We start from the raw sequence: 56,304 nt of genomic DNA, 5'->3' as shown, positions 1-56,304 counted from the left end.
GAGGCCGCCGCGATCTGGAGCAAGCTCGCGGCGCAGTCTCCCGCCGATGCGCCCTGGCAGCCGCTGCTGCGCACCGCGCTCGCCCGCGTCGGCGCCACCCCGCCGCCCGCAGCGCCGTCGGCGCCCGGCCCGAACGCGGCCGATGTCGCCGCCGCGCAGTCCATGACCCCCGAAGAGCGCAACCAGATGGTGCGCGGCATGGTCGAGGGCCTTCAGCAAAGGCTGTCCCAGGACGGCGACGACATTGACGGCTGGCTGCGCCTGATGCGCGCCTGGAGCGTACTGGGCGAGACCGCCAAGGCCAAAGCCGCCGCCAGCGATGCCCGCGCCCAGTTCGCCAAGGACGACGGAGCCCTGAGCCGCATCGACGCGCTGTCGAGCGAGCTCGGGCTCGGGAGCTGACATATGACGCGCAAGAAACGCCGCCTCGTCCTCATCGCCAGCGCGCTTGGCGTGCTCGGCCTCGCCGCCGGACTGGTGCTCTACGCGCTCAACGACACCATCGTGTTCTTCCGCTCGCCGAGCGAGATCGCAGCCGAGGGCACGGCGCCCGGCACGCGGCTGCGGCTCGGGGGGCTGGTGAAGGAGGGCAGCGTGGTGAAGCAGGACAATGCCCATGTGCGCTTTGTCGTCACCGACGGGCGGGGCGACATGGCGGTGGCCTATGCCGGCCTGCTGCCCGACCTGTTCCGCGAGGGGCAGGGCATCATCGCCGAGGGCGTGCTGGAGCCGGACGGCAGCTTCCGCGCCGACAGCGTGCTCGCCAAGCACGATGAGAACTACATGCCCAAGGAAGTCGCCGACGCGCTGAAGAAGCAGGGCGTGTGGCAGGAGGGGAGCGCGACGCAATGACCGCTCCGACGCCCCTTTCTCGCATATTGCGATTCCCGTTCTCAGCCTGCGGCGGCTGCCGCGACGGTTTCACGAAAGGCGCGCGGCCATGAACCCGGAAATCGGCCACTACGCCCTCGTGCTGGCGCTCGGGCTGGCGCTGCTGCAGACCGTGATCCCGATCTGGGGGGCAAAGGTCGGCGACGCGGTGCTGATGCGCACCGGCTCGTCGCTGGCGCTGGCCTTCTGCGGCTTCGTCCTGCTCGCCTTTGCCGTGCTGACGGTCGCCTATGTGCAGTCCGACTTCTCGGTGCAGAACGTGGTCGAGAACTCGCACTCGCTCAAGCCGCTGCTGTATCGCATCACCGGCGTGTGGGGGAACCATGAGGGTTCCATGCTGCTCTGGGTGCTGGTGCTCGCCATTTTCGGGGCGATGGTGGCGCTGTTCAGCGGCAATCTGCCGGCGACGCTGCGCGCCAATGTGCTGGGCGTTCAGGGCTCGATCGGGGCGGCGTTCCTGCTGTTCATCCTGCTCACTTCCAACCCGTTCCTGCGGGTGGTGCCGGCGCCGGCCGAAGGGCAGGACCTCAACCCGATCCTGCAGGATATCGGCCTCGCCATCCATCCGCCGCTGCTCTATCTCGGCTATGTCGGCTTCTCCGTCACCTTCGCCTTTGCCGTCGCCGCGCTGATCGACGGGCGTATCGATGCCGCCTGGGCGCGCTGGGTGCGGCCCTGGGCGCTGGCGGCCTGGGCGTTCCTCACGGTGGGCATCGCCATGGGCTCCTACTGGGCCTATTACGAGCTCGGCTGGGGCGGCTGGTGGTTCTGGGACCCGGTGGAGAACGCCTCGCTGATGCCGTGGTTCGCCGGCACCGCGCTGATCCATTCCGCCGTGGTGATGGAAAAGCGCGACGCGCTGAAGGTGTGGACGGTGCTGCTCGCCATCCTCGCCTTCTCGCTGTCGCTTCTCGGCACCTTCCTGGTGCGCTCGGGCGTGCTGACCTCGGTGCACGCCTTCGCCACCGACCCGACGCGCGGCGTGTTCATTCTCGCCATCCTCATCTTCTTCATCGGCGGCTCGCTGACGCTATTCGCGCTGCGTGCCCCGCTGCTGAGGCAGGGCGGCATCTTCGCGCCGATCTCGCGCGAGGGTTCGCTGGTGCTGAACAATCTGCTGCTCACCGCCTCGGCGGCGGCGGTGTTCATCGGTACGCTTTATCCGCTGGCGCTGGAAGCGTGGGACGGCTCCAAGATCACGGTGGGTGCGCCCTATTTCAATCTCACGGTCGGCGCACTGATGCTGCCGGTGGTGTTCGCGATGCCGTTCGGCCCGATGCTGGCCTGGAAGCGCGGCGATCTTGCCGGAGCGGCGCAGCGGCTGATGACGGCGTTCGGCCTCGCCATCCTCGCGGGAGCGGCCGCACTCTATCTGCACGGCGGCGGGCCGGTGCTGGCGCCGCTCGGCGTCGGGCTCTCGGCGTTCGTCATTCTGGGCGCCGTCGTCGACCTCGCTGAGCGCGGCGCGGTCGGGCGCGTGCCGCTCGCGACCTCCTGGGCGCGGTTGCGCGGCCTGCCGCGCGCGAGCTATGGCGCGGCGCTGGCCCATGCCGGCGTCGGCATCTGCCTGCTCGGCATCGTCGCCGAGACCAGCTGGAACTCCGAGCGCATCGCGGCGGTGAAGCTGGGCGAGAGCTTCGAGGTCGGCGGCTACCAGCTCACCTTGGCGCGGGTGGAGCCCCGCACCGGCCCGAATTACCGCGATCTGGTCGGCGTGTTCACGGTGCGGCATGGCGGGGTCGACGAGGGCACCATCGAATCCGCCAAGCGCCTGTTCACCGCCCGCAACATGCCGACCACCGAAGCCGGCATCCGCACCATGGGCTTCAGCCAGCTCTATGTCAGCCTCGGCGAGGAGCTGCCGGGCGGCGCCATCGGCGTGCGTGCCTATTGGAAGCCGCTGGTGACGCTGATCTGGATCGGCTCGGTGATCATGGCGCTGGGCGGCGCCCTGTCGCTGTCCGACCGGCGGCTGCGTGTCGGCGCGCCGCGACCGGCGAAGAAGCCGCGGCCGGTCGAGCCCAAGCTGGCGGCGGCGGAATGAGCGGCTGGCGCACCCGCGCGGCGGGCCTCATGCTCGCGCTGTCGCTCGCGGCACCCGCCCATGCGGTGCAGCCCGACGAGGTTCTGGCCGATCCCGCCCATGAGGCGCGCGCGCGGGCGCTGTCGAAAGAACTGCGCTGCATGGTCTGCCAGAACCAGTCGATCGACGATTCCGACGCGCCGCTCGCCAAGGACCTGCGCCTTCTGGTGCGCGAGCGCATCGAGGCCGGCGACAGCGACCGCCAGGTGCTCGACTATCTGGTCGCGCGCTATGGCGAGTTCGTGCTGCTGCGCCCGACGCTGCACGGCGCCAACCTCATCCTGTGGGGCGGGCCGTTCCTGCTGCTGTTCGGCGGCGCGCTGGCGCTGTATCTGCGCGGCCGGCGCCGCATCGTGGTCGCCGGCCCGGCGGCGCGGCTGAGCGCGGAAGAAGAGGCAAAGCTGCGGCAACTCGTGGGCGAAAAGCCGGACGATGTTACGAAACCGTAAGATACCGTCCAGTTTGCGTTAAGGCTGGATTTTCTAGGTTGCTCGTCGACGCTGGCCGCCGTGGCCGATGACTTGACGAGGACCAAAGCCCATGTCGCGTTTCTCTCCCGTTACTTCCTCCTCTGCCAACTCGCGCAAGCCCTCCCTTCTCCGCGAGAGCCGGAACGGTCTTCTTGCGGGTGTGTTCACGCTTGCTCTGGCGGGCGGAGCGGTGGGGGCGTTCGTGCTGCCGCAGACGGTGACGCCGGCGCTCGCGCAGATCACCACCAGCCAGCCGGCGGGGACGTTCTCGTTTGCCGACATCGTGGAGAAGGTGTCTCCGGCGGTGGTGAGCGTGAAGGTGAAGAAGAACACCTCGGACGAGGTGGCGATGAATGACGACGAGGGCGAGGGCGGGATGCAGGGCGTTCCCCCGCAGATCGAGCGCTTCATGCGCCGCTTCGGCTTCGGCGAGAATGGCGGCCCCGGCGCCCGTCCCGATATGGGCCCGCGCCGCGGCGGCCCCGGGCATGGCCCCGGCCGTGACCGCGTGGTCGGCCAGGGTTCGGGCTTCTTCATCTCGGCCGACGGCTATGTGGTGACCAACAACCATGTGGTGGACGGCGCGTCGGAAGTCGACGTGACGCTGACCGACGGCAAGAGCTACACCGCCAAGGTGATCGGCACCGATCCGCGCACCGATGTCGCGCTGCTGAAGGTGGACGGCAAGGACAATTTCCCGTGGGTGAAGCTGGCGGCGAACGCGCCGCGGGTCGGCGACTGGGTGGTCGCGGTCGGCAACCCGTTCGGCCTCGGCGGCACGGTGACGGCGGGCATCGTCTCGGCGCGCGGCCGCGACATCGGCTCGGGCCCGTATGACGACTTCATCCAGATCGACGCGCCGATCAACCGGGGCAATTCCGGCGGGCCGACCTTCGGGCTGGACGGCGAGGTGATCGGGGTGAACACCGCGATCGTGTCGCCCTCGGGCGGCAATGTCGGCATCGCGTTTGCGATCCCCTCGGAGACGGTGTCCGAGGTGGTCGAGGCGCTGAAGTCGGGCGGCACGGTGGCGCGCGGCTATGTCGGCGTGCAGATCCAGCCGGTGAGCGACGAGGTCGCCGAGGCGCTGGAGCTGAAGGACGCGCAGGGCGCGCTGATCGCGCAGGTGCAGCCGGGCACGCCGGGCGAGAAGGCCGGGCTGAAGGCGGGCGACGTGGTGACCGCGATCGACGGCAAGGCGATCAAGGACAGCCGCGAGATGTCGCGGGAGATCGCGCGCAAGAAGCCGGACACGACGGTGAAGCTGAGCGTGCTGCGCGACGGCAAGTCGATCACGGTTCCGGTGACGCTGGAGCAGCTTCCGACTGATGTCGCCTCGGCCGGTCCGTCGAAGGACGCGGGCAAGGACGAGGAGACCGGGCGCGCGGTGCCGCGTCTGGGCCTGTCGCTGGCGCCGGCCAAGGGCGTTGCCGGTGCCGGGGATCAGGGCGTGGTGGTGACCGAGGTCGACCCGAACGGGCCGGCGGCGGAGCGCGGCATCGCCTCGGGCGACGTGATCCTCGACGTGGCGGGCACCCCGGTGTCGAGCCCGGCCGAGGTGCGCGACACCCTGGCCAAGGCGGCCAAGGACAACCGCAAGGCCGTGCTGATGCGCGTCAAGTCCGACAAGGGCACCCGCTTCGTCGCCATCTCCCTCAACGACAACAAGGGCTGAGAATCCCCGCTCGCCCTCTGACGGTAGCGCCAAGGCGCTGCCGTCCCCCATCGGCTGGCGCCCCGGTCCATCCCCCCCGCCCCAAAGGGACCGGAGTGCCGCCGGTCACGGGACGCTCCTTAAAAGGGAGCGTCCCGCGTCCAACATGGCCCGTCGAAACGAACGGGTTCGATAGTCGGGAGACAGGAAATGGCGTACATGGAGAACCATCCGAATCCCGCCGCCTTTCCGTCTTCCCGCTCGTCCGACGATCGCGACGCCTCAACCGTCGAGCGTTCGGACCTCAGGAAAAGTGCTGAAGAACCCGCCATGCGCCTGCTTGTCGTCGAGGATGACCGCGATGCCGCCGAGTATCTGCGCAAGGCGTTTCATGAAGCCGGCCATGTCGTCGATGTCGCTGGCGACGGCGAGGACGGGCTCGCCCATGCGCTGGACGGCGGCTATGATGTGCTGATCGTCGACCGCATGCTGCCGCGCCGCGACGGGCTGTCGCTGATCAGCGAGATGCGCGCGCGCGGCGACAAGACGCCGGCCCTCATCCTCTCCGCGCTCGGCCAGGTCGACGACCGCGTGACCGGCCTGCGCGCCGGCGGCGACGATTATCTGCCCAAGCCCTATGCCTTTTCCGAGCTTCTCGCCCGCGCCGAGGCGCTGGCACGGCGCGGCGGGCCGAATGCCGCCGAGACCTTCTACCGTGTCGCCGACCTTGAGCTCGACCGGCTCGCCCATCGCGTCACCCGCGCGGGGCAGGAGATCGTGCTGCAGCCGCGCGAGTTCCGGCTGCTGGAATATCTGATGCGCCATGCCGGGCAGGTGGTGACCCGCACCATGCTGCTGGAGAATGTCTGGGACTATCATTTCGACCCGCAGACCAACGTGATCGACGTCCACATCTCGCGGCTTCGCTCCAAGATCGACAAGGGCTTCGAGCCGCCGCTGCTTCATACGGTGCGCGGCGCGGGATACATCATCCGTGACATCGCTCGGTAGGCTGCTCCGCACCACCGCATTCAAGCTGATTGCGGCCTATCTGCTGGTGTTCGCGGTGTTCGCCGGCAGCGTCATCGCCTATCTCGGCTGGCACACCCAGCGCCTCGTCACCCGGCAGGCGATCGAGGCGATCGAGAACGACACGCGCTTCATCACCGGCCAATATGATCGCGGCGGCATCAACCGCGTGCTGCAGGTGGTGTCGCGCCGCTCGCGCGCGCCGGATGCCGGGCTGATCCTGCTGACCAATTTCTCCGGCGAGCCAATGGCCGGCAATGTGCTGAACCTGCCGCTCAACTTCCTCGACAGCGCCGGCTGGCGCGAGATCGACTATGTGCGCGAGGAGGATTCCGGCAGCCGGCCGAGCCGCGCGCTGGTCCATGTCGTGTTCCTGCCCGGCGATTTCCGCCTGCTGATCGGCCGCGACATCGTCGAGCGCGAGGAACTGCGCCAGATCATCATCCGCCCGGCGGTGTGGGGTCTCGGCGTGCTGGTCATCCTTGGCGTCGCGGGCGGGCTGTTCGTCACTCGCCGTGTGCTCAAGCGCATCGATCAGATGACCGCCACCGCCGAGACCATCATGGCCGGCAACCTGTCGCGCCGCCTGACGATCGACCGCACCGGCGACGAATTCGACAGGTTGGCGCTGAGCCTCAACGCCATGCTCGACCGGATCGAGACGCTGATGGCGGGGCTTAAAGAGGTTTCCGACAACATCGCCCACGATCTGAAGACCCCGCTGACGCGCCTGCGCAATCGCGCCGAAGATGCGCTGCGCACCGCGCAGGGCGATGAGCAGTGGCGCGCGGCGACCGAGCAGACGATCGAGGAATCCGACGGCTTGATCCGCACCTTCGACGCGCTGCTGATGATCGCGCGCGCCGAGACCGGGCAGGCCCGCGCCGGCATGGTGGGCTTCGATCTCGCCGAGACCGTCTCCAGCGTCGCCGAGCTTTATGAGCCAGTCGCCGACGAGCAAGGGCTCGACCTCACCGTTTCGGCGCCGGACCCGCTGCGGGTGCACGGGCTGCGCGAGCTGTTCGGGCAGGCGCTGTCCAATCTCATCGACAATGCGATCAAATACAGCGCGCCCGCGCTGCCGGGCGAGCGCGGCGCGATCCGGCTGACGCTGGAGCGGCGCGGCGAGACGGCGTGCCTCACCGTCGCCGATTCCGGTCCCGGCATTCCCGAGGCGGATCGCCAGCGCGTTCTGGAGCGCTTCGTCCGGCTGGAGGCGAGCCGCACCCAGCCGGGTTCGGGGCTCGGTCTGTCGCTGGTGTCCGCCGTGGTGCAGCTCCATGGCGGCACGATCGACCTGCAGGACAACGAGCCGGGCCTGCGCGTGGTCATCACTATCCCTCTGGAGGCCGGTGGCGCGCCGGATAATGCCTCCTGAAACGGCACATGCCGACGCCGAGAGCACTTTCGCAACTATATTGCCCTAAGGTGCGGTTGGCGGATGGAGCACGGCGGGGCTGATGGCGGAAAAGCGTGGCAAGGCGGCAGTAAAGACGACGACCGATCGCGGAAACGACGGTCTTGCCGCCCATATGCGCCTTGCCGAGATTACGCCTGACGCTGGACCCGCTTCGGCTCCCGCCGCGGCCCTGCTGAGCGAGGCACCCGCGGCCCTGCGCAAGCGCTTCGCCGCCCTGATGGACGCCCATCCGCCAGCGCAGGCGGTGCTGGACCGCGTGGCGGCGCATTCCCCCTTCCTCTCCGATCTGATGCGGGTCGATCCGGCGCGTCTTCTGCGCATTCTGGAGACCAGCCCATGGGCTGGGCTCGCCGCCGCGCGGGCTGAGGCGCGCGCCGCCGTCGAGGCGAGCGAGGACGAGGCGGTCGTCATGCGCGCGCTGCGCCGGCTGCGGGCGGAGGCGGCGCTGACCATCGCGCTGGCCGATATCGGCAACGTCTTCGACCTCGACGCGGTGACCTCCGAACTCACCGACACCGCCGACACCGCCATCGCCGCCGCGACCGGCTTCCTGTTCCGCGAGGCAGTGGCCGCGCGCAGGCTGCGCAAGGAGGGCGCGCAGGGGCAGGGCTATACCGTGCTCGCCATGGGAAAGCACGGGGCGCGCGAGCTGAACTATTCCAGCGATGTCGACCTGATCGTGCTCTACGATCCCGAGACCGCGCCCTTGGCCAAGGATGTCGAGGCCGCGCCGTTCTTCGTGCGGCTCACGCGCTCGCTTGTCCGGCTGATTCAGGAGCGCACTGGTGACGGCTATGTCGCGCGCGTCGACCTGCGGCTGCGGCCCGATCCGGCCTCGACCCAGATCGCGCTCTCCCTCGACGCGGCCCTCGATTATTACGAGCGCGAGGGCGCCACCTGGGAGCGCGCCGCCTATATCAAGGCGCGGCCGATCGCCGGCGACATCGAGCTTGGTCATCGCTTCCTGCACCAGCTTTCTCCCTTCATCTGGCGGCGCTCGCTGGACTATGCGGCGGTGGCCGACGTCCACGCCATGAAGCAGGAGATCCATGCCTTTCGCGGCCATGAGGCGATCGCGGTCGAAGGACATAACGTCAAGCTCGGGCGCGGCGGCATTCGCGAGATCGAGTTCTTCGCCCAGACCCAGCAGCTCATCGCCGGCGGGCGCGCGCCCGCGCTGCGTACGCCGCGCACGCTGGAGGCGCTGGATCGGCTGGCGCAAGACGGCTGGATCGGCAAGGCCGCCCGCGACGAGCTGGGCGAGGCCTATCACTATCTGCGCCGCGTCGAGCACCGGCTGCAGATGGTCGCGGATGCGCAGACCCATACCCTGCCCGAGGATGAGGACGCGCTGGCCGGCTTCGCCCGCTTCATGGGCTATGCCGACCGCGAGGCGTTCGCCGCCACCTTGACCCGGCAGCTGATGCGGGTGCAGCGCCATTACGCCAAGCTGTTCGAGGACGCGCCGCCGCGCGCGGTGGTCGAGGGTCGGCTGGAATTTCCCCCGGAAAAGGACGACCGCGAGACCCTCGCCACCCTGTTCAAGCTCGGCTTCACCGAGCCGCAGGCGGCCAGCGCCATCGTGCGCGACTGGCTCTCGGGCGAGTGCCGCTCGCTGCGCCAGAGCGTGGCGCGCGACAGGCTCGCGGCGGTGGTGCCGCTGCTGCTCGACGCGCTGGCGCGCGGGGGGGCGCCGGACACGACCTTGAAGGCGGCCGACCGCTTCTTCCGCGAGCTACCCTCCGCGCTGCGCTTTCTCTCGGCGCTGGCCCGTCATCCCGATCTGGTGCGGTTGCTCGCCACCATTCTCGGCACCGCGCCGCGCCTCGGCGGGATGCTGGCGCATCGCCCCTCGCTGATCGACGCCCTGCTCGACCCAGCCTTTTTCGGCGCGTTGCCCGAGGCGCCTGTGCTGGAAGCGCGGCTTTCCGCGCTGCTCGCCGATGCCGAAGGCGAGGAGGACCTGCTCGACCGCGCCCGCCGGTTCCGCCAGGAACAGCATGTGCTGATCGGCGTGCGCATCCTTTCCGGCACGCTGCCGGCGGCGCAGGCCGGCGACGCCTTCGCCCGGCTCGCCGATATCGTCATCCGGGCGCTGGGCCGCGAGGTGGAAGCGCGCTTCCGCGAGGCGCACGGCACCATTCCCGGCGCGGAAGTCGCGGTGCTCGCCATGGGCAAGCTTGGTGGGCGGGAAATGACCGCCGCCTCCGATCTCGACCTGATCGTGCTCTATGATTTCGACGAGGAGCACCCCGAATCCGACGGGCCGCGCCCGCTCTATGGCGCGCAATATTTCGCCCGGCTCACCCAGCGTCTGGTGAGCGCGCTCACCACCCCCACCAATGCCGGCCAGCTCTACGAGGTCGACCTGCGCCTGCGGCCCTCCGGCCGCTCCGGCCCGGTGGCGACCCGCCTTGCCGCCTTCGAGCTGTATCAGCGCGATGAGGCGTGGACCTGGGAGCACATGGCGCTCGCCCGCGCGCGCATCGTCTCGGCCTCGCCCGCCTTCGCGGCGCGGGTGAAGGCGGCGATCGCGACCGTGCTGCGCCGTCCGCGACGCGGCGCTCCTGTCGCCGCCGACATCATCGACATGCGCGGCGCCATCGCCTCCGAGCGCGGCGACGACAACCCGTGGGACCTGAAGAACGCGCGCGGTGGGCTGATCGACATCGAGTTCATCGCGCAATATCTGGTGCTCACCTCAGCCGCGAAACATCCCGAGGTGATGGAGACCTCGACCGCCCGGGCGCTGGCGGCGGCGGTGAAGGCGGGGGCGCTCGGCGCCGATGACGGGCAGGTGCTGATCGCCGCCTGCAAATTGCTGCATGACCTCACCCAGGTCATGCGCCTGTCGCTCAGCGGGCCGTTCGTGCCGGGCGAGGCCAGCCCCGCGCTCCGGCAATTGCTGGCGCGGGCCGGCGGCATGCCGGACTTCTCGACGCTGGAGGCCCATCTGTTCGAGACGCAGGCGCAGGTGCGCGCGATCTTCGAGCGGCTGCTCAACGAGGCGGTCGCCGCCCGCCCGCGCCGCCGGGCCTGAGTTCAGGCGAGCTTTTCTGCGACCAGATCGGCGATGGCGAAGCTGGCGGTCAGGCCGGGAGACTCGATTCCGAACAACTGCACCAGCCCCGCGATCCCGTGCTCGGCCGGCCCGTCGACGCGGAAATCGGCGGCGGGCGAGCCCTGCGGCACGATCTTCGGCCGGATGCCGGAATAGGCGGGCGAGAGCGCGCCGTCCGGCAGCGCCGGCCAGTAGCGGCGGATCGCGGCATAGAACACTTCCGCCCGCGCCGGATCGACGTCGTAGTTCAGCCCCTCGACCCATTCGGTGTCCGGCCCGAACCTGGCCTGCCCGCCGAGATCGAGGGTGAGGTGCACGCCGAGCCCGGCGGCCTCCGGCACCGGATAGATCAGCCGCGAAAACGGCGCGCGGCCGGGCAGGGAATAATAGGAGCCCTTGCAGAAATAGGCCTGGGGGATCGCGTCGGCCGGAATGCCGTCAATCGCCCGCGCCAGCGGCACCGCGCCGTGGCCGGCGGCGTTGACGAAGCTGCGGGCGGTGAGCGCCATCGGCTCCGCCCCGCCGACGCGCAGGTGAATGCCCTGCGCCGTCACCGCCCCGCCCTCGATCGGCGCATTGAGCGCGATCATCCCGCCGGCATCCTCAAGGTCGCCCTGCAGCGCCAGCATCAATCCGTGACTGTCGATGATGCCGGTGGACGGCGACAGCAGCGCCGCATCGGCGTGGAGCGCGGGCTCCATCGCGCGCGCCTGCGCGCCGTCGAGAAAGCTCAGGTCGTCGACACCGCAGGCCCGCGCATGGGCGTTGATGGCCGCGAGCTTCGCGCTCTCGGCCGCGCCGCCGGCCACGATCAGCTTGCCGCAGCGCCGGTGCGCGATATTCCGCTCAGTGGCGTAGGCATAGAGCCGATGACGGCCTTCGACGCAGAGCCGGGCCTTCAGCGAGCCGGGCGCATAATAGAGCCCGGCATGGATCACTTCGGAATTGCGCGCCGAGGTCTCCGAGCCGATCAGCCCGGCCGCCTCGATCACCAGCACGTCGCGGCCGGCCAGCGCGAGGGCGCGGGCGATGGCGAGCCCGACCACGCCGGCCCCGGCCACGACGCAGTCGATCGCCTCGCCGCTGGTCTCGGTCATTCCGGTATCAGTCCTGCGTTGAGTTCCCGCTGCGATAGTGCAGCGCGGGCCGGCCGTTCAGCGGCAGGCGGATGATCACGGTGGTGCCGACGCCCTCATTGGAGCGGATGCGCATGGTGCCGCCATGCAGTTCCACCAGCGACTTGGCGATGGCGAGGCCGAGGCCCGAACCCTTATAGGTCTTGGTGAACTGGCTTTCCACCTGCTCGAACGGCCGGCCGATTTTGGCGAGCGCAGCCTTGGGGATGCCGATGCCGGTATCCTCGATCACCAGCAGCGCCGCCTGCTTGGAGCGACGGGTACGCACGGTGATGCGCCCGTTCTCCGGCGTGAACTTGATGGCGTTGGAGATCAGGTTGAGCGCGATCTGCTTGAGGGCGCGCCGGTCGGCTTCCAGCGTGATCGGGGCGTCGGCTTCGCTCGTGACGCGCAGGTGCTTCTCGTCGGCGCGCACCGCCATGACCCGGATCGCGTCGGCCAGCACCTCGTCCAGCGAGGTGGTCTGGAGCGAGAGATGCATCCGGCCCGCCTCGATCCGCGACATGTCGAGAATATCGTTGATCACGTCCAGCAGGTAGCGGCCGGAATCGCGGATGTCGCGGCAATATTCGTTGTACTTGTCGTTGCCGAGCGGGCCGAACAGCCCGCCTTCCATCAGCTCGGAGAAGCCGATGATGGCGTTGAGCGGCGTGCGCAGCTCATGGCTCATATTGGCGAGGAATTCGGACTTGGCGCGGTTGGCGTCCTCGGCCTTGGTCTTCTCGTCGGCGTAGTTCTGGGCGAGTTCGGCGAGCTGGAGCGCCTGCATTTCCAGCGTCTGCTGCGATTTGCGCAGGTCCGCCACCAGCGCCATCAGCCGGCGCTCGCTGTCCATCAGCCGCTCTTCGTGGCGCTTGAGCGCGGTGATGTCGGTGCCGACCGAGACGAAGCCGCCATCCTTGGTGCGGCGCTCGGCGATCTTGAGCCAGCGCCCGCCCTCGATCTGAGCCTCGAAGGCGCGGGCGCCTTCCTCGGGGCGATCCTCGGAGCGCAGCGGAATGCGCACCACCGGCTGGCGCGCCTGCGCCGCCACGGTCTCGAACGGCGTGCCCGGCGCAACCGCCGTATCGCCGAAACCGTGCAGCGACTGGAATTTCGAGTTGCACATCACCAGCCGGCCGCCGGCATCCCACAGCACGAAGGATTCCGAGATGCTCTCGATGGCGTCGCGCAGCCGCATGTCGGCGGTGGCGGTGCGCTCGGCGAGGCGGCGCTCCTCGGTCACATCGACCGCGATGCCGACCAGATGCGGCGGCTCGCCATTTTCCTGCGCCACCACCTCGGCCCGCGCCCGCAGCCAGACCCAGCGCCCGTCGGCGTGACGCATGCGGAACATGCGGTCGATGGTGCGGCCCGGCTTGTCGGCGATCTCCTGCGCGACTTCATACAGATTGGTGTCGTCGGGATGCACGAGGGCGGCGACCTCGGCGAAGGAGATGAGGTCGTCGCGCGGTTCATGCCCCAGAATCTCGAACATGGATTCCGACCAGAACATCCGTCCGCGGCCCATGTCCCAGTCCCACAGCCCGCAGCGCCCGCGCGAGAGCGCGGTGTCGATGCGCGCGCGCACCGTGTCGTAGATGCCGTCGGCCTCGCGGGCGCGGGTGGCCTGCCAGTGGAAGGCAAAACCGAGGATCAGCAGCACCGCGCCTGTGGTCGAGAGCAGGGTGACGGTGAGGATGGTGTCGGATTGCCAGGTTGCCAGCGCGCCGCCGACCGGCTGGATCGCGACGAGCTGGAGCGGCAGCGTGTTGAGATTGTGCATCGCCGCCAGCGCCGGCGTGCCGTCGGGCAGCGCGACTTCCAGCACCCCCGCATTCTCGGCGAAGATCGCCAGCGCCTGCACATTGGCGATGAGGTAGCGTATGTCCTCGGCGGTGGCCGGCTGCGGGTCGAGCGCGGCGACCACGGTCCCGGAGCTGTCGATCAGGCCGTAGCGGCGCCCGTTCTCAGTGGCGCGGGCCGGCAGGCTGGCGCTCAGCAGCGCCTCGGGCGCGGCGCCGGGCTTGGCATGCAGGCGCATGTCGCTGGCAATGGCGAGGGCGAACAGCGCCAGTTCGTCCTTGGCGTCGGAAATGGCGTCGGCGCGATAGGCGCGGGTCTGGACGACCGCCGCGATGGCGACGATGGCGATGAAGGCGACGATCAGCGCCGGCACCGCCTTGCGCATGAACGGCTCGGCCTCGACCAGCCGCTGATAGGCCGGCCTTGCCACCGACCGGGCGAGCCCCCGCATGGCCTGCACGCGCACAGATGCGCCTACAGCGTTGGCGCGAGCCATCGCCGATCCCCCCAGTTCCCCATGTCCCCGTTCGTGCGACCGGAGCGACGTCCCGCGTCCCTCCGAATCACCCTGATTTGAATCGAATCGACCCCCTCCTGTCCAGAGTCCGGGGGAGTCAAGATGACGGTTAGGACACGGAATTGTTGAGTGTTAACGGGTGCTTCGCGGCTAAAGCTGAGTCTCTTCCGGGGCTTGCGCCGGTTGTGATGGACGCAAACTTTCTTGGGGTGCTATGGCCTCGAACCATCCGATATCCCCTGGAGGACGAACTCATGAGCGAAATCTGGTTCCGCACCGGCGAGGCGACCGTTCTGGCCGCCGACGGACAGTTCACCGATGCCATGCCGGAGGTGCTGATCGGTTCGGTGCGCGGCCCCGCCGGCCACGCGTTCGCGTCGATGATGGGCCAGGTTCAGGGCCACACCCGCATGTTCGTGGTGCGCGACCTCAACCAGCAGGTCCGCCCCGCCACCATGATGACCACCAAGGCGACCATCCACACGCTGGAATATGTCGATCTCCTGGGCGGCGTGGTTCAGGGCGCGATCGGCGACGCCATCGTCGACGCGCTCAGCGAGGGCATCCTGCCCAAGGAAGCCGCCGACGAGATCTGCATGATCGTCATGGTCTGGCTCGACCCGCGCTGCGCCGAAGATCCCAATCTCGACAAGGCCGACCTTTATCGCACCAATTACGAGGCCATGAAGCTCGCTCTTGAGCGCGCCATGAAGGGCGAGCCCACGGTCGAGCAGCTCATCGCCAACCGCAAGAGCGTGAAGCATTACGCGCTGGACGGCGTCATCGAGTACTGACGCCTATGGCAGCGCCGTGCCGTCGGCCAGTGGCGGCTCGGCCGTCGCCGGTCCGGTCCGGTCCGAGCGCGGCAGGAGCCGCATCTCCTCGCCGTCGCGCATCGGGGCGAGCGCGATGGCGTTGCGCCCGCCCTGCTTGGCGGCATAGAGCGCATGGTCGGCGGCGCGCACCAGCGCGTCGGATGGCATGCCCGTGGTGCGCGCCTCCGGTCCGAGCACGGCGATGCCGATGCTGATGCTGACCAGATTGAACAAGCTGCCGGCATGCGGCAGCTTGAGGCTGCGCACGGCGGCCAGCATGTTCTCCGCCACGATCGCGGCTTCTGCCTCGCCGGTTTCGGCCAGGACGGCGACGAACTCCTCGCCGCCATAGCGCGCCACCATGTCGCCGGAGCGGCGGGCATTGGAACGCAGCGCTCCGGCGATCAGCCGCAGGCATTCATCCCCTTCGGGATGGCCGTAAAGATCGTTGAAATCCTTGAAATGGTCGACGTCGATCATCAGCAGCGCGAGCGAGGAGCCGTTGCGCTCGCGCCGGCGCAGTTCGCGCACGAGCACCTCATCGAGCTTGCGCCGGTTCGGCAGCTCCGTCAGCGGGTCGATCTCCGACAGCGCGGTCAGCCGCCGGTTGGCTTCGATCAGTTCCCGCTCCAGCATTTCGCGCTGGCGCACAGTGGCGGAAAGCTCTTCCTCGATCTGCTTCTGAAGGCTGATGTCGACGCTGGTGGCGAGCACCCGCAGCGGTGCGCCCCGCTCGTCGCGCTCAACGATCGTGCCGCGACTGAGAACCCACAAGCGGCGCCCGCTCTTGTGCTGGACCCGGTAGATCGCCTCGAACTGCTCGGCCTCGCCGCTGATCAGCCTGTTGAAACGGCTCCGCACCTGATGCTGGTCCTCGGGATGCACGATTCCCCAAGCCATGGTCTCGTCAGCGCCGACCTGCTCGTCGGCCTCGTACCCCAGAACCGATTTCCAGTGCGGTGACCGCCACACCACGCCGGTTGCGAGGTTGTATTCCCAGATCCACTGTCCCGCGCTTTGCAGCGCAAAGTTGCAGAGCTGCTCCATGTCCTGGAGCGCCTTCATCGCGGCGCGCGCCTCGGTGATGTCGACCATCGCGCAGGAAAGGGCGACGATCCGGCCGTCAGCATCGTGGAAGGGGCGCGCCCTGACGCGGAAGATTTTCCCGGTGCCCGGTAGTTCGATCATGAGCTTGGTGGACAGCGGCTTGCCGGCATCCACCATGCGAAAGCCGCGCGTCAGCAGCGGAACGACGGCCGGCAGCACGTCGCCGATGGCGGCGCCGACCAGTTCGTTCCGCGGCCGACCCAGCGTCTGGGCGAGAGATTCATTCGCGGCGAGGAAGCGCATCTGCCTGTCTACGAGACACAAGGCAAGCGGGGCGCTGTTGTAAACCTCATCAGGCGATACGGTATCTAGATAAGGCTTCGATGCCTCGGCGTTCAAGGCATGCTCCAATACCGTGAGGATAATCCGTATAAATACTAGCGCAGTATACGCCTCCCCGATATCTATGGGAGGCTCCCTGGATAACTTTATTTATAAAGTATCGACTAGCCGAGCGAACGGCCGGCAATGTCGGCGACATCTGGAGACAGTCCCGGCGTGCGGAAAACCATAAGCAGCGCCGCCTCCGCCGCTTTCCGCCGGCCGGCGTCAAGCGAGCGCCAGCTTCGGAACGCCGCCAACAGACGCGCGGCCACCTGCGGATTGATCGCATCCAGCGTGAGCACGGACTGCGCCACGAAGTCGTAGCCGGCCCCGTCGGCACGATGGAACTGGGTCTGGTTGGCGCTGGCGAAGGAACCGATCAGCGAACGCACCCGGTTCGGATTGGTCATGGCGAAGGCAGGATGCGTGGTGAGCGCGCGCACGCGGTCCAGCGTGCCGGGCTCGGCAATCTGCGCCTGCAGCGCGAACCATTTGTCGATGACCAGCGGGTCGCCCTGGAACATGGCGTAGAAATCGTCCAGCGCCGCCTCGCGCTCTGCCGGCACCGCGTGGGCCAGCACGGAGAGCGCGAAGAAGCGGTCGGTCATGTTGTCCGCCGCGCGGAACAGGCCCAGCGCCCGCGCGGCGCCATCTCCCGCGCCGGCGGTGGCCAGCAGGTCGAGGCAGGCATTGCGCAGCGCGCGCCGGCCGGCGGAGGCGGCGTCGGGCGAATAGGGGCCGGGTGCGGCATAGCGCTCGAAGGCGCCCGCCAGCGGCCCGGCGAGCGCCGTGCCGATCGCCCGGCGCAGGGCGCGCCGTGCGGCGTGGATCGCGTCGGGGTTCACGTCGCTGGCGATTTCGCGGGCGACATCGCCCTCGGACGGCACGGAAAGCGCCTGCGCGATGAAGGCGGGGTCGAGCGCCGGGTCGGCGAGTATCGCGCCCAGCGCCTCGACCAGCGGCGCGGCGTCGGGTGACGTCCCGGCCCGCGCGGCGTCCACCAGCAGGCCGAGCGCCAGCGTCTGCGCCGCGTCGAAGCGGTTGAACGGGTCGGCGTCATGACGTGCGAGGAAGATCAGGTCCTGCGTCGACAGGTCGGTCACCAGCTTCACCGGCGCCGAGAAGCCGCGATTGAGCGAGGGGCGGGGCCGCTCGCAGACATTCTCGAACACGAAGCGCTGCCTCGGCTCGCTCACCAGCACCACGCCCGGTGCGCCGTTGCTGCCCCCCGCCGGCTGGAGCGGCAGATCGCGGCCGTCCTCGCCGACGAGGCCGAGCGCAAGCGGGATCAGCATCGGCTGCTTGTCGGTCTGGCCGGGCGTCGGCGGCACGGTCTGCGCAACGTCGAGCGTATAGGTGCCCGCGCCCGCATCCCAGTGGCCGGTCACGTCCAGCCGGGGCGTGCCGGCCTGCGCATACCACAGGGCGAATTGCGACAGGTCGGTGCCGGTGGCGTCCTGGAAGCAGTTGAGGAAGTCTTCGATGGTGGCGGCGGTGCCGTCATGGCGCTCGAAATAAAGGTCCATGCCGGAGCGGAAATCTTCTTCGCCCAGCAGGGTCTTGAGCATCCGCACCACTTCCGCGCCCTTCTCGTAGACGGTCGCGGTGTAGAAGTTGTTGATCTCGCGATAGGCGGCCGGGCGCACCGGATGGGCGAGCGGGCCGGCATCCTCGGCGAACTGGTGACTCTTGAGCAGCCGCACATCGGCGATGCGCTTCACCGCCCGCGAGCGCTGGTCCGAGGAGAATTCCTGATCGCGGAAGACGGTGAGCCCTTCCTTCAGGCAGAGCTGGAACCAGTCGCGGCAGGTGATGCGGTTGCCGGTCCAGTTGTGGAAATATTCATGGGCGATGATCGCCTCGATATTGGCGTAGTCTGCGTCCGTCGCCGTCTCCGGGCTCGCCAGCACGTATTTGTCGTTGAAGACGTTGAGCCCCTTGTTCTCCATCGCCCCCATGTTGAAGTCGGCGACCGCGACGATGTTGAACACGTCGAGGTCATACTCGCAGCCGAACACTTCCTCGTCCCAGCGCATGGAGCGCTCGAGCGCGTCCATCGCATAGCCCGCGCGTCCCGCCTTGCCGGGCTCGACATAGATGCCAAGCTCGACCTGCCTGCCGGTCGCGGTCACAAAGGGCTCGGTGATGCGGTCGAGCCTGCCCCCGACCAGCGCGAACAGGTAGCAGGGCTTGGGGAACGGGTCGTGCCACACCGTGTAGTGCCGCCCGGTGCCCTCCACCTCGCCGCTTTCCTGTAGGTTGCCGTTGCCCAGCAACACCGGCGCTTCCGCGCGCTCGGCCTCGATCCGGGTGGTGTAGACCGAGAGCACGTCCGGCCGGTCCGGGAAATAGGTGATGCGCCGGAAGCCCTCGGCCTCGCACTGCGTGCAATAGGTGCCGCTGGAGCGGTACAGCCCCATCAGCTTGGTATTGGCGGAGGGGTCGAGCCGCGTCTCGATCTCCAGCACCAGCGGCTGCTGCGGCGGGGCGAGGATGGTCAGCGCGGAAGGGGTCGCGACATAGGCGGTGCCGGCCAGCGCCCGCCCGTCGAGGCTCACCGCTTTCAGCACCAGCTCGTCGCCGTCGAGCACGATGGGCGAGCCCGGGCGTCCCGCCGGGTTCGGCCGCATGGCGAGGCGGGCGAGGATGCGGGTGGCGCTCGGGTGGAGCCTCACGTCGAGGTCCACCGTGTCGACCAGCCAGTCCGGGGGGCGATAGTCGCTGAGGCGGATCGGCTGCGGCTCGGTGGTCGATGACATCGAAGGCTCCTCAAGGCACGCCATGTGCAAGGTGTAGAGCCTCACCGCGCCGACCGGAAGCCCCATCAGGCTTCTTGCCGCCCGCGCGGCTCTGCGGAAGGCGCATGCCCCCCGCCACGGAACCGCTCCGGCGATCGCCCGTTAGCGGGGCGGTTGCCGTTCGGCGGCCGGCGGATGCACGCGATCGGAGAGAACAGGCATGCAGGCAGGCACGGCACCGGAGCGGTTCGAGGCCCTGGATTCCTGGCGCGGCATCTGCGCGCTGGCGGTTGTCGTCTACCATTTCGGCTACAGCGTCGATATCGAGTTCATGCAGTCGGCCGTGCTGTACAACGCCTATCTCTTCGTCGATTTCTTCTTCGTGCTCTCGGGCTTCGTGGTGTGCCACGCCTATCGCGACCGCCTCGGCTCGCGTCGCCAGCTCGGCGGCTTCCTGCTGCGCCGCATCGGCCGGCTCTGGCCGCTCCATCTCGCCGTGCTGTTCGCGCTGATGCTGGCGGTCACGCTCATCAATGTCGCCGGCCATCACCCGGACCGGCTGATGATCCATGAGGGCGAGGGCAATTACTCGCTGCACGCGCTGCTGCTGAACGTCGCGCTGCTCAATTCCATGGGGTTCTACGGCATTTCCTGGAACGGCCCGGCCTGGAGCATCGGTGCGGAGTTCTACACTTACGCCCTGTTCGCCCTGGTCGTGATCATCTCGGGTCGCCGCCTGCTGCCGGTGGCGCTGGCGATTTCGCTGGCGGCGGTCGGTGCCATCGTGCTGTTCGCGCCGTCCTACATGAATTCCACCGCCGATTACGGCTTCATCCGCTGCCTCGCCGGCTTCTTCGCGGGCGTGGTGGCGAGCCATCTCCATCAGCGCCTGCGCGGTCTCCCGCTGCCGGGCGCGACCTTGTGGGAGCTGGCGGTGGTGGCGCTGGCCGGGTTGTTCATCGCGATGGCCGGCGAGGGGGCGAACCGCGTCGGGGTGCAGAGCGTGCTGGCGCCGGCGGTGTTCGCGCTCGCGGTGCTGGTGTTCGCGCGCGAGGGCGGCCTCGTGTCGAAGGCGCTGCGGCTGCGCCCGTGGCGGGCGCTCGGGCAATGGTCGTTCTCGATCTACCTGATCCACATGCCGCTGCTGATCCTGCTGTCCTACGTGCTGTGGCTCATCGGCGATCTCACCGGCGCCACCCTGCGCGCGACGGTGCTGGTGAACGGCACCGAGAGCCGGCTCTATCAGCTCGGCGGCCCGCTGGCTTCAATGGCGCTGCTGGCCGCCTTCGTGCTCGCGGTCGTCGCTCTGGCCGCGCTCAGCTTCCGCATGGTCGAGGTGCCATGGCGCGATTACTTCGCGCGGCTGGCGCGCACCTATGAGACCCGCGGCCGCAGCTTCCGCCTGCTGCCCGCCCGCGGCGTCGGCGGCCGGCCCCAGGCCGTGCGCGCCCGCTCGCGCTGACGGCGCTTCAGCGGCTGCGGACGATCTCGACGCCGGCGTCGCGGAAGATGCCGGCGATCGGTGCCGACGGCTTGTGGATCTCCACCCGCACCTTCTCGACGCGGGCATAGCGCTCCAGCACGGCTGCGGCGATGGCCTGCGCGAAGGCTTCCAACATGTGGAAGCGCCGGCCGGACGAGACCTCGTGCACCAGCTCGAATATCTTCTCGTAGCCGACCGTCGCGGTGTAGTCGTCGCTCGCCGCCGCCGGGCCGGTGTCCAGCCACCAGTCGACATCGATCACGAAGCGCTGCCCGAGCCGGGCCTCCTCCTCATGCAGACCGTGATAGGCGTGCAGCTCGACGCCACGGAGGAAGATGCGGTCGGTCATGAACGGGCTTTCAAACAGAGGTCAGGCAGGCGCGAGCGCGGCGGAGAGCAGGCCGACCGCCACGGCCGGCGCGCAGTCGGCGGCGTCGCGGGCAAGTGCGGGATCGTCGGTCAGCACGTCGGCAAGGTCGAGATAGGACAGGTCGCGGCGCTCGGCGATCTTCGCGGCGATGAAGCGTCCCACCCCCGCGCCGACCAGCCGCTCTATGCCGCTCTCCATGCCGGAGGCCACGCAGTCCAGAGCGTCGTCGATCAGCCTGAGCTGCGCTTCGGCGAGGTGCCGGGCCAGCGCGCGGGCCTTTAGGAACGTGGCGGGCGTGAGGTCCTGCCCCACCATCCGCAGCAGCCGGCGGGCGCTGGCCTCCTCGGTCTTCGGCCCGCCATCGGCGCTCGGGTGCAGGTCGGCGCCCTCCGGCAGCTCGTGGGTGAGGCGGTAGAGGTCGGCGCTGGTGGCGTAATGCTCGGCCATCAGCTGCAGCCAGCGCCCATTGAACGGCGCCTGCCGCGCCAGCGCCATCACCGGGGTGCGCGCCGCGCCGGTATAGATCAGTTCGTTGGAGGCGAGGCGCTCGGCATCGGTGAAGCCGCGCGCCAGCACCCGTCCGTCGCCGAAGGGGATGATGTCGGTGGTGGTCGATCCGGTGTCGATCAGCATGCCGCCCGGCAGCAGATGGGCGAGCACGGCGCTGGTCGCATACCAGTTGGCGGAGCCGATCGCATCTGCATGGGCGGCGGCGGTCTCGGGCGCGACAAACCCTTCCGGCCCGGCGAATAGCGCCAGCGGGGCGCCGGCGAGTTCGCGCATCAACAGCGCCGTGGTGCCGACCACGCCGGCCGCGCGGTTCGGCCACAGGTCGGCGACCTCGGCGGTCATGGTGACGGCGGAGGGGATGCCCTCGGGAAACTCGGCGCGCAGCGTGCGCAGCGCTTCGGCAAGGTGCTGCTCGCCCTTCCACACCGGGCAGGGCGCGATGCGGATCGCCGCCAGCCGGCCATTCTCGGCAAAGGCGGCGAGCTTCACATGAGCGCCGCCGACATCCCACCCCAGACGCGCGATCGCGGTCATACCCGCACCTCCACCGGCAGCGCGGGCGGCATGTGCGGCAGGTCCGGCACCGCGCCGTCGCGAATGAACTCGGCGACGAACGCCATCGGATTGACCCCCAGCGCTGCGCGCAGGCCAGCATAGGATGTGGTGAGGCGGGCATTGACCTCGACCACGACCGGCCCGTCGGCGGTTTCGATATAGTCGATCCCGCAAATGCCGTGCAGCCCCGGTAGCGCCTCGCCGACCTTGCGGCCCAATTCGCGCAACCCGTCGTCGAGCGCAATGCCGCCGACCGTCACCCCGTCGAAATGCAGGCGCCCGTCGATCCGGCCGATCACCTGGCGATTGGCGGCCAGCACATGGGCGCGCCCCTCTTGGCACAGCAGGCTGAGGCTGGCGGGCTCGCCCTCGACCAGTGGCTGGAGCAGGCCATTGGCCGGGTAGGGCGGCGCGGGCATGCGCTCGAACAGCTTCACATCGACCGCGCCTGCGCCATCATCCGGCTTGATGATGAAGGGGCCTTGGGTTCCGGGAGGCACGTCCTCGATGCGCAGTGTCGGCACCACGGGCACCCCCGAGCGGCGCAGCACCTCGGCAACCCGGGTCTTGCTGGTGCACAGTTGCAGCGTCTCGGCATCGGCCGCCACCACACGGCGGCAGCGCGTGCGCAGCAGGGCGACGAAGTCCCGCAGAATGCCGTCGGTCTCCGGCGCGACCGGCCAGACGCAGTGCGCTTCACCGGCGAGATCGGCCCAGATCGCGCGCCGGTCCTCGGCGGCATGGATCGGCCGGCTGGTGCCGCGCGCGGGTGCGGGCAGGCGCGCATCATGGGTCGTGACGACACGCACGCCCGGCAAATCTTCAAGATCGCCGATCAAGGCATCGCGCATCAGCGTGCCTTCGGCTATCAGCGATGTGGGCAGGTCGATATCGGCGAAGTCGCCGCCGGTCACTGTTTCGCAGACGAATACCAGCATCGTGCCGTCCGTAAGGGAGAAGTACAGGTGGAACTTATACCGGTCCTCGATCTGATGGGAGGTGCGGTCGTCCGTGCCCAGCGTGGCGACAGGGCGAACTACCGGCCGATCGTCACGCCGCTCTGCGCGGGGTCCGATCCCGTCGCCGTGACCGACGCGCTGCTGCATCTCGGGCGTTTCCAGACGCTCTACATCGCCGATCTCGACGCCATTGCCGGCGTCGGCGATCATGAGGGCGCGGTGGCGGCGCTGCGCGCGCGTTATCCCCATCTCGATCTTTGGGTCGATGCCGGCGAGGCGGATGAGGCGGGGCTGGATCGTCGCCGCGCCAACGGGCTCGGCCGTCCCGTGGTCGGCAGCGAGAGCGTGAGCGACCCCACCGCCAGCATCTCCGCCCTGCGGAATCATCACGCCCTGCTGTCGCTGGATTTCGGACCCGAAGGCCCGCGCGGCCCGCGCGAGCTTCACGAGGAGGCCGCGTTCTGGCCGGATGGGCTGATCGTGATGAGCCTTGCCCGCATCGGTGCCGGCGAAGGGCCGGACTATGATCGGCTCGCCGGCGTTATGGCGCGGGCGGGGGGACGGCGCGTCTATGCGGCCGGCGGCGTGCGCGGCCCGGCCGATCTCGACCGGCTGGCGGCGATGGGCCTTGCCGGCGTGCTGGTATCGACCGCGCTGCATGACGGGCGTCTGTCTCCGCAGGACATTGCCCGTTTCATCGGCTGAATACTTCATCGCAGAAGCGTCGCCGCGAACAGCGTGGCGACGGTGAGGTCGGCGCTGGTGCCGGGGTTGAGGCCACGATCTTTCAGCGAGAGGTCGAAGGCATCGAGCACGCGGTGGCGCTGGCCTTCGGGCGCGCTCCAGTCGATCCCGGCCGCGATGCCGGCCGCCTCGGTGCGCACCCGTTCCGCCGTCTCCACCCCGAACTTCCGGGCGATATGACTGTCGGGGAAGGTCGCGAGGAAAGCCATGTAGACCGCCTCCGTCCCCGCCCGCGCCGGCAGCCCGTCGAGCCATGGCAGGCCGAGTGACCAGATATCCGCGAAGCCGCTCACATATTGCGCGGCGATGCGGTCGCGGTGCGCGGCCTCGCCCATCGCCTCCAGCAGCGTGATACGCGCCGATTCGCGCACATCATGCGCCGACGGCGCGCCGATTCCGCCGGGATTGGCATGGGTAATCGCCCGAAACGCCGCTTCGGCATCGCTCACCGAGAGGCTGTCGAGCACCTCACCGAGGCGCGCATGCAGGGGCCCGCCGCGCTCAGCCGCTACCGCCAAGGGCGCGCAAAGCAGCACGATGCCGAGATTAGTGTTGAGCCCGGCCGCGGCGACGGAAGCCTCCACCGCCCCCTCGATCCGCTCCCCGACACCCGCGCCCGACGCTGCGATATGGGGCGCCGCCGCCACGGCCGCCGCCTCGAAATGCGCGATCTCCATGCCATGGCCGGGGCGAAAACGGTGGACATTCCCGGGCTTTAGCGCGTCGAGCTCGGCCCGGCACGTGGCCAGGAACGCCTGCGCGAGGCGGTCCGGCGTCATTGCGCCGGCACCCGTCCGAGCGTCGCGACGAGATGGCGGGCAAGGGCCTGCGCGACATTGAGGCCGGTGGCGCCTTCCAGCCCCTTCCAGGCCGGCATGGAGTTGACCTCCAGCACCAGAAACCCGCCGCGCGGGTCTTCGATCAGGTCGACCCCCGCATAGTCGGCCCCCACCGCCACGGTGGCGCGGATCGCGAGGTCGCAGGCAACCGGGTCGAGCGGGGCGGCCTCGCCCACGGCGCCTTGATGGATATTGGTGATCCAGCCATCAGCCCGGCGGATCATTGCCGCGACCGCGCGGTCGCCGATCACGAAGACCCGCCAGTCGCGGAAGGAGCGCGCATCGGGGTCGCCGACAAACTCCTGCAAATAATAGACGCCGCCGACCTTCTCCGGCTCGGGCAGCGTATCGCGAGGCGCAAGGCGACGAATGCCGCGGCCCTGCGCGCCGAACAGCGGTTTCAACACATTGTCGCCGGGAGCTTCGTCGATGAGCGCCTGCATCGCCGCGCGGTCCTCGCCGACGAAGGTGCGCGGGGTCGGCAGGCCGGCGCGGTTGATCAGGAAGCTGGTCATGCTCTTGTCGACGCAGCGCTCCACCGCGCGGGCGTCGTTCATCACCTTCACCCCGCACTCGCGAAGCGCGTGCAGAAGCCCGAGCCGAGCAGTGATCTGCTCGGTCGAGCCGTTGGCGATGAGGCGCACGAAGGCGGCAGCGGGAAGCGCGCCGTCCAGCCCCGGCAGCACGAGGCCGTGCGCGCTCTCGCCGATCGCGAAGCCGCAATTGTTGAGCGAGAGCACGACAACGCGCAGCCCCTCGGCCTCCATCGCCGCCTTCAGCCGGCGGGTGTGCCAGTCGGCATCTTCGGTGAAGATGATGGCGGTGTCGTCACGGCTCCTCATCCGAAGGAGCGGTCCAGCACCGCCTCGTGGAACGCGCCATAGGTGAAGCTGCGGCCGGTTTCCAGCGCGGTGACGGTGACGCGCGCGGGGCTGAACAGCATCGGGTCCATGGCGTAGAAATCGCCCTTATAGGCGGTGAAGATCTCGCCGAAGCTACGGCCATGGTCGCGCGAGGTCGAGCTGGGCAGGCCGGCGGCGAGCTGCTGCGCCTCGTCCTCCGGCCCGTCCACGAACAGGTGCACCTCGCCGCCATAGAGCGCGGCATCGTTGGTGCGGCCCATGGCGGTGACGAAATCCGCGCCGGGCGGGGGCAGGGGCGCGCTGCCGATGCCGTCCACCACGCGCGTCAGCGGGTAGTGCAGCGCGTGTGCCTTGTGCAGCGCCACTTCGAGCACGCGCGCCACCACCTGCACCGTGCCGGCGAGGCTCTGCGTCGGGGTGAGGATCAGCGTGAGCCGGTCGGCGCCGAGTTCCAGATCATTGGCCAGCCGCTCGATCAGCGTGTCGGGCGGCAGGCGGTCGACCTCCAGCACCAGCGTCGCCGTGCTGCCGATATCGCGGTAGTCGATCTCGGCGAACAGGTCTTCCTTGGCATAATGCGCCCGGCCGGGGCCGGAGCCGAGCGCGAAGAAATCGCCCTCAGCGAGGCTCCAGCCGGCATATTGGCTGGCGAGGCAGGCCAGCACCGGATCGCTGGTGCGCACCGCGAGCAGCGTGCTCCAGCGCGCGAACCGGGTGCTGGGGGCGATGCTGACGGTGCCGAGGCCGCCCAGGCAGATTTCAGCGATGCGCCGGCCCGCCTCGATACCGCCGCGCGCCTTGATGCCGGCATCGACGATGCAGGCGCCGCCATAGCCGCGGGAGACGTCGAGCCGCAGCGTGTCGGCGTGGGCAACAAGGGATTCGACGAGGGGATGGGTCAGCGCGCTCACGCTGGGACGCCGGTCGCGCAGGGGGGAGTCCATGTTCAGGTACCTTTGTCGGATCGCGTCCGTCAGAGCGACAGCGAGCGGGCGAGGCTGAACGCATCCTCGAACCCGATGACCAGAGGAGTATCGGTGTCGCGCATGCGCTTCAGCAACTCATGCTGCACGCGATATTTGAGATGGCCGATGGCCAGCGCGCCGATGCCGACGGCCTTTCCGCCGATGGACTTGCCGTCGTCCAGCGCCTCGACGCCCGCAATGCCGGAGGGCGGCACGGCGTTGACATCCGCCGCCACCAGCAGCTTTCCGGCGGAGGCGAGGTGTTCGCGGGTGAGGATCTGCACGCCTGCCTTGCCGCAGGCCAGCGCCACTTCAGCATCGGGCAGCAAGGCCCGCTTTTCGGCGTCGTCACGGGCGGCGGCGGTACTGAGCGTCACGTTGAAGCGGGTCTTGAACTCGCGGGCCTTGGCCTCGACGGCCTCGATCTCGCGATGGGAGACCAGCGTGACCTCCGCGCCGGCCTGCGCCGCGATGACGGCGGCGATGCCGCCCACGACGCCGGTGGCGCCATAGACCTGCACCTTGGCGCCGCTCAGCCCCTCGGGCCGCGTCGTCCTCAGCTTTTTCTCGACCTCGGCAATCATCGCGGCGGCGGTGGTGAAGGAACCGGCCGGGTCGACGAAGATCGAAATCTGGAACGGGGGAAACAGCGCGCCCGCCGCCTTGTCCGCCATGTCGAGCGCAAGCCCGGCATCCTTGCCGCCGATGAACAGCCCGGTGCGCGCGGCATGGCTCGGCGGGCGCGAGAACATCATGTCCTGCGTCAGGTCCGTCACCTCGTCGAGGCGCACGTCGGGGTAAGGCACGATGGTGGTGTAGCCGGCATCCAGCGCCATGTTCACATCGAACGGGCTGACGTGGCGAAGCGGTGAGATGACGTGAAGAATGGGGGCGATATCCGCCATGTCGTTTCGATCCCTAGGAAATGCGGGCCGTTGCGGCCTCTGATCGGATAAGGGGGCGACGCGGGCTTTCGCCAAACCGTCGCCAGCGCTGCGCGATGCAGGCAGGCCCATCGCACCGCGCGCGGGCCGTGCGCCCGCCATGCCGCCGATAGCCGATGCCGGGCTGGGAGCCCGATCCGTCCCCATGGTAAGGCCGAGCGCCCCACCACGACAAGCCGTCTGCACCGCCTGTCGTCAGGAAGTTTGCCGAGAGGCGGTTTCGCGTGCTACCGAATCGTCATGTGCTGCCCGCGCCAAGAACGGGCGGACACGCCGGGGAGGACGAGGCGCTGTGGCGATCGATCCAAAAAAGACTATTGATGACAAAGAGATAGTATCCCGTCTTGCCGCCGAGCTGCCGAAATGGCGGCTGGAGGACGGCTGGATACGCCGCACCTACAAGACCAATGGCTGGAAGGGCACGCTGATGGTGATCAACACGGTCGGCCATCTCGCCGAGGCCGCCTGGCACCATCCCGACATCACCGCCTCCTATGCCTGGGTCGAGGTGCGGCTGATGTCGCATGACGCCAAGGGCATCACCGAGCGCGACTTCCAACTGGCGAAAAAGATCGAGGATGTCGTGGGTTGGCAGCCCGGCGCCGAGCCGGACAGCGCGCTCGAAGGCACGCCCCGCGGCGATCTCCGCTTCGCTTACATCAAATATGACTGAACGCCATGGCTGATCCTGCGACCGAGACTTTCACCGATGTGGTCTGCGCCTTCTGTGGGCTCGGCTGCGATGATCTTTCCGTCGAGGTGACGGGGCGAGACGTGCGTGCAATTGGCGCGGGGGGCGGCGCCCTGTGCCCCGAGGCGGCGCGCCTGCTGCGCCGTCGCGACGTGGCCGATCCGGTCCCGACCCGCGCCGGAGAGGCGGTGTCGTTCGAGGTCGCTGCCGCGCAGGCGCATGTGCTGCTGCGCGAGGCACGGGCGCCGGTGATCGCCGGGCTCGGCGTCGATATGGCGGGGGCGGGGGCGCTGGTCGACCTCGCCGCGCGGTTCGGCGGCGTGCTGGACCATTATGCCTCGCCGGGCCTGTTCCGTAACTATGCCGCCGCGCAGCGCACCGGCTGGCTGTCGGTGACGCTGGCCGAGGTGCGCAATCGCTGCGACGTGCTGCTGGTGGTGGGCGAGGACCCGACCCCGCAGTTCGGCCGGCTGTTCGAGCGGCTCTATCCCGAGGCGCCGCTCTTCGCGACCGGCGAGAGGCGGGTGATCTTCCTCGGGGGAGGGCCGGGTGACAAGGCGCGTGGCCAGCTCAGGGGCGCGCAAGTGAGCCATCTTTCCGCCGACGATGTGGTGGCGGCGCTGGAGGCGATTTCGGGCCTGCTCGCCGGGCGCACGCTGTCGGGCGAAGCCTATGGCGGCGTGCCCGTGGCGGGCCTTGCCGAGGCCGCGGCGGCGCTGAAGGGCGCGACGTATGCGGTGGTGACGTGGAATGCGGCCACGCTGGGTGGCGGGGATTCCGCGGAGGGAGACCTCATCGCGATCCGCGCCACCGCCATCGTCGACGCGCTGAACGTAACGACGCGGGCGGGCGTGTTCCCGCTCGGCGGGCGCGACAACATCATCGGCGTCAACCAGTTGCTGCTGTGGCGCCTCGGCTATCCGCTGCGCACGGCGGTGCGGGCCGGCGGCGCCGAGCATGATTCGACGCTGTTCGCGACCGGCGCGGCGCTAGAGGACGCCGATCTCATGGTCTGGGTCAGCGCGCTGCGGCCGGAGCCGCCGCCGCGCTTTGCCGGCAAGGTGATCGCCCTTGCCCATCCCGAAACGGTTTTCGAGACGGCGCCCGACGTGTTCATTCCCGTGGGCACGCCGGGCGTCGATCATGCGGGCACGGTGTTCCGCATGGATTCAATTGTGAGCCTGCCGCTCGGCGCCCTGCGCGTCGCGACGCTTCCGAGCGTCGCCGAGGCTGTGCGATGCATAGCGGAGGGTTGAATGCGCATAAGGCTGAAGGGCGGGCGTGTGCTCGACCCGGCCCATGGCGAGAGCCTGGTCTCTCGCGACGTCGAGCTGGTTGACGGCCGCATCGTCGCGGGCACCGACCTGAAGGCGGACGTCGAATACGATCTCGGCGGCGACGTGGTGATGGCGGGCGGCATCGATCTGCACAGCCACATCGCGGGCGGCAAGATGAACCTTGCCCGCATGCTGATGCAGGAAGACCGGCGGGCCTTTCCCGAGCTGCCGGGCGCCTTCTGCGGCTGCGGCGGCGGACGGGCGGTGCCGACCGCTCACGCCACCGGGTGCCGCTATTCCGAGCTTGGCTACACCACCGTGTTCGAGCCCGCCATGGTCGGGGCCAATGCGCGCGGCGCGCATCTGGAAATGGCGGACATCCCGAACCTCGACACCGGCGCCTATCTCGTTCTCGGCAACGATGATTTCCTGCTGCGGCTGATGGCGGCCGGGGCGAAGCAGGAGCAGATCAACGCCTATGTCGGCTGGATGGTGGAGGCGACGCAGGCCTTCGCCATCAAGATCGTCAATCCCGGCGGCATCAACGCCTTCAAGTTCAACGCGCGCTGGATGCAGCTCGACGAGGCGAACCCGCATTATGGGGTGACGCCGCGCACGGTCTTGCAAACCCTGATCCGCGCCGTGACCGAACTCGGCCTGCCGCACCCGATCCATCTGCACGGCTGCAATCTCGGCGTGCCGGGCAATGACGAGACCACGCTGGCGACGATCCTCGCAGCGGAAGGCCGCAGGCTGCACCTCACTCACCTCCAGTTCCATTCCTACGGCACCGAGGGCGACCGCAAGTTTTCATCCGCCGCCGCGCGCATCGCCGAGCTGGTGAACAAGCATCCCAACATCTCGGTCGATGTCGGGCAGGTGATGTTCGGCCAGACCGTGACGGCGTCCGCCGATTACATGTCGCAATACCGCAACCGCGGCATCGCCACGCCGAAGAAGTCGATCGGCATGGATATCGAGCTCGACGCTGCCTGCGGCGTGATCCCTTTCGAGTATCGCGACAAATCCTTCGTCAACGCTCTGCAATGGGCCATCGGGCTGGAGCTGTTCCTGCTGGTGGACGATCCCTGGCGCATCTTCCTGACCACAGACCATCCCAATGGCGGGCCGTTCACCACCTATCCGCACCTGATCCGGCTGCTGATGGACCGCGATTTCCGCAACGCCCAGCTCGCCACGCTCAACAAGGCGGCGCAGGCGCACACCCTGCTCGGGCAGATCACCCGCGAATACTCGCTGGACGAGATCGCCATCCTCACCCGCGCGGCTCCCGCCCGTATTCTCGGGCTGACCGACAAGGGGCATCTCGCTCCCGGCGGGGTCGGCGATGTCGTAGTCTATGCCGAGGAGAGCGACCGCGAGGCGATGTTCTCCACGGCGCGGCTTGTGTTCAAGGATGGCCGGCTCGTGGTCAAGGACGGTGCCATCGTCGAGACGGTGGCCGGCACCACCCATGTCGCCCGGCCGGAATTCGACCGGGGCATTGAGAAGGACATGCAGCGCTGGTTCGACGAGGCGGTGGGGCTGAAGGCCAGCCATTTCCGCATCGCCGACCATGAACTGCGCAACGGGGCTGGTCCGACGATCCTGAAATGCGAGGGGGTGGCGCCATGATCCTCAACGGCGTCGAGATACGCGACACCTTCGCGGAAGCCTTCCCGATGGTCGGCACGCGGCTGATCATCACCGCCGACACCAGCGAATGGGCGATGATCGCCGGCCGCACCACCACGGGCTTTGCCACCTCGGTCATCGGCTGCGGCTGCGAGGCGGCGGTGGAGCGTGAGATTCCGGCGAGCGAGACCCCGGACGGGCGGCCCGGCGTCGCCATCCTCATCTTCGCGATGGATTTCGGCTCGCTGAAGAAGGTCGTGCCGCTGCGGCTCGGCCAGTGCATCCTGACCTGCCCGACCACGGCCTGCTATGCCGGCATCGACACCGGCAAGCGCGTGCCACTGGCCAAGACCATCCGCTATTTCGCGGACGGCTTCCAGATTTCCAAGAAGATCGACCAGAAGCGCTTCTGGCGCCTGCCGGTGATGGAAGGCGAGTTCGTCTGCGACGAGGATACCGGTTCGGTGGAAGGCGTCGGCGGCGGTAATTTTCTCATTCTTGCCCGCACCCAAGCGCAGGCGCTGCACGCGGCCGAGGCGGCGGTGAAGGCGATGACCAAAGTCGAGGGCATCATCCTGCCGTTCCCCGGCGGGGTGGTGCGCTCCGGTTCCAAGGTCGGCTCCAAATATAAGGGCCTGTTCGCCTCCACCAACGACGCTTATTGCCCGACGCTGCGCGGCGTCCGGCCCAGCGCACTGCCGCCCGAGGTCGGCTCGGTTTTGGAGATCGTGATCGACGGCGTGAGCTTCGAGGCTGTGGCGCAGGCCACTCGCGTCGGCATCGAGGCGGTGTGCGCCATCGGCGCGGATGGTGGCATCGTCGCCATCGACGCCGGCAATTACGGCGGCAATCTCGGCCCCTTCCACTTCAAGCTGCGCGAGATCATGGGCGCGGAAACGGGAGCCACCTCATGAGCGGTGCGGTTCTCAAGCCCCGCGCGGCGCTGGAAGCGCGGGTCGACCTATCCGGCGTCACGCCGGGTGTCCTCGCCGCGCTCTCCTTGCGCGAGATCGAGCAGATCGCGCTGCCCTGCGGCGGGCGCGCCTTGCCGCTGGCGGAGCTGTTCTTCGTGGAGCGCGGGCCGGAAGGTTCGGTGGTGATCGAGATCGGCGACAGCCGGCTCGATCATGTCGGCGCCAAGATGGACGGCGGCGAGCTGCTGGTCGATGGGCCGGTTGGCGCCTGGGCAGGTTTTGGCATGACCGGCGGCGTGCTGCGCATTGCCGGCGGGGCCGGCGATTTCCTCGGTGCCGAGCTTTCTGGTGGGCGCATCAAGGTCGCGGGCCATGTCGGCGCACGGCTCGGCGCCGCCTCGTCCGGCTCGCGGCGCGGCATGTCGGGCGGCGTGATCCGGATCACGGGATCGGCCGGTCCCCGCGCGGCCGAGCGCCAGCGCGGCGGGCTGATCGTGATCGAGGGCGATGCCGGCGAGGGACTCGCGAGCGAAATGATCGCCGGCACGGTGTGCGTTCAGGGTGCCATCGGCCCGCTGATGGGGCGCGGCATGAAGCGCGGCACCGTGTTCGCCCGCACCCTGCCCGAGCTGCCGGCCGGCTTCGTCGATACCGGCATGCAGGAGATGATCGCGCTTCAGCTCATCGCGCGCCGCGTGCCGGACCTCGGCGACTTCCTCGGCGCGGCGACACGCGCACGGCGTCTGGTCGGCGACGTGCTCTTGGGCGGGCAGGGCGAGGTGCTGGTGCCGGAATAGACCGGGCACTCTCTCCCCGACGGGGAGAGGGCCGGGTGCGTTACCTAGAGCAGCGTTCCCGACAGGATCGCCAGCGCCACCGAGAAATAGATCACCAGCCCGGTGACATCGATAAAGGTCGCCACGAACGGCGCCGAGGCGCTGGCCGGGTCGAAGCCGAGCCGGCGCAGCACGAAGGGCAGCATCGAGCCGATCATCGAGCCGAAGGTGACGATCGCCAGCAGCGAGGCGCCGATGGTGGCGGCGACCAGCATCCAGTGCTCACCATAATCGTGCAGGCCCAGCATCTGCCAGGCGGTGATGCGGAGGATGCCGAGCGCGCCAAGGATCGCGCCGAGCGCGAGGCCGGACGGCAGCTCGCGCAGGGCCACCCGCCACCAGTCGCCGAGCCTGATCTCGTGCAGCGCCAGCGCGCGGATGATCAGCGAGGTCGCCTGCGAGCCGGAGTTGCCGCCCGAGCTCATGATCAGCGGGATGAACAGGGTCAGAACGATCGCGCGCTCCAGCTCGTCCTCGAAATGCTGCATGGCGCTTGCCGTGAACATCTCGCCGACGAACAGGATGCAAAGCCAGCCGGCGCGCTTCCTCAGCATGTTCAGGAAGCCGATCTCCATATAGGGCTCGTCCAGAGCCTCCATGCCGCCGAACTTCTGCACGTCCTCGGTCGATTCCTCGATGATGGCGTCGATCATGTCGTCGACCGTCACGATGCCGATCACGATGCCGGCGTCGTCGACCACCGGCACCGCCAGCAGATCATATTTGGAGAACAGCCGCGCGACATCTTCGCGGTCCGCCAGCGGGCCGGTGGTGATCGGATCGGGCGCGGGGGCGACGGAGAGGATCGGGTCCTCCGGCGCACCGGTGATCAGCCGGCGCAGCGACACCGCCTTGACGAGCTTGCCGCTTGAGGGGTCCAGCACATAGATGGCGTAGACCGTCTCGCGGGTGCGCTCGACCTTGCGGATGTGATCGAGGGTCTGGCCGATGGTCCAGCTCGCGGGCACCGAGACGAATTCGGTGGTCATCAGGCTGCCAGCGGTGTCCGGCGGGAAGGTCAGCAGCCGTTCGATGGCCGACCGGGTCTCGGGATCGAGCGCGGCCATGATACGGGCGCCGGCGCGCTCGTCCATTTCGGCGAACAGGTCGGCCGCGCGGTCGGCGGACATGCCGGCGACCAGAACCGCCGCCTCGCCGGTCGGCAGCGCTTCGAGCAGCCGCACCGACTGGTCGAATTCCGGGTGGTCGAGCAGCTCGATCACCTGTTCATGCGGCAGGCGCGCCACCAGCGTCGCGGCGGCGATGTCGTCCAGCTCGTTCAGCCGGGCGGCGATGTCGGCAATATGCTCGCGCGCGGGCAGGTTCGGCCCGGCCCCGTGCAGAACGTCGTCGAGAGGGGTCTCGTTACGCAGGTCGCTCATTCAGGCTCTTCTTTCCGTCGACGGCCGCAAAGGCGGTCGCGCGGAGAGCCGGATGCGCGGGAGGATTACCCTTCGCGGATCAGGCCGCGGCGGCCGCCGGCGGCAGAAACAATCGACTTTGACTGTCGCTAGGCATGGCTAAGGGGTTCCGTTTGCGCCGCGATGACGAAAGCGCGCGGCGGGCGCTCAGTGGACCTTCCGGTGCGTCGAGTCAACCCGTCGCGGTGCCGGCCTGCGCCGGTAGCCGGGCGCGCACCTGCGCCAGCCGCGCCGGGTCGAGCGCACCGGAGCGGCCTTGCGTGCACAGGGCGCCGCGAAAGCCGAGATAATCCGGCCCCACTGCCGCCAGCGGGGCGATGTCGTCGAGCGTCAGCGAGCCGGCAAGGCCGGTCATCAGCCCGTGCCGGCGAGCCTCCTGCACGAACTGGCCGAGGGTGAGCGTGTCGAGATGGGCGGTCAGCGGGCCGGATTTCTTGTCGGCGGTGTCGAGCATGATGCCGGCGAAACCCGCGCGTCCCAACGCGCCGATTACCGCGAAATCCGGCTGCTGGTCGGCGAAAAGTACGCCGATCAGCCGGTGGGCGTCGGCAAGCGGAGCCAACGCTTCGAGGCAAGCACCCATGGAAGGGGAATCGAACAAGCCGACCTTGACCAGCGGCACGCCAGTCGCCGCCACGCGCTCGGCGGCGGTGCGCAACAGCACCGGTACCATGGGCTGGTCTCCGGCGGTGGCCGAGAGTGCAGGGGCGGCGAGCCCCCAGCCGCGCCAGAGCTGGACGGCGGAGATCAGCGCATCGACGCTCCACGCGCCGAGCGCCCCGAAGGCGGGCTGCTTCAGGTCGATGATATCGGCGCCGCCGAGGCGGGCGAGTTCCATCTCAGCAAGATCAGCGACGCTGGCGAGCAGGCCGGGCGCGGCGTTCATGATGCGCGCCTGCGGCGATGCTCGGCGATGGCCTCCTGCACCCAGCCCCAGGCCTCCAGCTCCTCGGGGCCGGCGGTCTTCTCGACCGCGATGGCAAGATAGGCCATCTCCTGGTCGACCTTCTCGTCGGTGAGCAGGTCGAGCCGGCTCGCCAGCACCGCGGCTTCCAGTACCGCGGCCTTTGCGCGGTTCATGCCCTCGAAGCGCTTGTGATTGTCGCGGTAATAGGTCTTGCAGTAGATTTTCGGTCGATGGGGATCATCCTCGATGCGCTCCACGGTCACCTCGTCATTGGCGATGGCGTCGGACAGGCGCGGGCAGTCGAGGTAGACCGACTTGCTGACATCGACCTTCATCCGCCGCCCGACCACGCAGCCGGCGAAGATGCGCACATCGTCGGTGAAGTTCACCACCGCGATCTTGGTCGCGACCAGGTTGTCCAGCGTGCGCGAGGGGCGGAACGGCTGGAGGAGATAGCCGCCCTCGATCACCGTCGCGCCCATCGGCGCGATATGCGGTTCGCCGGAGGCCGAGCGGGTGGTGACGATGGTCTCGCGGATCATTCGGCTTCGCCTTTGTTCTTTTTCGCCGCCAGCGTCGTGCCGGCCTCCTTGAATGTCAAACGATGCGCGGCCTCCGGGCTGCCGGCGATCTCGCCCGCCACGCCCCATTTCAGCCCCTCGTCCTGCGCGTAGCGCTTGCCGAGCTTATAGGCGATCTCCGCCCGCGCGGTCTCGACGCCGAGATAGAAGGCGTGCCCGCCGTCGCCTTCCACGCCGAGGTGCGGGAACAGGGCGAAGGGCTCGCTCGCAATATGGTGGCCGTCGCGATTGTAGATGTGGATGCCGTCCTGCGCGACATCGATGCGATAGTTGCGGTCGCGCACTTCCGCAGCAAGGCGGGCGATGTCCTCCGGGCTTGCGGCGTGGGGCTTGCGGTCGCGCAGCGCCATCAGCCCGCCGCCGAAGCCCTGCGGCAGCGCGCCGGCATGCCGGGCCGCGTAGAACTCCCGCCGCGCCCGGTCGAATTCGCGCACCGCCGTGCGGCAATGCGGGCTGACCTGCACCGCGAGCACCGCCTGTATGTGAAGTTCGGAAATCATACCCATGAGGATGGCGTTGATGCCGGTGGTGTCGGCGTCGGTCAGCTCGGTGACATTGCCGATGCCCATGAGGATCGCGATGTCCGGGAAGCGGCGGCGCAACTCGGAATAGCGCACCACGGACGCCGTATAGCCGTAGTGGATCGGGTCGAGGATCGGGTCGGCATAGAAGGGCTGGCCGCTGGCAAGGCAGGCCTCGACGGCGCGGACCAGCGAGTCGAGGTCGCCCTGCTTTGCCGGCACCAGCACCGGCACGGCGGCGCCTTCCTTCGCGATGTCGAGATTGGTCTCGTTCAGGCTCAGCAGAAAATCGGCGCCGGCGCGGGTGGCGCGGGACAGTTCCGCGGGATCGAAGGAATCGACGCTGACCCTCAGGCCTTCCGCCTGCAGCGCGGCGATGGCGTCTTCCAGATGCGGGAACGGCGTGTCCGGCAGGCAGCCGAGGTCGATCACGTCCGCGCCCTCGCCTTGGAGGAAGCGCGCGCGCTCGATGAGGGCGGGAATCTCCATCCTGGTCGCGTCGACGATCTCGGCGAAGATGGTGACGTCGTGCTTCGACAAATCGACCGCCCGTCGCTCCAGCCCGAAATAATCCGGCAGATCGGCCACCTCGTCCGGCCCGCGCGCAAACGGCACGCCGAAGAAGCGCTCCAGCCTTTCGAGGTCGCCGCGAAACCGTCCGGGCATCAGCACGCGGTCGGTGCCTTCGGGGATCTTGAGCCGGCGCTCGACGATCTCGGCGGTCATCAGCGCCGCGACCTTCACGCCAACATTCACCACCACCGGGGCCAGCGTGTCGTCGGCGATGTCGCCCGCAATCTTCGTCAGCCGCGGCTCGGCGAGCGAGCCGGTGACGAGGGCGACCTTCTCCGGCCGGGCCGACCGCTCCTCTGAGGGGGGCTCCGCCGATGGGGGCTCAGCCATGCGCCGGCGCGCCTTCGCCCGCTAGCCAGCGGGCGCGGGCCTCGATGGCGCTGGTGAGGTCCTCGATGGATTCGACCACCGTCGTGTCGTCGAACTCCTTCAGCTTGGCGGTGTTTTCGAGGTCGATGCGGCGCGGATAGACCGAGACCGGCCCCTTGGGCGCCATGGTGATCATCTCCGGCGCGGTGTCGCAGGCAAACACGATCGAGGGCACCCGGCACTTGCCGGCCTGCGCGAAGCAGTTGGTCACCAGCGTGTCGGAAATGCCGAACACGCATTTCGCCACGGTGTTGGACGAGGCCGGCGAGACCACGAGCGTGTGGTACAGCCCCTCATAGAACCGGCCGACAGGGGCGGAGCTGGCGGTGGTTTCCCTGAAGATGCGGGTGCCTTCCGGCAATTCCTGCTTGTACATCCGCAGCACCTCGTCCGCCGCCTTCGAGACGAACAGGTCGACGGCGGGCAATTGCTTGATCAGCGCGATGGACTCGGTGAAGAAATGGCCGGAGCCGGTCAGCGCCCAGCTCCAGCGCGGATACTTACCTTTAACGCCCGTTTCATCCGCACTCATGCCGCCCGGCTCCTCCTGTCCAGAACCTCGTCGGACGAGGCGGCTTCTAGCCTGCCGGCAAAGCGCCGGGCAAGCACCGGCACGTACGGGTCGACCAGCCCGCTTGCGGCCCACTCCGCGGCGGGACCATGCGGCTGCGCGACGGGGGCCGATTTCACGAAAGTCACGCGCGCGGCGTCGAGCGTGATGCCCAGCCACAGCGCTAGGCTGTCGGAGGTGACATCCCAGCTCTCGGGCAGATCGTCGGCCGCCCGCGCCATCGCGGCGGGTAGCCAGAGCGCTGCGCGGCCCTCGGCATGGGCGTGGGCGATGGCGGGGGCGTCGGCGCAGGGCTGGAGACGGGGCTCGACGTCGGCGAAGGCCAGAGCGGTCTGTTCCATGGCGAGGATCGCCATGTGATGGGCGGCGTGGTCGGAAAGCGTCAGCCGGGGCTGGAGCGCGCGCACCGCATCCGCCAGCGGCCCGCCGCCGGGCACCAGCACCACCGGCGCGCCGATCTCCGCATAATGGGCGAGCAGCATTGGCAGGCGGGGCGAGGCGGTGAGACTGCCGCCGAGCTTCACGATCTCGGGACGGGCTGCACGGTCGGGTGGCGTCGGGTTCGGCATCGCTAGCGCTCTGTTTTCCTGACGCTACGCCAAAGCCGCCCGCCCGCAAATGGCCCGCGACCTGCGGCATCCGGCCCGCGCGGCTAAAAAAAAGCCCGAAGCAGAGCTTCGGGCTTTTGAAAGTGGACGGTCATAAAGACGGCAAGCCGTCTGGTATTACAGGTGGAAGCATGCGCGCACCCGGACCGATTGTCGAGGGTGATTCGCATGTTCAAGCGGGCGTGATCACCCAAAGGTAAGTTGGTGTAGCGCAATGCCGCAGCTGGTGGCGACATTGAGCGAATCGAAGCCGGCTTTCATAGGTATTCGCACCGTTTGGGTGCGCGCGAGGATGTGCGGCGCGAGTCCCGGACCTTCCGCGCCGAGCAGCAGGGCGGTGCGTTTCTGCCGTTTCACCTGCGACAGCACGTGATCGCCAGCCGGGCTGAAGGCGAGCAGCGCAAACCCGTTCGCCGCCAGCATGTCGAGGATGCGCTCCGCCGCGCCTTCGCGGGCGAAAGGCACGACGAGGCTACCGCCGACCGAGACTCGGATCGCCTTGCGGTAGAGCGGATCACAGGAGGCGAAGTCGAACAGCACGGCATCGGCACCGAAGGCCGCGGCGTTGCGCATGATGCCGCCGACATTGTCGTGATTGGTGATGCCGAGCGGCACCACCACCAGCGCCTCGTCCGGCAGGGCGGCAATGGCCTGCTCCATTGACGGTTCCTCGCCCCGTCTTCCGATGCCGAGCAGGCCGCGATGGATGTGGAAGCCGGTGATGCCGTCGAGAATCGGCTGCGAGGCGGTGTAGACCGGCAGCCCTGCCGGCGCCTGCGCCAGCAGCGGGGCCAGCGCGTCGGCCCGACTCTCGGCGATCAGCAGCGATTCCAGCGCGAAGCGGTTGCGCGGCGAAAGCGCAACGTCGAGCACGGTACGCCCCTCGACGATGAACCTGCCGCCACGCCCCACGAGGTCCCGCTCGCGAATGGCGTGATAGGGCGCAATGCGCGGATCGTCGGGCGAGGCCAGGGGAATGAGGGAGGCCATGTCAGGTGTGCGCCTGATTGCTGCCCGTCATCCCGGACGGTCGGCGAAAGATCCCGGCTTCGCGCTGCGCTGCGACCGGGGTGCCGCGTACGCGGCATGGCAGGCGGGGGATCATCCCCCCAGCTCCTCGCGCAGCATTTCCAGCTGCAGCCATTGCTCCTCCGCCTTGGCGAGCTCGGCCTGGACGCGGGTCAGCTCGGCGGTCGCCTTCTGGAAGCCGGAAGGGTCCTTGGTGTAGAAGTTCGGCGTGGCGAGCCGGTTGTTCAGCCGGGTAATGTCGGCCTCAAGCTGCGCCATCTGCTTCGGAAGCTGGTCGAGCGCGTATTTCTCCTTGTTGGAGAGCTTGCGTTTGGACGCGACCGGCGCGGTTGCCGCCTTGGCAGATGGGCTTGCGGCGGGCTTCGCCGTCGCGGCCACGGCCTTCGCCTTCACGCCATGGCCGCGCTGGGCCACCATGTCGGAATAACCGCCGGCATAGACGGTCCAGTTGCCGTCGCCCTCATAGGCGATGGTGGCGGTGACGGTGCGATCGAGGAAGTCGCGGTCGTGGCTCACCAGCAGGACGGTGCCAGCGTAGTCGTCGATCATCTCTTCGAGCAGGTCGAGCGTCTCCAAGTCGAGATCGTTCGTCGGCTCGTCCAGCACCATGAGGTTGGACGCCTGAGCCAGCGCGCAGGCCAGCAGCAGCCGCCCGCGCTCGCCGCCCGAGAGCGAGGACACCGGCGTGCGCGCCTGTTCCGGCATGAACAGGAAGTCCTTCATATAGCCGATCACATGGCGCGGATTGCCGCCGATGAACACCTGGTCGCCGCGCCCGTCGGTCAGCGTGTCGCGCACCGAGCGCTCGGGGTCGAGCGCGGCGCGGCGCTGGTCGAGCGTCGCCATCTCGATATTGGTGCCGAGCTTCGCCGTGCCGCTGTCGGGTTCGAGCTCGCCGGTGAGCATCTTCAGCATCGTGGTCTTGCCGGCGCCGTTCGGCCCGACGATGCCGATGCGGTCGCCGCGCTGGATGCGGATCGACAGGTCGCGCACGATCACCCGGTCGCCATAGGACTTGGAGATGTTCTCCGCCTCCATCACCAGCTTGCCGGAGACTTCCGCCTGGGTGGAGGTCAGCGAGACCGTGCCGAGCGCGTGGCGATGCTCACGGAACTGCTTGCGCAGCTCGGCGAGCTGGCCGACGCGGCGCATGTTGCGCTTGCGCCGGGCGGTGACGCCGTAACGCATCCAGTGCTCTTCCGCGACGATCTGCCGGGCGAGCTTCTGCTGGTCGCGCTCCTCCTCTTCCAGCACCTGGTCGCGCCATTCCTCGAAGAATTTGAAGCCGCGCTCCATGCGGCGCGTCCTGCCACGATCGAGCCAGACCGTGGCGCGGGTGAGGTCTTCCAGAAAGCGCCGGTCATGGCTGATGAGCACCAGCGCCGAGCGCGAGGACGCGATTTCGCTTTCCAGCCATTCGATGGCCGGCAGGTCGAGATGGTTGGTCGGCTCGTCGAGCAGTAGGATATCGGGTTCAGGTGCGAGCACGCGGGCAAGCGCCGCGCGCCGCGCCTCGCCGCCGGAGAGGTTGGCCGGGTGCTCGTTGCCGGTCAGTCCGAGCTCGTTCAGCAGATAGAGCGCGCGATATTCCTGATCGCCCGGCCCCATGCCGGCCTCGACATAGGCCAGCGTGGTCTCGAAGCCGGAGAGGTCCGGTTCCTGCGGCAGGTAGCGCACGGTGGCGCCCGGTTGCACGAAACGCGCGCCGGAATCCGCCTGCACGAGGCCGGCGGCGATCTTGAGCAGGGTCGACTTGCCCGAGCCGTTGCGCCCGACGAGGCCGACGCGCTCGCCGGCGGAGACGGAAAGTTCAGCCCCTTCCAGCAGCGGGGTGCCGCCGAAGGTGAGGCGCGTGTCTTGAAGCAGAAGGAGAGGGGGTGCCATGGCGGTGGGGATAGGGGCAAAGCCGCGCGGGAGCAAGGGGTGAGCGAGGGCGCTGGGGCCGGAAGGTTCGGCCTTTCACGTCGTTGCTCGGATCCAGCGGGCGCCGGTGGGGGAGACAGCGGTATGCGATCACGCGGTCACGGCGCGCGAAGCACGGGTTTGCGGGTTGCCGCGTCGTACGGCGTGCCGGTCGTCAATACCGCCGAGTGCGTCGGCGCCAGCATCTGGCAATGGCGAACTTGCCTCTGGCGAAACCGCCCATATGGTGGCGGGCGACGCGGGCGTGCGCGCCCTTTCACCATGGAATGCCGCATGTCCTCTTCTCCCGACCTCGCCCCGCTTCTTGCCGCCATCGCCCAGCGCATCGGAGCCCAGCATGTGCTGACCGATACGGCCGATACGGCTGCCTATCTGCGCGAGGAGCGCGGGCTTTATGACGGGCGCACCCCGGCGGTGCTGCGGCCCGGCTCCACCGAGGAAGTTGCCTTCATTGTCGCTGAGTGCGCGAAGGCCGGGGCGCCGCTGGTGCCGCAGGGTGGCAATACCGGGCTGGTCGGCGGGCAGATGCCGTTCGGCGAGCTGGTGCTCTCGCTGGCGCGGCTCGACCGCATCCGCAATGTCGATCCGATCGACCTGACCATGACGGTCGAGGCCGGCTGCATCCTCGATACGGTGCACAAGGCGGCGGAGGAGGTGGACTGCCTGTTCCCGCTGCACATCGCCTCGCAAGGCTCCTGCCGCATCGGCGGCAACCTCGCCACCAATGCCGGCGGCACGGCGGTGCTGCGCTACGGCAATGCGCGCGAGCTGGTGCTCGGGCTCGAAGTGGTGCTGGCCGACGGGCGGGTGTGGAACGGCCTGCGCCGGCTGCGCAAGAACAATGCCGGCTACGACCTCAAGCAGCTGTTCCTCGGCACCGAGGGCACGCTTGGCATCATCACCGCCGCCGTCCTGAAGCTGTTCCCGCGTCCCGTGCAGCGCTCCACCGCCTTCCTCGCGGTGCCCGACCCGGAATCCGCGCTTGCCCTTCTGCACCGGCTGCGCAGCCTCGCGGGCGACGCGCTCACCACCTTCGAGCTGATGGCCGAGTTCGGAATCCAGACCGTGCTCAAGCACATGCCCGGCACCTCCCGCCCGCTCGGCGAGGTCTATGACTGGTACGTGCTCGCCGAATTCTCCTCGCCGACCCGCACCTTCGAGCTCGGTCCGCTGATGGAGGAGGGGCTCGGGGCGGCCTTCGAGGCCGGCGAACTTCTGGACGCGGTGATCGCTACCAGCGAGGCGCAGGCCAATGCGTTGTGGCGGCTGCGCGAGGACATGTCGGAGGCGCAGAAGCATGAAGGCGGCTCCATCAAGCACGACGTCTCGGTGCCGGTTTCCCGCGTGCCGGAGTTCCTCGCGCGTGCCCTGCCGGCGGTGGAAGCGGAGCTGCCGGGGCTGAGACCGTGCCCGTTCGGCCATGTTGGCGACGGCAACATCCATTTCAACGTGAGCCAGCCGGTGGGCATGGACAAGGCCGCCTTCATCGACATGTGGGAGCACTTCAACCGCATCGTCCACGACATCGTGGTCGACATGGACGGCTCGATTGCCGCCGAGCACGGCATCGGGAAGCTCAAGCATGAAGAACTTGCGCATTACGCCGATCCGGTCAGTCTCGACCTGATGCGTCGCCTCAAGGCGGCGCTCGATCCCTTGAATCTGCTGAATCCCGGAAAGGTGATCTAGGGCGATATCTTCCGATTTCCGAGTTTAGAATTATGAAAAACTGGAGATATGCGAGGTATTGAGCTGTTTTGAATGGTTCTACATTTCGAGGTTTCGGCTTTTTCATGTTGTCGACCTCGCCGTTACGGGTTTATGGAAACCGATAACTGACAGGCCGGCCTGCACGACGCGCCGTGATGCGATCTGCGGCCGGCCCCGAGATTTCGGGTAGCCATATGCCGATGCTTCGTAGGACTGCTCCGTTCCATGCCTGCGCGAAGACGCTTCTCGCTCTGAGCCTGCTGTGCGGACCGCTCGCGCCCGCGCTGGCGCAGCAGCCCGCGCCGGCGGCTGAGGAGCCGCTGGTGCCGGCCATGCCGGCCGCACCATCGGCCAATTCGGCGGCGCCGACGGCGGCTCCGGCGGCGCCCGCTGCGGTCCCCGCGGCCAACGGGGTTGCTCCCGAAACCTCGACCACGACCACGGCAGCACCTCCCGACGCGACGGCCGCGCCCGCTCCGTCGGTCGCGACGGAGATTGATGAAGGCGCGGCCGATCCCACCGTCACCGCTCAACTCCCCCATGACCTGTCGCCCTGGGGCATGTTCATGGCGGCGGACATCGTGGTGAAGGCGGTGATGCTCGGCCTCGCCTTCGCCTCCGTGGTGACCTGGACGGTGTGGCTGGCGAAGACGCTGGAACTGATGGTCGCGCAGCGGCGTCTGCGCAGCGCTCTGCGCGGCTATCTCGCCAGCCCCTCGCTGGACGCGGCCCGCAAGGTCGGTGCCGCTGGCCCCGCGGGGGCCATGCTCGCCGTGACCGATCTCGAACTGAAGCGCTCGGGCGACCTGCCGGCGGAGGGCATCAAGGAGCGGGTCTCGATCTCGCTGTCCCGCATCGAGGTCGCGGCGGGGCGGGCCATCACCCGTGGCACCGGGCTTCTCGCCACCATTGGCGCCACCGCGCCCTTCGTCGGCCTGTTCGGCACGGTGTGGGGCATCATGAACTCGTTCATCGGCATCTCGAAGGCGCAGACCACCAATCTTGCGGTGGTCGCCCCCGGCATCGCCGAGGCGCTTCTCGCCACCGCCATCGGCCTCGTCGCCGCCATTCCGGCGGTCGTGATCTACAATCACTTCTCGCGGCAGGTGTCGGGCTATCGCGTGCTGATGGGCGATGCGAGTGCCGAGGTGCTGCGCCTGCTCTCGCGCGATCTCGACCGGCGCGACGCCGGTCATCCCGAGCCGCGCCAGAAGGGCGGCGTCGAGCCGTCCATCCGCCTGCGCGCGGCCGCGGAATAGCCGGGCGAAGGAGACGCCGCCATGGGCGCGAAGCTGCAGAGCACCGATTCCGACGACATGGTCGAGAACCACGAGATCAACGTCACGCCGTTCATCGACGTGATCCTCGTGCTGCTCATCATCTTCATGGTTGCCGCGCCGCTGTCGACCGTCGATGTCGCGGTGGACCTGCCGGCTTCGAACGCCGCCGTGCAGCCGCGCCCGGACAAGCCGGTCTATCTGACGGTGAAGAGCGATCTCGGCCTTGCGCTCGGCAATGAGGATGTCTCGCGCGAGGGGCTCGGCGACGTGCTCGCCCAGACCACCGAGGGCAAGAAGGACACCCGCATCTTCCTGCGCGCCGATAAGGCGGTGGCCTATGGCGATCTGATGGAGGTGATGAACCTTCTGCGCACCGCCGGCTATCTCAAGATCGCGCTGGTCGGCCTGGAGGCGGTGCCGGGCGCTGCGCCGGCTCCCGGTGCGGCGCCGGCTTCGGGGGCGGCTCCCGCGCCGGCCGGGTCTCCCACGCCATGAGCCTGATGCTGCTGAGGAACGGGACGCGCCACCGCACGGTGGAGGCCTGCGCCTGGCTCGGCTGCGGCGCGGTGGTGCTGGCGGTGCATGGCGGCGTGCTGGCCTATCTGCTCGCCGCACCGCCGGTGGTGGCCGCCGAGGAGCCGGCCGCGATCATGATCGAGCTGGCCGAGCTGCCGGTCGCGCCGGCCGCCGATCCGACCGAGGCCCCACCGGGCCCGCAGATGATGGAAGCTCCCGAGAAGGTCGAGGAGGAGGTGCCGCCCGACCCGCTTGCCGAGGAAGTCGAGGATACGCCGCCGCCCGAGCCCCTGCCGGAACAGGAGCCGGTGCCCGAGGTCGCGGAAAGCCCGGCGCCCGATATCGAGGTGCCGCTGCCGCCACCGCCACCGCTCGCCTCGGAACTCACCCCGCCGGAGAAGAAACCTGAGCCGCCGAAGGAGCGGCCGAAGCCCAAACCCCGGCCGAAGAAGCAGGAAAAGAGCGACAAGCCCCCGGCGCCAAGGACATCGGCCGCCCCCTCGCTGAATGCGCCGCCTTCCGATCGCGTGGCCGCGCCCAGTTCGGGCGCGTCCTCGTCCAACAGCCGGACGGCCGCCAACTGGCGCTCACGGCTGATGGGCCATCTCAACCGCCACAAGCGTTACCCGGCCGAGGCGCGTGCCGCGGGCCATCAGGGCCGTCCGCGCGTCGCCTTCTCGATCGACCGTTCGGGGCGGGTGCTGTCGGTGCGGCTGGTCGGGTCGTCGGGCAATGCCAGCCTCGATGCGGAAGCGGTGGAGATGATCCGCCGCGCCTCCCCGGTGCCGCCGCCGCCGCCGGACATCACCGGGCTCAACTTCACCGTCCCGGTGCTGTTCAACATGCGCTGAGGGGCGCGCCCGGCGCTGCGGCTCCAGGCGAGGCGGGCGCTTGTCGGCCGCTCGTTTACGCGGACTTCTCACCTGCGCGCCGTCACCCCGAGGTGCCCGGCCGTGCCGGGACGTGAAGCAGGAGCCCGGAGGGGCTGGCCTCCTTCAAAGCCTCGCTGCGCTCGCGCTTCAGGTCGGCGTCATGGGAGGGCGGGGCGGCAGGGCAGCCATCTTCGCGGCCGCCCACGGCTCGCGGCGCGGCGGCTGCGCCTACTCTACGGCCCAGCAGGCGACGCGGCCGGGGCCCTTGCGTTCCAGCGGCGGCATCTCGACCCGGCAGCGGTCCATCACCAGCGGGCAGCGTGGGTTGAACGGGCATCCACGCGGCGGATTGAACGGCGAGGGCAGCTCGCCCTGCAGCACGATGCGCTCGCGCCGCGCCTCGGGGTCGACCTGCGGCGTCGCCGAGAGCAACGCGCGGGTATAGGGGTGCTTGGGCGCATTGAAGATCGCGTCGCGTGGGGCGTGCTCCACGGCATTGCCGAGATACATCACCAGCACCTCGTCCGCCATGTGGCGCACCACGCCGAGATCGTGCGAGATGAAGATATAGGCGACGCCAAGCGTTTCCTGCAGTTCCACCAGCAGGTTGAGCACCTGCGCGCGCACCGAGACGTCGAGCGCGGAGACCGGCTCGTCGAGCACCAGGATCTTCGGCCGCATCACCAGCGCGCGGGCGATGGCGATGCGCTGGCGCTGGCCGCCGGAGAACATGTGCGGGTAGCGCCCGTGATGCTCGGGCCGCAGGCCGACCCGGCGCATCATGTCCTGCGCGCGCTCGCGCCGCTCGGCGGCGGAGAGCGGGGTGTTGACCAGCAGCGGCTCCTCGATGGCCGCGCCCACGGTCTGGCGCGGGTTGAGCGAGCCATAGGGGTTCTGGAACACCATCTGCACCTCGCCGCGATAGCGGCGCAGGGTGCGGGCGTCGGCATCGGCGACATCGACGTCGTCGAGCCGCAATTCGCCCATGCCCGGCCGCTCGATCAGCGTGAGCATGCGCGCAAGCGTCGACTTGCCGGAGCCGGATTCGCCGACGATGGCCAGCGTGGTGCGCGGCTTGAGCGCGAAGCTGATGCCGGCGACGGCCTTGACCGTGGCGGTCTTCGAGAACAGGCCGCGCGCGACCTCGTAGGATTGCGAAAGCCCGATGGCTTCCATCACGGCGTTGGTGGCCTCACTCATGCCAGCGTCTCCAGAACCCGCGGAACCCCGGCGACCAGCGGGGTGTGGCACAGGGCGAAGCCCAGTTCCGCCCCGGCGCGCGGCGGGGGCACCGTGCGGCAGCGCTCGGTGGCGAAGCGGCAGCGCGGCGAGAACAGGCAGCCCGCCGGACGGTCGGCGAGGCCTGGCACCACGCCGGGGATCGACGGCAGGAGCCGCCCGCTGGCGCGCTCCGGCAGGGCCGCGAGCAGCGCGCTGGTGTAGGGATGGTGCGGGTCGCGGAACAGGCTGACGGTCTCCTGCCTCTCCACCTGCTGGCCGGCATAGTGCACGCAGACCCGCTGCGCCGTCTCCGCCACCACGCCCATGTCATGGGTGATCAGCACCAGCCCGAGGCCGCGCTCACGCTGGAGCTTGAGCAGCAGGTCGAGGATCTGCGCCTGGATGGTGACGTCGAGCGCGGTGGTCGGCTCGTCGGCGATGATGAGCTTGGGGTTGCAGGCCAGCGCCATGGCGATCATCACGCGCTGGCTCATGCCGCCGGAGAGCTGGTGCGGGAACGCTTTCAGCCGGCGCTCCGGCTCGGGGATGCCGACCAGTTCCAGCAACTCCACCGCGCGGGCCTGCCGCTGCGCGCGCGAAAGGTCGAGATGCGCGGCCATGGCCTCGCGGAGCTGGAAGCCGACCGTGAAGCACGGGTTGAGGCTCGACATCGGCTCCTGAAAGATCATGGACAGGTCGCGCCCGATGATCGACCGGCGTTCGCGTGCCGATATGGCGAGCAGGTCGCGGCCGTCGAACATCATGCGATCGGCGGTGACGGTGGCGGTCCACGGCAGCAGGCCCATCACCGCCAGCATGGAGACCGACTTGCCGGAGCCGCTCTCGCCGACGATGGCGACGACTTCGCCGGGCGCGACATCGAGATCGACGCCGTCCACCGCGCGGAACGGGCCGCGCGAGGTGTTGAAGGAGACCGAGAGGTTGCGGATGGAGAGGAGGGGCTGGGTGTTCATCGTGTCAACTCCGCCGCAGCTTGGGATCGAGCGCGTCGCGCAGGCCGTCGCCCATGAGGTTGATGGCAACCACGGTGACGAGGATGGCGAGGCCCGGCAGGGTGACGATCCACGGCGCGGAGCGGATGAACTCGCGGCTGTCCGCCAGCATCGCGCCCCATTCCGGGGTCGGAGGCTGCGCGCCCAGACCGAGGAAGCCGAGCGCGGCGGCTTCCAGGATGGCGTCGGAAATGCCGAGCGCAGCCTGCACGATCAGCGGGGCGAGGCAGTTCGGCAGCACGGTGACGAACATCAGCCGCAGCTTGCCCACGCCCGCCACCCGCGCGGCGACGACATATTCCTTGGACAGTTCCGCGATGGCGGCGGCGCGCACGAGGCGGACATAGCGCGGCAGATACACCACCGTGACCGCGATGATGGTGTTGACGAGGCTCGGCCCCAGCACCGCGACGATGAGGATGGCGAGCACGAGGCTCGGGATCGCCACCACGAGGTCCATGATGCGCATCACCACGGTCTCGACCACGCCGCGCATGAAGGCGCTGGCGAGGCCCAGCACGATGCCGAGGGTGACCGACACCACCATCACCGACAGGCCGATGCCCAGCGAAATGCGCGCGCCGTAGATCAGGCGAGAGAGCACATCGCGGCCAACCGCGTCGGTGCCGAACGGGAACGCCCAGGTGCCGCCGGCCCAGACCGGGGGCTGCTGCACATGCTGGCGGAACTGCTCGATCGGCGAATGCGGCGCCACAAACGGCGCGAACAGCGCGAGGAAGGCGATGAACGCCACCACCGCCAGCCCGAGCAGCGCGCCGCGATTCTCGCTGAAGGCGGACCAGAAGGCGCGCAGCGAGGAGACTTCCGGCGGCACGCTCTCGATGACGATGCCCCCGGTCGGGGGAGCCAGGACCGGATCATCCGCCATGACGAATCCTCGGGTTGATCGCGACATAGGTGAGGTCGACGATGAGGTTCACGAGGATCACGATGCCCGAGATCAGCATGATGCCGCCCTGCAGCGCGGGATAGTCGCGGCGGGAGATCGATTCGATCAGCCATTTGCCGACGCCAGGCCAGGCGAAGATGGTCTCGGTGAGCACCGCGCCGGCGAGCAATGTGCCGGTCTGGAGACCGATCACCGTCACCACCGGGATCAGCGCGTTGCGCAGCGCGTGCAGCCCGACCACCCGCAGCGGCGAGAGGCCCTTGGCGCGGGCGGTGCGCACATAGTCCTCGCCCAGCACTTCCAGCATGGAGGAGCGCGTCATGCGCGCGATCACCGCTAGCGGGATGGTGCCGAGCACGATGGAGGGCAGGATGAGATGGGCGACCGCCGAGCCGAAGGCGCCTTCCTGATCGGAGAGCAGGCTGTCGATCAGCATGAAGCCGGTGACCGGCTCGAAATAGTAGTTGATCAGGTCCATGCGGCCGGAAACCGGGGTCAGCCCCAGATATTCCGACATGAACATGATGAGCAGCAGGCCCCACCAGAAGATCGGCATGGAATAGCCGGTGAGCGCGATCGTCATCACCGTGTGGTCGATCGCGCCGCCGCGCTTCACCGCGGCGAGCACGCCGGCGGGAATGCCGAAGATCACCGCGAAGATCAGCGCGCACAGCGACAGTTCCAGCGTCGCCGGGAACAGGGTCGCGAATTCGTGGAGCACGGGGGTCTTGGTGACGATGGAAACGCCGAAATCGCCGTGCAGCAGGCCGCCCGCATAATCGAGGAACTGCTGCCAGATCGGCTGGTCGAGGCCGAGTTCGTGGCGAAGCTGCGCGAGGCGCTCGGGCGCGATGCCGCGCTCGCCGGTGCGGGCCTCGATCGGGTCGCCGGGCACGAGGCGCACGGCCACGAACGTGACGAACATCAGCGCCACGAAAGTCGGCAGCGTCAGCGCGACGCGTCGGATGAAGAAGCGGAACATGAAGATCCCGGGCTAGGCCGTGCCGCGGCATGGGTCGCGCTTCCCCCTGGAAGCCGGTGCCGCTCGGTGCAGGCAAGAAGGCAGCGCGCCGACCGTCGGGCGCGCCTCGATAACCGGCGGGCCATAGCGGATGCGGGCGGTGCGGTATTGCAGAAAGGCACGGCGCCGGCGGAGCGCTCCCTCCGCTGGCGCCGTCGTCACATCACTTCAGGTCGACGCCGTAGAATTCGTGGCGGCCGAACGGGCTCACCTTGTAGTCCACGACTTCCTTGCGGGTCGGCTCGTACACCACCGAATGGGCGATGGTGAACCACGGCGCCTCTTCCTTCACGATGACCTGCGCCTGCTCATAGAGCTTGGTGCGCTCGCCCACGTCCGAGATGGTCTTCGCCTTGTTGATCAGGGCGTCGAAGTCCTTGTTGCACCACTTGGCGAGGTTCTGGCCACCCTGACGGGCCGCGGCGCAGCCGAGCAGGAAGAAGAAGTTGTCCGGGTCGCCATTGTCGCCGGTCCAGCCGAGCTGGCCGGTCATGTGCTCGCCCTGCTGCATGCGCTTGCGGTACTCGCCCCACTCATAGGACACCAGCTTCGCGTTGACGCCGATCTTGGCGAGATCGGACTGCATCATCTCGGCGATGCGCTTGGCGTTCGGGTTGTAGGGGCGCTGCACCGGCATCCACCACAGGTCGATGTCGAGCGGAGTCTTGACGCCAGCGTCGGCCAGCATCTTCTTGGCCTTCTCGGGGTCGAACGGGTAGTCCTTCACGTCATTATTGTAGGACCAGATGGTCGGCGGGATCGGGTTGATCGCGGCCTGGCCGGCGCCCTGGTAGACGTCCTTGATGATCGCCGCCTTGTCGACCGCCATGTTGAAGGCCTGGCGGACTTCCTTCTTGTCGAAGGGCGGCTTCTCGTTGTTGAACGCCCAATAGGCGATGTTGAGGCCCGGCTGGGAGATCAGGTTCACCACCGGATCGGTCTTCAGCGCCGCGATGTCAGCCGGGTTCGGCGCGATCATCACATGGCACTCGCCCTTCTTCAGCTTGGCGTAGCGCGCAGTGGGGTCCGGGGTGATGGCGAAGACAAGATTGTCGAGCGCGGCCTTGCCGCCGAAATAGGCCGGGAACGCCTTGTAGCGGATCACCGCGTCCTTCTGGTAGTTCACGAAGGAGAACGGGCCGGTGCCGACCGGGATCTGGTCCAGCTGCTCGGGCGTACCCTTCTTCAGAAGGTAATCGGCATATTCGGCCGACATGATGGTGCCGAAGTCCATGGCGAGGTTCGCCAGCATCGGCGCGTTCGGCTCGGTGAGGGTGAACTTCACCGTGTAGTCGTCCACCTTGTCGATCGACTTGAGCAGGTCGGGCATGCTCATGTCGTTGAAGTAGTCATACGCGCCGCCGGTGACCTTGTGGTACGGGTTCTCCGGCTTCCACTGGCGCTCGAACGAGAACAGCACGTCGTCCGCGTTGAAGTCACGCGTGGGGGTGAAGCCGTTCACACCGGAGTGGAACTTCACGCCCTTGCGCAGCTTGAAGACGATTTCGAGTCCGTCGGGGCTCACGGTCCAGCTTTCGGCCAGCGCCGGCACAACCTTGGTGCTGCCGCGCTCGAATTCCACGAGCTGGTTGTAGACCGGCCGGGCGGCATCGAAGCTGGTGCCGGTGGTGTTCAGCGCCGGGGTGAAGTTCTCGGGGCTGCCTTCCGAGCAGTAGACAAGCGTCTTGGCGGCATAGGCCGGCGCCGAAAGCGCAGTCAGCACCGCGGCCGCGAAGGCCACTTTGGCATTAAGTACCCGCATGATGAAATTTTCCCTCTAAGGACTGGTTCGGGACCTGCCCAGTTTGTGGGCCGGGTTATTGTTTGGGCTCCGCCGTCCAATAATGGGATCCAATCACGCCTCTGGAAAATGTGCAATCTCACTTCACCCCCCGACCAAAGTCGTAGATCTTTGGATTGGCGCATCCTGCAGGACCCGCGAAGTCAATCCCGGATGCGCGGCGGCGTGCGACGTTGTATGACCGGCGTGCCGGTCCGCATCGCCGGCACGGTCTGGAGAGTCCCCCCATGAGTTCCGCGTCCGCCAAAGCCGTTTTCGACTGGGCCGATCCGTTCCATCTCGACGGCCAGCTCACCGAGGAGGAACGGCTCGTGCGCGACACGGCACGCGATTACGCACAGGAAAAGCTGCTGCCGCGTGTCGCCTCCGCCTATATGGAGGAGCGCTTCGACCGCGAGATCATGGACGAGATGGGCGAGCTTGGCCTGCTGGGGCCGACCGTCCCCGAGGAATATGGCGGGGCGGGCCTCGGTTATGTGTCCTACGGGCTGGTCGCCCGCGAGGTGGAGCGGGTGGATTCTGGCTATCGCTCGGCCATGAGCGTGCAGTCCTCGCTGGTGATGCACCCGATCAACGCCTATGGCAGCGAGGCGCAGAAGAAGAAATATCTGCCGAAGCTTGCGCGCGGCGAGTGGGTCGGCTGCTTCGGTCTCACCGAGCCGGACGCGGGCTCCGATCCCGCCGGCATGCGCACCCGCGCCGAGAAAATCGACGGCGGCTACCGTATTACCGGCACGAAGATGTGGATAACCAACGCGCCGATCGCCGACCTCGCGGTGGTGTGGGCGAAATCGGCCGCCGATGATGGCGCGATCCGTGGCTTCGTGCTGGAGCGCGGCGCCAAGGGGCTGTCCTTCCCGAAGATCGAGGGCAAGCTTTCGCTGCGCGCCTCGATCACCGGCGAGATCGTGATGGACGGCGTCGAGGTGCCGGACGAGGCGGTGCTGCCGGGCGCGGTGGGCCTGAAGGGCCCGTTCGGCTGCCTGAACCGGGCGCGCTACGGCATCGGCTGGGGCACGATGGGCGCGGCGGAAGCCTGCTACGCTTCGGCGCGGCAATACACGCTGGACCGCCGGCAGTTCGACCGCCCGCTCGCGGCCAACCAGCTGATCCAGAAGAAGCTCGCCGACATGGCGACCGAGATCACGCTCGGCCTCCAGCTCGCCCTGCGCGCGGGCCGGATGTTCGACGCCGGCGAACTGCCGGTCGAGGCGATTTCCATGCTGAAGCGCAACAATTGCGGCAAGGCGCTGGAGATCGCGCGGCAGGCGCGCGACATGCATGGCGGCAACGGGATTTCGTCCGAATTCCCGGTGATGCGCCACATGATCAACCTGGAGACCGTGAACACCTATGAGGGCACGCACGACATCCACGCGCTGATCCTCGGCCGCGCGATCACCGGGCTGCAGGCGTTCTTCTGAGCGGGCTTCGCTCAAACGCCGCGCGGGCTTGGCTCAGCCGTGCTGCCGCAGGCTGGCGATCACCATGTGCGCGGTGGATTCGTTGAGCGCGAGCGGGATGTCGTAGACCAACGCCACCCGCATCAGCGCCTTGACGTCGACATCGTGCGGCTGGGCGGTGAGCGGGTCGACGAAGAACACCAGGGCACGCACGCGCCCCTCCGCGATCAGCGCGCCGATCTGCTGGTCGCCGCCGAGCGGGCCGCTTTTCAGCCGGGTCAGTCGCAGCTCCGGGCAGGCGTCGAGAATGCGCCCGCCCGTGGTGCCGGTCGCCACGATGTCGAAGCGCGCCAGCGTTTCGCGATGGGCCAGCGCCCAGGCGACCATCTCGTCTTTCTTGCTGTCATGGGCGACGAGGCCGACCAGCGCGGAGGGAAGGCTCATATGTTGTACATCAGGTCGGCGTTGGGGGCTCGCCCGAACACGATCATGTCGTGCAGCGACATGCCGTCGAGAATGTCCGACATGGCATCACGCACCTTGCTCATGGTGATGCGCACCGAACAGCTCTCAAGGTCCTGGCAGTCCTGGCACGGCACATAGGCGCTCTTGCTGGCGCAGGCCAGCGGGGCGAGCGGGCCGTCGAGTGTGCGGATGATATGGCCGATGCGGATGTCGCGCGGATGACGCGAGAGCGCGTAGCCGCCGCCCGGCCCCTTCTTGGAGCGCACCATGCCGGCATTGCGCAATTCCAGCAGGATGGCGTCGAGGAATTTCTTGGGAATGTTGTTGGCGCTGGCGATCTCCGCGCCCATGGCGCTGTCGCCCGGCTCCAGCCGCGCCAGAAACAGCATGGCCTTGAGGCCGTATTTGCCCTTGTTGGTCAGCATGCTCGCCGCTTGATCCCGCTTAGCGCCGGCGAATCCCGCTCATGGCGCCGGCTCGCTACATAAATGGTAGATCAGGCAGACTTTTTCCAGCGCTTCGCGGTGAATTATCGCCGAAACGCCGGATTCTCAGGGGGCCGGGGTCTGGAGAGCCACCATGGGCTGCGGGCCCGACAGCATGCCGGGCAGCGGGCTGCCGAACAGCACGGCGGCCGCGATCGCGCCATAAGCCAGCGCGAACAACAGCTTGTCTCGGGTGCGGCGCAGATCGGCCTGACGCAGGAGCTTTCTCATGGTCCATAATCTATCAACAATATGGACTAAGTAAAGACTGTTTACTCCTCGCTGTGGACATACAGGCCGGCGGCCTCGAAAGCCGCGCTGAAGGCGGCGACGCGGCGGTCGATTCGGATGTCGCTTGCGCGCAGCGGGCGCACCAGCGACAGGCCCTCCAGCGACCGGGCGCGCGAGAGCGCGACATAGGCCTGCCCGGCCGCGAAGGCGCCGGTGTCGAGGTCGATCCGCACGTCTTCCAGTGTCAGCCCCTGCGCCTTGTGCACTGTGACCGCCCAGGCCGGCACCAGTGGCAGCTGGGTATAGGTGCCGACCACCTTGGCGGCGATCTTTCCGGTCGCCTCGTCCCAGTCGTAGCGGATGCGCTCCCAGCTGGTGCGCTCGATTTCGGCGACGCCGCCGGCATCCAGCCGCACGAAGGCGCGGTCGGGCGCGAGGCCGATCACGGTGCCGACCGAGCCGTTCACCCATTGCTTCTCGGGATCGTTGCGCACCGCCATGACGCGGGCGCCGACCTTCAGCGCCAGAACTTCCGGCACCGGCAGCCGGTCATTGGCGAGGTCGAACTCGCCCTCGCTGCGCCCCTCATAGAGCCGGCCGCTATCGGCGAGCCCTTCCATGCCGCGCCGGTTATAGGCGTCGACGCGCGAATTGGTCGGGGCGAGCACCACGGGAATGGCCCCTCCGCGATGGGGACGCATCGAGGCGGCGTTGATGGCGTCCACCGCGTCCATCACCCCGCGCCCGGCGCGCAGCGCGGCGAGATGGGCCACGAAATCGGCGTCGCTCTGCCGGTAGACCTTGGTGAACGGCAGGCGGGCGACGTCGACCTCGGTCAGCACGCGGGCGTCGAAGGCGAACGGGCCCTCATAGCCGAGATGGCCGAGCAGCTCGCGCTCGGTCGTCGGCACGACGGGCGGCAATTGCAGGAAATCGCCGACGAGCACCACCTGCACGCCGCCGAACGGCTCGGGATTGCCGCGCGCGATCCGCAGGGAACGGTCGACGGCATCGAGCACATCGGCGCGCACCATGGAAATCTCGTCGATCACGAGGCGTTCCAGCTTCTTCATCAGCGTGCGCTTCTGCGAGCGCGGCTTCACCTGCTCGGGGTCTATCAGGCGCGGGGGCAGGCCGAAGAAGGAATGGATGGTCTGCCCGCCCAGCTGGAGCGCGGCGACGCCGGTGGGCGCCAGAAATGCTTGCCGCGAGCCACCATGCCGGCGCAGCGCGTGCAGGAAGGTGGTCTTGCCGGTTCCGGCGCCGCCGAGCACCATGATCACCGGCGCGCCGGCCTGAACCACGGAGAGCGGGCCGGCGAAGGCATCGGCCGGGAGCATCTGGGGAGTGGTGCGAATCGTGGCGCGGGCATCGGTCATGGGGCCAATTGAGCACAGCCCGCCGGTGGCGCGAAATTCAGTGCAGCTTGATCAGCACGAGGCCGGCGACGATCAGCACGGCGGCGAGGATGCGCTCGCGGCGCAGCGGCTCGCGCAGCACCACGACCGCGATCACCGCGCCGAACAGCACGCTGGATTCGCGCACCGCCGCGACGAGGCCGATGGGCGCCCGGGTCATGGCCCAGATCGAAATCCAATAGGCCGACAGCGACATCGCCCCGCCGGCAAAGCCCGGCCCGATGAAGCCGAGCACGGGCTTGAGCGCGCGGGGGCCTTTCCAGACCAGAGCGAAGGCGGTGATCATGATGCTGTCCATCACGAACAGCCACGCGGAATAAAGGTGCGGGCTCGCGGCCGAGCGCGCGCCGAGCCCGTCGACCAGCGTATAGGCGGTGATCGAGACCCCGCAGGTCAGCGCGAGGCGCAGCGCGTTGCGGTCGAATTTCGCGCCGGCGCGGCCCCAGGCGATGGAGAGGATGCCGAGCGTCAGCAGCAGCACGCCGCCGAGGCCCTGAAGATCGATATCCTCGCCGAGCAGGATCAGCGACAGGATCGTGGTCATCAGCGGCGCGCTGCCGCGGGCGATGGGATAGACGAGCCCCATATCCGCCAGCCGGTAGGCCCCCGACAAGGTGAGGTAATAGACGAGGTGGATCAGGATCGAGGCGATGATCCACGGCCAGACATGGAGTTCCGGCAGCCCGAAATAGAGCGCCGGCGGCAGGGCGATGATGCCGCAGGCGGCATTGACCAGCACCACGGCGAGGAACGGGTCGAGCCGGATCTTGAGGATCGCGTTCCAGCCGGCATGCATGGCGGCGGCGGCGAGCACCGCGAGAAAGACGCTGGGTTCCATGG

At 68.5% G+C, this 56,304-nt stretch carries 50 protein-coding genes (1 of these 50 only partly in view); 21 read left to right on the top strand and 29 right to left on the bottom strand.

The window, feature by feature from the left end:
• The 8 genes from ccmI to VRZ77_RS15975 all read left to right on the top strand — a co-directional run.
• Positions 1 to 402: the 3' end of a c-type cytochrome biogenesis protein CcmI gene (gene ccmI / locus VRZ77_RS16010; protein WP_414593608.1), read on the top strand. Its footprint begins 726 nt before the window's first position; the window shows 402 of its 1,128 coding nt (coding positions 727-1,128); the start codon falls outside the window, past its left edge; its stop codon occupies positions 400 to 402.
• 3 nt (positions 403 to 405) lie between these two features.
• The gene (gene ccmE, locus VRZ77_RS16005) at positions 406 to 852 is read left to right on the top strand and encodes a cytochrome c maturation protein CcmE (RefSeq protein WP_414593607.1); all 447 of its coding nucleotides are present in this window, start codon (positions 406 to 408) and stop codon (positions 850 to 852) included.
• An 88-nt stretch (positions 853 to 940) separates the two neighbouring features.
• The gene (locus tag VRZ77_RS16000) at positions 941 to 2,935 is read left to right on the top strand and encodes a heme lyase CcmF/NrfE family subunit (protein ID WP_414593606.1); all 1,995 of its coding nucleotides are present in this window, start codon (positions 941 to 943) and stop codon (positions 2,933 to 2,935) included.
• Positions 2,932 to 3,423 (top strand): cytochrome c-type biogenesis protein, encoded by a 492-nt coding sequence (locus VRZ77_RS15995; protein WP_414593605.1) that lies wholly within the window; start codon positions 2,932 to 2,934, stop codon positions 3,421 to 3,423. Before VRZ77_RS16000 ends, VRZ77_RS15995 begins: the two co-directional genes overlap by 4 nt.
• Before the next feature lie 91 nt (positions 3,424 to 3,514).
• Entirely contained in the window at positions 3,515 to 5,119 is a 1,605-nt protein-coding gene (locus VRZ77_RS15990; protein ID WP_414593604.1) for a Do family serine endopeptidase, read from the top strand.
• 309 nt (positions 5,120 to 5,428) lie between these two features.
• Positions 5,429 to 6,109 carry a winged helix-turn-helix domain-containing protein gene (locus VRZ77_RS15985; protein ID WP_414593603.1) on the top strand — a complete coding sequence of 227 codons (681 nt, stop codon included), beginning with the start codon at positions 5,429 to 5,431 and terminating at the stop codon, positions 6,107 to 6,109.
• Positions 6,093 to 7,505, top strand: coding sequence for an ATP-binding protein (locus VRZ77_RS15980; RefSeq protein ID WP_414593602.1), 1,413 nt, complete (start codon positions 6,093 to 6,095; stop codon positions 7,503 to 7,505). The genes VRZ77_RS15985 and VRZ77_RS15980 overlap by 17 nt, the downstream gene beginning before the upstream one ends.
• Positions 7,506 to 7,587: 82 nt before the next feature.
• Complete coding sequence (locus VRZ77_RS15975; RefSeq protein WP_414593601.1) at positions 7,588 to 10,587, top strand: bifunctional [glutamine synthetase] adenylyltransferase/[glutamine synthetase]-adenylyl-L-tyrosine phosphorylase; 3,000 nt, start codon at positions 7,588 to 7,590, stop codon at positions 10,585 to 10,587.
• A 2-nt stretch (positions 10,588 to 10,589) separates the two neighbouring features.
• Here the strand turns inward: VRZ77_RS15975 and VRZ77_RS15970 are convergent, their stop codons facing one another.
• The gene (locus VRZ77_RS15970) at positions 10,590 to 11,705 is read right to left on the bottom strand and encodes an NAD(P)/FAD-dependent oxidoreductase (RefSeq protein ID WP_414593600.1); all 1,116 of its coding nucleotides are present in this window, start codon (positions 11,703 to 11,705) and stop codon (positions 10,590 to 10,592) included.
• 7 nt (positions 11,706 to 11,712) lie between these two features.
• Complete coding sequence (locus VRZ77_RS15965; protein ID WP_414593599.1) at positions 11,713 to 14,025, bottom strand: ATP-binding protein; 2,313 nt, start codon at positions 14,023 to 14,025, stop codon at positions 11,713 to 11,715.
• A gap of 275 nt (positions 14,026 to 14,300) precedes the next feature.
• Between VRZ77_RS15965 and fae the strand changes: the two genes are divergently transcribed.
• Positions 14,301 to 14,840, top strand: a complete 540-nt coding sequence (gene fae, locus VRZ77_RS15960) for a formaldehyde-activating enzyme (RefSeq protein WP_414593598.1) — start codon at positions 14,301 to 14,303, stop codon at positions 14,838 to 14,840.
• 3 nt (positions 14,841 to 14,843) lie between these two features.
• Here the strand turns inward: fae and VRZ77_RS15955 are convergent, their stop codons facing one another.
• Both VRZ77_RS15955 and pepN read right to left on the bottom strand, forming a co-directional pair.
• Positions 14,844 to 16,307, bottom strand: a complete 1,464-nt coding sequence (locus VRZ77_RS15955) for a diguanylate cyclase domain-containing protein (protein ID WP_414593597.1) — start codon at positions 16,305 to 16,307, stop codon at positions 14,844 to 14,846.
• Positions 16,308 to 16,414: 107 nt separating this feature from the next.
• Complete coding sequence (pepN, locus tag VRZ77_RS15950; RefSeq protein ID WP_414593596.1) at positions 16,415 to 19,051, bottom strand: aminopeptidase N; 2,637 nt, start codon at positions 19,049 to 19,051, stop codon at positions 16,415 to 16,417.
• A gap of 199 nt (positions 19,052 to 19,250) precedes the next feature.
• Here pepN and VRZ77_RS15945 point away from each other — a divergent pair, with 199 nt between their 5' ends.
• On the top strand, positions 19,251 to 20,492 hold the full coding sequence (locus VRZ77_RS15945; protein ID WP_414593595.1) for an acyltransferase family protein: 1,242 nt from the start codon (positions 19,251 to 19,253) through the stop codon (positions 20,490 to 20,492).
• Positions 20,493 to 20,499: 7 nt separating this feature from the next.
• Here VRZ77_RS15945 and folB read toward each other — a convergent pair whose 3' ends face one another.
• From folB to VRZ77_RS15930, 3 genes are read right to left on the bottom strand one after another with little or no spacing between them, the layout of a single operon-like run.
• Entirely contained in the window at positions 20,500 to 20,862 is a 363-nt protein-coding gene (gene folB, locus VRZ77_RS15940) for a dihydroneopterin aldolase (RefSeq protein WP_414593594.1), read from the bottom strand.
• 21 nt (positions 20,863 to 20,883) lie between these two features.
• Positions 20,884 to 21,927, bottom strand: a complete 1,044-nt coding sequence (locus VRZ77_RS15935) for a hydantoinase/oxoprolinase family protein (protein ID WP_414593593.1) — start codon at positions 21,925 to 21,927, stop codon at positions 20,884 to 20,886.
• On the bottom strand, positions 21,924 to 22,886 hold the full coding sequence (locus VRZ77_RS15930; RefSeq protein WP_414593592.1) for an ATP-grasp domain-containing protein: 963 nt from the start codon (positions 22,884 to 22,886) through the stop codon (positions 21,924 to 21,926). Before VRZ77_RS15930 ends, VRZ77_RS15935 begins: the two co-directional genes overlap by 4 nt.
• 27 nt (positions 22,887 to 22,913) lie before the next feature.
• Here VRZ77_RS15930 and VRZ77_RS15925 point away from each other — a divergent pair, with 27 nt between their 5' ends.
• On the top strand, positions 22,914 to 23,612 hold the full coding sequence (locus VRZ77_RS15925; RefSeq protein ID WP_414593591.1) for a HisA/HisF-related TIM barrel protein: 699 nt from the start codon (positions 22,914 to 22,916) through the stop codon (positions 23,610 to 23,612).
• 5 nt (positions 23,613 to 23,617) lie between these two features.
• On the opposite strand, the gene VRZ77_RS15920 is transcribed toward VRZ77_RS15925, so the two are convergent.
• The 4 genes from VRZ77_RS15920 to VRZ77_RS15905 are packed head-to-tail and all read right to left on the bottom strand — an operon-like array spanning position 23,618 to position 27,223.
• The gene (locus VRZ77_RS15920) at positions 23,618 to 24,430 is read right to left on the bottom strand and encodes a triphosphoribosyl-dephospho-CoA synthase (RefSeq protein ID WP_414593590.1); all 813 of its coding nucleotides are present in this window, start codon (positions 24,428 to 24,430) and stop codon (positions 23,618 to 23,620) included.
• Positions 24,427 to 25,332 (bottom strand): RimK family alpha-L-glutamate ligase, encoded by a 906-nt coding sequence (locus tag VRZ77_RS15915; RefSeq protein WP_414593589.1) that lies wholly within the window; start codon positions 25,330 to 25,332, stop codon positions 24,427 to 24,429. The genes VRZ77_RS15920 and VRZ77_RS15915 overlap by 4 nt, the downstream gene beginning before the upstream one ends.
• Entirely contained in the window at positions 25,329 to 26,297 is a 969-nt protein-coding gene (gene mch, locus VRZ77_RS15910; RefSeq protein ID WP_414593588.1) for a methenyltetrahydromethanopterin cyclohydrolase, read from the bottom strand. The genes VRZ77_RS15915 and mch overlap by 4 nt, the downstream gene beginning before the upstream one ends.
• Before the next feature lie 29 nt (positions 26,298 to 26,326).
• Positions 26,327 to 27,223, bottom strand: a complete 897-nt coding sequence (locus VRZ77_RS15905) for an NAD(P)-dependent methylenetetrahydromethanopterin dehydrogenase (protein WP_414593587.1) — start codon at positions 27,221 to 27,223, stop codon at positions 26,327 to 26,329.
• Between the two features lie 331 nt (positions 27,224 to 27,554).
• Here VRZ77_RS15905 and VRZ77_RS15900 point away from each other — a divergent pair, with 331 nt between their 5' ends.
• Genes VRZ77_RS15900 through VRZ77_RS15880 form a run of 5 tightly spaced genes read left to right on the top strand, consistent with a single transcriptional unit; the run spans position 27,555 to position 32,576 of the window.
• On the top strand, positions 27,555 to 27,935 hold the full coding sequence (locus VRZ77_RS15900) for a 4a-hydroxytetrahydrobiopterin dehydratase (RefSeq protein ID WP_414593586.1): 381 nt from the start codon (positions 27,555 to 27,557) through the stop codon (positions 27,933 to 27,935).
• Between the two features lie 5 nt (positions 27,936 to 27,940).
• Positions 27,941 to 29,209 (top strand): formylmethanofuran dehydrogenase, encoded by a 1,269-nt coding sequence (locus tag VRZ77_RS15895; protein ID WP_414593585.1) that lies wholly within the window; start codon positions 27,941 to 27,943, stop codon positions 29,207 to 29,209.
• Positions 29,210 to 30,865 carry a formylmethanofuran dehydrogenase subunit A gene (locus tag VRZ77_RS15890; protein ID WP_414593584.1) on the top strand — a complete coding sequence of 552 codons (1,656 nt, stop codon included), beginning with the start codon at positions 29,210 to 29,212 and terminating at the stop codon, positions 30,863 to 30,865.
• Positions 30,862 to 31,779, top strand: a complete 918-nt coding sequence (gene fhcD / locus VRZ77_RS15885) for a formylmethanofuran--tetrahydromethanopterin N-formyltransferase (RefSeq protein ID WP_414593583.1) — start codon at positions 30,862 to 30,864, stop codon at positions 31,777 to 31,779. Before VRZ77_RS15890 ends, fhcD begins: the two co-directional genes overlap by 4 nt.
• Positions 31,776 to 32,576, top strand: a complete 801-nt coding sequence (locus VRZ77_RS15880) for a formylmethanofuran dehydrogenase subunit C (protein WP_414593582.1) — start codon at positions 31,776 to 31,778, stop codon at positions 32,574 to 32,576. The genes fhcD and VRZ77_RS15880 overlap by 4 nt, the downstream gene beginning before the upstream one ends.
• A gap of 44 nt (positions 32,577 to 32,620) precedes the next feature.
• On the opposite strand, the gene mgtE is transcribed toward VRZ77_RS15880, so the two are convergent.
• The 8 genes from mgtE to VRZ77_RS15840 form a co-directional block, all read right to left on the bottom strand.
• Positions 32,621 to 33,997 carry a magnesium transporter gene (gene mgtE, locus VRZ77_RS15875; protein ID WP_414593581.1) on the bottom strand — a complete coding sequence of 459 codons (1,377 nt, stop codon included), beginning with the start codon at positions 33,995 to 33,997 and terminating at the stop codon, positions 32,621 to 32,623.
• 211 nt (positions 33,998 to 34,208) lie between these two features.
• The gene (locus tag VRZ77_RS15870; protein ID WP_414593580.1) at positions 34,209 to 34,922 is read right to left on the bottom strand and encodes a (5-formylfuran-3-yl)methyl phosphate synthase; all 714 of its coding nucleotides are present in this window, start codon (positions 34,920 to 34,922) and stop codon (positions 34,209 to 34,211) included.
• Positions 34,919 to 35,485 carry a DUF447 domain-containing protein gene (locus tag VRZ77_RS15865; RefSeq protein WP_414593579.1) on the bottom strand — a complete coding sequence of 189 codons (567 nt, stop codon included), beginning with the start codon at positions 35,483 to 35,485 and terminating at the stop codon, positions 34,919 to 34,921. The genes VRZ77_RS15870 and VRZ77_RS15865 overlap by 4 nt, the downstream gene beginning before the upstream one ends.
• A complete protein-coding gene (locus VRZ77_RS15860; RefSeq protein ID WP_414593578.1) occupies positions 35,482 to 36,948 on the bottom strand; it encodes a DUF6513 domain-containing protein in 1,467 nt (488 codons plus the stop codon). The genes VRZ77_RS15865 and VRZ77_RS15860 overlap by 4 nt, the downstream gene beginning before the upstream one ends.
• Entirely contained in the window at positions 36,941 to 37,519 is a 579-nt protein-coding gene (locus tag VRZ77_RS15855) for a flavoprotein (protein ID WP_414593577.1), read from the bottom strand. Before VRZ77_RS15855 ends, VRZ77_RS15860 begins: the two co-directional genes overlap by 8 nt.
• Positions 37,516 to 38,127 carry an aspartate kinase gene (locus VRZ77_RS15850; RefSeq protein WP_414593576.1) on the bottom strand — a complete coding sequence of 204 codons (612 nt, stop codon included), beginning with the start codon at positions 38,125 to 38,127 and terminating at the stop codon, positions 37,516 to 37,518. The genes VRZ77_RS15855 and VRZ77_RS15850 overlap by 4 nt, the downstream gene beginning before the upstream one ends.
• A gap of 225 nt (positions 38,128 to 38,352) precedes the next feature.
• Complete coding sequence (locus VRZ77_RS15845) at positions 38,353 to 39,156, bottom strand: TrmH family RNA methyltransferase (protein WP_414593575.1); 804 nt, start codon at positions 39,154 to 39,156, stop codon at positions 38,353 to 38,355.
• A 111-nt stretch (positions 39,157 to 39,267) separates the two neighbouring features.
• Complete coding sequence (locus VRZ77_RS15840) at positions 39,268 to 41,079, bottom strand: ABC-F family ATP-binding cassette domain-containing protein (protein ID WP_414593574.1); 1,812 nt, start codon at positions 41,077 to 41,079, stop codon at positions 39,268 to 39,270.
• A gap of 312 nt (positions 41,080 to 41,391) precedes the next feature.
• Here VRZ77_RS15840 and VRZ77_RS15835 point away from each other — a divergent pair, with 312 nt between their 5' ends.
• From VRZ77_RS15835 to VRZ77_RS15820, 4 genes are all read left to right on the top strand, one after another.
• A complete protein-coding gene (locus VRZ77_RS15835) occupies positions 41,392 to 42,807 on the top strand; it encodes an FAD-binding oxidoreductase (RefSeq protein WP_414593573.1) in 1,416 nt (471 codons plus the stop codon).
• A gap of 215 nt (positions 42,808 to 43,022) precedes the next feature.
• Entirely contained in the window at positions 43,023 to 44,087 is a 1,065-nt protein-coding gene (gene exbB, locus VRZ77_RS15830) for a tonB-system energizer ExbB (protein WP_414593572.1), read from the top strand.
• A gap of 21 nt (positions 44,088 to 44,108) precedes the next feature.
• Positions 44,109 to 44,603, top strand: a complete 495-nt coding sequence (exbD, locus tag VRZ77_RS15825) for a TonB system transport protein ExbD (protein ID WP_414593571.1) — start codon at positions 44,109 to 44,111, stop codon at positions 44,601 to 44,603.
• Complete coding sequence (locus tag VRZ77_RS15820) at positions 44,600 to 45,475, top strand: energy transducer TonB (RefSeq protein ID WP_414593570.1); 876 nt, start codon at positions 44,600 to 44,602, stop codon at positions 45,473 to 45,475. The genes exbD and VRZ77_RS15820 overlap by 4 nt, the downstream gene beginning before the upstream one ends.
• A 249-nt stretch (positions 45,476 to 45,724) precedes the next feature.
• On the opposite strand, the gene VRZ77_RS15815 is transcribed toward VRZ77_RS15820, so the two are convergent.
• The 5 genes from VRZ77_RS15815 to VRZ77_RS15795 form a co-directional block, all read right to left on the bottom strand.
• Complete coding sequence (locus VRZ77_RS15815) at positions 45,725 to 46,696, bottom strand: dipeptide ABC transporter ATP-binding protein (protein ID WP_414593569.1); 972 nt, start codon at positions 46,694 to 46,696, stop codon at positions 45,725 to 45,727.
• Positions 46,693 to 47,691 carry an ABC transporter ATP-binding protein gene (locus VRZ77_RS15810; protein WP_414593568.1) on the bottom strand — a complete coding sequence of 333 codons (999 nt, stop codon included), beginning with the start codon at positions 47,689 to 47,691 and terminating at the stop codon, positions 46,693 to 46,695. The genes VRZ77_RS15815 and VRZ77_RS15810 overlap by 4 nt, the downstream gene beginning before the upstream one ends.
• Before the next feature lie 4 nt (positions 47,692 to 47,695).
• Positions 47,696 to 48,619, bottom strand: a complete 924-nt coding sequence (locus VRZ77_RS15805) for an ABC transporter permease subunit (RefSeq protein ID WP_414593567.1) — start codon at positions 48,617 to 48,619, stop codon at positions 47,696 to 47,698.
• The gene (locus tag VRZ77_RS15800) at positions 48,609 to 49,622 is read right to left on the bottom strand and encodes an ABC transporter permease subunit (protein WP_414593566.1); all 1,014 of its coding nucleotides are present in this window, start codon (positions 49,620 to 49,622) and stop codon (positions 48,609 to 48,611) included. Before VRZ77_RS15800 ends, VRZ77_RS15805 begins: the two co-directional genes overlap by 11 nt.
• Before the next feature lie 202 nt (positions 49,623 to 49,824).
• On the bottom strand, positions 49,825 to 51,423 hold the full coding sequence (locus VRZ77_RS15795) for an ABC transporter substrate-binding protein (protein ID WP_414593565.1): 1,599 nt from the start codon (positions 51,421 to 51,423) through the stop codon (positions 49,825 to 49,827).
• A gap of 266 nt (positions 51,424 to 51,689) precedes the next feature.
• Between VRZ77_RS15795 and VRZ77_RS15790 the strand changes: the two genes are divergently transcribed.
• Positions 51,690 to 52,886 (top strand): acyl-CoA dehydrogenase, encoded by a 1,197-nt coding sequence (locus tag VRZ77_RS15790; RefSeq protein WP_414593564.1) that lies wholly within the window; start codon positions 51,690 to 51,692, stop codon positions 52,884 to 52,886.
• 33 nt (positions 52,887 to 52,919) lie between these two features.
• Here the strand turns inward: VRZ77_RS15790 and VRZ77_RS15785 are convergent, their stop codons facing one another.
• The 5 genes from VRZ77_RS15785 to VRZ77_RS15765 all read right to left on the bottom strand — a co-directional run.
• Positions 52,920 to 53,309, bottom strand: coding sequence for a methylglyoxal synthase (locus VRZ77_RS15785; RefSeq protein ID WP_414593563.1), 390 nt, complete (start codon positions 53,307 to 53,309; stop codon positions 52,920 to 52,922).
• The gene (locus tag VRZ77_RS15780; RefSeq protein WP_414593562.1) at positions 53,306 to 53,755 is read right to left on the bottom strand and encodes an RrF2 family transcriptional regulator; all 450 of its coding nucleotides are present in this window, start codon (positions 53,753 to 53,755) and stop codon (positions 53,306 to 53,308) included. Before VRZ77_RS15780 ends, VRZ77_RS15785 begins: the two co-directional genes overlap by 4 nt.
• A 126-nt stretch (positions 53,756 to 53,881) precedes the next feature.
• Positions 53,882 to 54,046 (bottom strand): hypothetical protein, encoded by a 165-nt coding sequence (locus VRZ77_RS15775; RefSeq protein WP_414593561.1) that lies wholly within the window; start codon positions 54,044 to 54,046, stop codon positions 53,882 to 53,884.
• A gap of 41 nt (positions 54,047 to 54,087) precedes the next feature.
• On the bottom strand, positions 54,088 to 55,425 hold the full coding sequence (locus VRZ77_RS15770; RefSeq protein ID WP_414593560.1) for an ATP-dependent DNA helicase: 1,338 nt from the start codon (positions 55,423 to 55,425) through the stop codon (positions 54,088 to 54,090).
• A gap of 37 nt (positions 55,426 to 55,462) precedes the next feature.
• Positions 55,463 to 56,304: EamA family transporter (locus VRZ77_RS15765; RefSeq protein ID WP_414593559.1), on the bottom strand; the 842-nt coding region annotated here is incomplete at its 5' end.

It is taken from the genome of Ancylobacter sp. G4_0304 (assembly GCF_047501495.1).
Taxonomy (GTDB): domain Bacteria; phylum Pseudomonadota; class Alphaproteobacteria; order Rhizobiales; family Xanthobacteraceae; genus Ancylobacter.
This window is presented reverse-complemented; position numbering and strand designations above follow the sequence as displayed.

Bases quoted from the DNA above. Each gene is read 5' to 3' on its own strand.
- fae (WP_414593598.1), top strand. From the start codon at position 14,301: ATGAGCGAAATCTGGTTCCGCACCGGCGAGGCGACCGTTCTGGCCGCC.
- VRZ77_RS15770 (WP_414593560.1), bottom strand. From the start codon at position 55,425: ATGACCGATGCCCGCGCCACGATTCGCACCACTCCCCAGATGCTCCCG.
- VRZ77_RS15945 (WP_414593595.1), top strand. From the start codon at position 19,251: ATGCAGGCAGGCACGGCACCGGAGCGGTTCGAGGCCCTGGATTCCTGG.
- VRZ77_RS15840 (WP_414593574.1), bottom strand. From the start codon at position 41,079: ATGGCACCCCCTCTCCTTCTGCTTCAAGACACGCGCCTCACCTTCGGC.
- VRZ77_RS15820 (WP_414593570.1), top strand. From the start codon at position 44,600: ATGAGCCTGATGCTGCTGAGGAACGGGACGCGCCACCGCACGGTGGAG.
- VRZ77_RS15905 (WP_414593587.1), bottom strand. From the start codon at position 27,223: ATGGCGGATATCGCCCCCATTCTTCACGTCATCTCACCGCTTCGCCAC.
- pepN (WP_414593596.1), bottom strand. From the start codon at position 19,051: ATGTCATCGACCACCGAGCCGCAGCCGATCCGCCTCAGCGACTATCGC.
- folB (WP_414593594.1), bottom strand. From the start codon at position 20,862: ATGACCGACCGCATCTTCCTCCGTGGCGTCGAGCTGCACGCCTATCAC.
- VRZ77_RS15795 (WP_414593565.1), bottom strand. From the start codon at position 51,423: ATGCGGGTACTTAATGCCAAAGTGGCCTTCGCGGCCGCGGTGCTGACT.
- VRZ77_RS15785 (WP_414593563.1), bottom strand. From the start codon at position 53,309: ATGAGCCTTCCCTCCGCGCTGGTCGGCCTCGTCGCCCATGACAGCAAG.
- VRZ77_RS15860 (WP_414593578.1), bottom strand. From the start codon at position 36,948: ATGGCTGAGCCCCCATCGGCGGAGCCCCCCTCAGAGGAGCGGTCGGCC.
- VRZ77_RS15995 (WP_414593605.1), top strand. From the start codon at position 2,932: ATGAGCGGCTGGCGCACCCGCGCGGCGGGCCTCATGCTCGCGCTGTCG.
- VRZ77_RS15880 (WP_414593582.1), top strand. From the start codon at position 31,776: ATGAGCGGTGCGGTTCTCAAGCCCCGCGCGGCGCTGGAAGCGCGGGTC.
- VRZ77_RS15965 (WP_414593599.1), bottom strand. From the start codon at position 14,025: ATGGCTCGCGCCAACGCTGTAGGCGCATCTGTGCGCGTGCAGGCCATG.
- fhcD (WP_414593583.1), top strand. From the start codon at position 30,862: ATGATCCTCAACGGCGTCGAGATACGCGACACCTTCGCGGAAGCCTTC.
- VRZ77_RS15845 (WP_414593575.1), bottom strand. From the start codon at position 39,156: ATGGCCTCCCTCATTCCCCTGGCCTCGCCCGACGATCCGCGCATTGCG.
- VRZ77_RS15815 (WP_414593569.1), bottom strand. From the start codon at position 46,696: ATGAGTGAGGCCACCAACGCCGTGATGGAAGCCATCGGGCTTTCGCAA.
- VRZ77_RS15870 (WP_414593580.1), bottom strand. From the start codon at position 34,922: ATGAACGCCGCGCCCGGCCTGCTCGCCAGCGTCGCTGATCTTGCTGAG.
- VRZ77_RS15835 (WP_414593573.1), top strand. From the start codon at position 41,392: ATGTCCTCTTCTCCCGACCTCGCCCCGCTTCTTGCCGCCATCGCCCAG.
- VRZ77_RS15855 (WP_414593577.1), bottom strand. From the start codon at position 37,519: ATGAGTGCGGATGAAACGGGCGTTAAAGGTAAGTATCCGCGCTGGAGC.
- VRZ77_RS15890 (WP_414593584.1), top strand. From the start codon at position 29,210: ATGCGCATAAGGCTGAAGGGCGGGCGTGTGCTCGACCCGGCCCATGGC.
- VRZ77_RS15895 (WP_414593585.1), top strand. From the start codon at position 27,941: ATGGCTGATCCTGCGACCGAGACTTTCACCGATGTGGTCTGCGCCTTC.
- VRZ77_RS15775 (WP_414593561.1), bottom strand. From the start codon at position 54,046: ATGAGAAAGCTCCTGCGTCAGGCCGATCTGCGCCGCACCCGAGACAAG.
- VRZ77_RS15805 (WP_414593567.1), bottom strand. From the start codon at position 48,619: ATGGCGGATGATCCGGTCCTGGCTCCCCCGACCGGGGGCATCGTCATC.
- VRZ77_RS15915 (WP_414593589.1), bottom strand. From the start codon at position 25,332: ATGAGGAGCCGTGACGACACCGCCATCATCTTCACCGAAGATGCCGAC.
- mch (WP_414593588.1), bottom strand. From the start codon at position 26,297: ATGGACTCCCCCCTGCGCGACCGGCGTCCCAGCGTGAGCGCGCTGACC.
- VRZ77_RS15935 (WP_414593593.1), bottom strand. From the start codon at position 21,927: ATGACCGCGATCGCGCGTCTGGGGTGGGATGTCGGCGGCGCTCATGTG.
- VRZ77_RS15780 (WP_414593562.1), bottom strand. From the start codon at position 53,755: ATGCTGACCAACAAGGGCAAATACGGCCTCAAGGCCATGCTGTTTCTG.
- VRZ77_RS15990 (WP_414593604.1), top strand. From the start codon at position 3,515: ATGTCGCGTTTCTCTCCCGTTACTTCCTCCTCTGCCAACTCGCGCAAG.
- VRZ77_RS15800 (WP_414593566.1), bottom strand. From the start codon at position 49,622: ATGTTCCGCTTCTTCATCCGACGCGTCGCGCTGACGCTGCCGACTTTC.
- mgtE (WP_414593581.1), bottom strand. From the start codon at position 33,997: ATGAGCGACCTGCGTAACGAGACCCCTCTCGACGACGTTCTGCACGGG.
- VRZ77_RS15975 (WP_414593601.1), top strand. From the start codon at position 7,588: ATGGCGGAAAAGCGTGGCAAGGCGGCAGTAAAGACGACGACCGATCGC.
- VRZ77_RS15985 (WP_414593603.1), top strand. From the start codon at position 5,429: ATGCGCCTGCTTGTCGTCGAGGATGACCGCGATGCCGCCGAGTATCTG.
- VRZ77_RS15970 (WP_414593600.1), bottom strand. From the start codon at position 11,705: ATGACCGAGACCAGCGGCGAGGCGATCGACTGCGTCGTGGCCGGGGCC.
- exbD (WP_414593571.1), top strand. From the start codon at position 44,109: ATGGGCGCGAAGCTGCAGAGCACCGATTCCGACGACATGGTCGAGAAC.
- VRZ77_RS16000 (WP_414593606.1), top strand. From the start codon at position 941: ATGAACCCGGAAATCGGCCACTACGCCCTCGTGCTGGCGCTCGGGCTG.
- ccmE (WP_414593607.1), top strand. From the start codon at position 406: ATGACGCGCAAGAAACGCCGCCTCGTCCTCATCGCCAGCGCGCTTGGC.
- VRZ77_RS15930 (WP_414593592.1), bottom strand. From the start codon at position 22,886: ATGCTGGTATTCGTCTGCGAAACAGTGACCGGCGGCGACTTCGCCGAT.
- exbB (WP_414593572.1), top strand. From the start codon at position 43,023: ATGCCGATGCTTCGTAGGACTGCTCCGTTCCATGCCTGCGCGAAGACG.
- VRZ77_RS15790 (WP_414593564.1), top strand. From the start codon at position 51,690: ATGAGTTCCGCGTCCGCCAAAGCCGTTTTCGACTGGGCCGATCCGTTC.
- VRZ77_RS15850 (WP_414593576.1), bottom strand. From the start codon at position 38,127: ATGCCGAACCCGACGCCACCCGACCGTGCAGCCCGTCCCGAGATCGTG.
- VRZ77_RS15865 (WP_414593579.1), bottom strand. From the start codon at position 35,485: ATGATCCGCGAGACCATCGTCACCACCCGCTCGGCCTCCGGCGAACCG.
- VRZ77_RS15920 (WP_414593590.1), bottom strand. From the start codon at position 24,430: ATGACGCCGGACCGCCTCGCGCAGGCGTTCCTGGCCACGTGCCGGGCC.
- VRZ77_RS15810 (WP_414593568.1), bottom strand. From the start codon at position 47,691: ATGAACACCCAGCCCCTCCTCTCCATCCGCAACCTCTCGGTCTCCTTC.